This is a genomic window from Microvirga sp. 2MCAF35, assembly GCF_052115545.1.
GTDB lineage: Bacteria > Pseudomonadota > Alphaproteobacteria > Rhizobiales > Beijerinckiaceae > Microvirga.
In genome coordinates this window covers 1-56117 of sequence record NZ_JBFRGW010000016.1, presented here as the reverse complement: position 1 = coordinate 56117, position 56117 = coordinate 1, and the positions used below count along the sequence as shown (strand labels likewise).

Sequence of the window (56117 nt, the reverse complement as noted above, 5' to 3'; positions counted from 1 at the left end):
GCCCGAGCACCGCGCCCGAGGCGGCCCGGATCACGGCCTCCATGCCGGCTGGCGGCTCGTTGTTCATGGCCCAGTGAACGGCCTCGCGGAGGGTCGTGAATTCCCTAACGTCGCTCGGGTGACCCTGGCCTGCCGTGCCGATGGGTTCGTACTGCAGATGGGCCGGGGCATCCAGTTCGGCTTTGGTGAGCATGGCGCTGTCCTGCCTCGTTCGGGGTGATTTGAGCAGGACAACGTTCTTCGGGCTTAAGGCGTTGCAGCCCGGTGTTCCTCGCGGGCCGCTTCCCAGACCTCCCGCGCGGCATCGGCGTTCATCGCCGCGATCGCAAGACCGACGATCAAGTCCGGCCAGGCCGAGAGCGTTACGGCCGTGACCAGCCCGGCCCCGATGATGGCGACATTGGCAAGGGCATCGTTGCGGGCCGACAGAAAGGCCGCCTTCGTCAGGCTGCCCCTGTGATGACGATACCGCGCGAGAAGGAACGCGCAGGAGAGATTGACGATCAGGGCGCCTGTTCCGGCGAGGGAGAGCGACACCGGATCCGGCGCCACCGGCTGCCAGAACTTGTCCCAGGCCGTCCAGAGGGTCGCCACGCCCGGCACCAGGATGATCCCCGCCAGAACCATCCCGACGCGCGCCTGCGTCCTCGCCCCCCAGCCGAGGGCCGCGAGGATGAGAAGGTTGATCGAGGCATCCTCCAGGAAGTCGACGCTGTCGGCGAACAGGGACACCGAGCCGATGGCGAGCGCGACAGTGAACTCGATGCCGAAATAGCCGAGGTTCAAGGCCGCCACGATGGCGACGACACGGCGCAGGTCCTGGCTGGCGGGCGCATAACTCATGAGATTTCCCCTCCTCGGCGCCTCTCCATATGTCGGACACGCCGGCAATTCCATTGCGGCAAAGCAGGCGCGACCACAAGGAATGGCAATTTTTCTTGCAAGTTACGCAATTTCAGTCGAACAAGGCCCTAAAGTTCAGCGCATCGTGCGGAAAAGTGGACCCGGTTTTCTGCGCTCAACGATGCGCCACTGAGGGATCGAGCATCGGATCAATCCCAAAAGTGGTGTCCACTTTTGGGTCCGATGCTCTAGAGGAAACCATGCCAGCCTATCGTTCTCGCACCACCACCCACGGCCGCAACATGGCGGGGGCCCGCGGCCTCTGGCGGGCCACGGGCATGAAGGATTCGGATTTCGGCAAGCCGATCATCGCGGTCGTGAACTCCTTCACCCAGTTCGTGCCGGGCCACGTCCATCTGAAGGACCTCGGCCAGCTCGTGGCACGGGAGATCGAGAAGGCCGGCGGCGTCGCCAAGGAATTCAACACCATCGCGGTCGACGACGGCATCGCCATGGGCCATGACGGCATGCTCTACTCCCTGCCTTCGCGGGAGCTGATCGCCGATTCCGTGGAATACATGGTCAACGCCCATTGCGCCGACGCCATGGTGTGCATCTCCAACTGCGACAAGATCACCCCCGGCATGCTGATGGCCGCCCTGCGGCTCAACATTCCCGTGGTCTTCGTGTCCGGCGGGCCGATGGAAGCCGGCAAGGTCGTGCTCAACGGCGTGACCAAGAAGCTCGACCTGGTGGACGCCATGGTGGCGGCCGCCGACGACAAGATCGCCGACGAGGACATCAAGGTCATCGAGCGCTCCGCCTGCCCGACCTGCGGCTCCTGCTCGGGCATGTTCACGGCCAATTCCATGAACTGCCTCACCGAGGCGCTGGGCCTGTCGCTGCCCGGCAACGGCTCGACGCTGGCAACGCACGCCGACCGCAAGCGCCTCTTCGTGGAAGCCGGCCACCTGATCGTCGATCTCGCCCGCCGCTATTACGAGCAGGACGACGCGAGCGTGCTGCCGCGCTCCATCGCGTCCTTCGCGGCCTTCGAGAACGCCATGACGCTCGATATCGCCATGGGCGGGTCGAGCAACACGGTGCTGCACCTTCTGGCCGCCGCCCATGAGGCGGAAGTCGACTTCACCATGGCGGACATCGACCGTCTGTCGCGCCGCGTGCCGGTGCTCTGCAAGGTCGCGCCCGCCGTCGCCAACGTCCACATGGAAGACGTGCATCGCGCCGGCGGCATCATGGGCATCCTGGGCGAGCTCGACCGCGCGGGCCTCATCGACACCTCCGTGCCGACGGTTCATGCCGAGACCATGAAGTCGGCCCTCGACCGCTGGGACGTATGCCGCACCAACAGCCACGCGGTGCACGAGTTCTTCAGCGCCGCTCCCGGCGGCGTGCCGACGCAGGTCGCGTTCAGCCAGGAGAGCCGCTACGACAGCGTCGACATGGACCGCGCCGCCGGCACGATCCGCGATGCCGAGCACGCCTTCTCGAAGGACGGCGGCCTCGCCGTTCTCTCCGGCAACCTCGCCCTCGACGGCTGCATCGTGAAGACCGCCGGCGTGGACGAGAGCATCCTGGTGTTCTCGGGCCCCGCCGTCGTGTTCGAGAGCCAGGACGACGCCGTGAGCGGCATCCTCAACGGCCAGGTGAAGGCCGGCGACGTGGTGGTCATCCGCTACGAGGGCCCGCGCGGCGGTCCCGGCATGCAGGAGATGCTCTATCCCACGAGCTACCTGAAGTCGAAGGGCCTGGGCAAAGCCTGCGCGCTCATCACGGACGGGCGCTTCTCCGGCGGCACCTCGGGCCTCTCCATCGGCCACGTCTCGCCGGAAGCGGCGGAAGGCGGCGCCATCGGCCTCGTGCGCGACGGCGACCGGATCGAGATCGACATCCCGAGCCGCCGCATCAACCTCGCCGTGGACGAGGCGGAGCTGGAGCGCCGCCGCGCCGAGCAGCGGACCAAGGGCTGGCAGCCGGCGGCACCGCGCAAGCGCAAGGTCTCGGCCGCCCTCAAGGCCTATGCCATGCTGGCCACCAGCGCCGCCAAGGGCGCCGTGCGGCAGATCTGACCCACCCGGTCGGTGACGAACGAGGGCAGCTCCGGCGGGACATCTCGTCTCCCCGGAGCCGCCAAGCCTTGACGAAACACTGTGTCCTGGAGTCCTTTGGCGAGAGGGCCCCAATCAGCCGCAGGATTCCTGATGATTCGTTTCGCCTTGACTGCCAGCCTCCTGCTCCTTGCGGGGCCCGTCCTCGCCCAGGACGCTCCGGAGGGTCGGGCCCTTCAGCTGACCGTGCGCCCGTCGGGCTACGAGGCCGAGGCCAACGAGGCGACCGAGCGGCAGCAAAAGCTGCTGAGGCGGCTCGAGCAGAGCAACCACATGATGCGCTCGATCTGCATCAATTGCGGCGACAGCTGGAAGCATCAGATCTACGCCCCGTTCAACCCCCTCGCCTCCTTGGGCGGCCGCCCCGAGCGGCCTTCGGAAGAAGCCGGTAACTAAGCCGACGAACAGGCTTGCGTCTGCCTATTCTCCGTATTGAGAAGGTTTTCTCGAACCCCTATATTTGGAGGGGTGGGGACGACCTCGCACCTTCATGAAACCGGTAGGGACGGCCCTGCCAATGACGGAGGTCCTGTCATGGCATGGACTTTGCTCGGCTTGGCCGGTCTGTTCGAGATCGGCTGGGCGATCGGCCTGAAATATACCGAAGGCTTCACCCGCCCCATCCCATCCGTCCTGACCGCTCTCAGCATGATCGTCAGCGTCGTCCTGCTCGGCCTTGCGCTCAAGACCCTACCCGTGGGGACGGGCTATGCGGTCTGGACCGGGATCGGAACGGTCGGCACGGCCATTCTGGGCATTTATCTCTTCGCCGAGCCCGCGACGGCGATGCGCCTTGTCTGCATCGGACTGATCGTGTCCGGCATCCTCGGCCTCAAGTTAGCCTCAGGCTAGCTCCGGCGGTTATGGTTGGAGGATCATGACTGCATTCGCTCACATGAGACCGAGGTCGGCGGCGCGGGGGCTGAGAGCCTTCGTCGTCGTGGTCTGCCTCGTGATCCTCGGTCTCGGGGGCTGGCGCGACTGGAGCGACCGCGAGCAGGAGATTGCCCGGATCAACGCCGAGAACTTGAATCTCGCCAAATCCCTGGTCCAGCACGCGGAGGACACCTTCGAGGTGGCGGACGCTCTCCTGGTGGACGTGGTGGACCGGGTCGAAGCCGGTGGCGCCCTCCCGAATGCGATCAAGAGGCTGGACACCTTCCTGGTGGAGCGGGTTCAGTCCCTGCCCCGCATCAAGGCCCTCTCGGTCTACGAGGAAGACGGGTTTCTCCTGTCGAGCTCCCTGCCCGGCCATCGGGGCAAGGTGAATGCCGAGAAACAGGCCTTCTTTCAGCATCATCGGGACTCGGCCAGCGGCGACTGGTTTCTGGGCCCCCTGATCCGCGATCCGCTCGGCGGCGATTGGGTGCTCACCCTGTCCCGCCGCATCGACAACCCGGACGGCAGCTTCGGCGGCGTCGCACAGGCCAGCATTCCGCCCCGGTACTTCGCCAATTTCTTCGGCCGCTTCAATATCGGCCAGCAGGGCAGCATCACGCTCCTGCACAAGGACGGAACGCTCCTCTCGCGCTATCCCTATATCGAGAACGCCATCGGGGCCGATGTCTCGAAGGAGCCGCAGTTCCTGGATCGACGAGGCTCCGGCGCCTATGAATATGTCTCCCTGTTCGACGGGGTGACTCGCATGGGCGGCTATTATCGCAATCCCATGTTCCCCATCGGGGTCCTTGCATCGGTCGGACAGGGCGAGGCGATGGCGAGCTGGAACCGCGAATTCGTGTTCCGCTCCGTGGTGATGAGCGTTCTCGTCGCCACCATCGCCACCCTCGGCTGGATCCTGTCGGCGGAACTGCGCCGGCGGGAGGAGGCGGAGGCCGAACTCTCGGTGCTCGCCGTGACCGACGGCCTGACGGGTCTCGCCAACCGGCGCATGTTCGACAGGCAGCTCGAGGCGGCGTGGCTCCGGGCCGCACGGGAGAAATCGCCGGTGTCCCTGCTCCTCGTCGATGTGGACCAGTTCAAGGCCTACAACGACATCTACGGCCACCAGGCCGGCGACGAGTGCCTGCGCACCATCGCCAGAGCGCTCGCAGGCACGGCCCGCAGGCCGGGCGATCTGGTGGCGCGGTACGGCGGCGAGGAACTCGTGGTTCTCCTGCCCGACCTCGACGAGACCGGCGCGGCGGCCGTGGCCGAGGAGATCCGCGCCAAGGTCGAGACGCTTCGCGTGCGGCACGAAGCCAATCTTCCATCCCGCACCCTGACCGTCAGCGTCGGCAGCGCGACCCGCATTCCGAGCCTGGACCGCTCCCGCCACGGCCCAGAGGATCTGATCACGCTCGCCGACGCCGCCCTCTACCGGGCCAAGCAGGACGGCCGCAACCGCGTCGCGACCGCGAAAGCGGCGTGAGCAGAAGCCTTCGCGACAACTGCAAGACGCACCACGCTGTCATTCCCGGCCGGAGCGCAGCGGAGGGGAAGGGAACCCATAGCGGCTCGCTTGATCGTGGATCCCCTTCCCGCACTGCGTGCGCCGGGGATGACACTCACCACGTCATGGCCGGCCTTGTGCCGGCCATCCCGATTGGAAAAGCCAAGTGTCCTTCGCATCGAGATCACCGGCACGAGGCCGGTGATGACGTGGGAGGGTGTTGCTCAACTTCCGGAACAACGCTTTATTCAGCGCAGGCCAGAAGAATCGAATAGCGCTTCAGAACGCAGACTCTTTGAAGGCCGGAAGCACGGAGCCACCCCACGCGCCGTGGTACAGCTCCAGCAGCCGCTCGGCCTGCGTGCGGCCCGAGGCGACGATCTCTTCCGCATAGGCGAGATGGCGCGTCTCATCACGGCCCGCTTCGTCGAGATATCCGCGCCGCTTGAGGCCCGCATGCGAGAGCGCCAAGGCATCGCGGGCGACATCCTGCACGGAGCGTCCTGCGATGCTCGCCTTCAAGGCGAGCATCGGCACGTCGGCGCGTAAGCCTTCGCGCTCCTGCGCGGTCCAGTTCTTCACCAGCTCCCACGCCCCGTCGAGCGCCGTCTCGTCGTAGAGCAGGCCGGTCCAGAACGCCGAGAGAGCGACGATGTGGTCGATGTTGCCCACGTCCGCGCCGCGCATTTCGAGATAACGCTTCAGGCGCACCTCGGGGAAGACGGTGGACACGTGGTTCGCCCAGTCGGATTGCGTGGCGCGCTCGCCCGGCAATTGCGCGAGCCTGCCCGCGAACAGGTCGCGGAAGGACGAGCCCGCCACGTCGTGATAGGTCGCGTCGCGCTTGACGAAATACAGGGGCACGTCGAGCACCCAGTCCACATAGCGCTCGTAGCCGAAGCCGTCCTCGAAGGCGAAGGCCATCATGCCCGTGCGGTCACGATCCGTGTCACGCCAGATCTGCGAGCGCATGGAGAGATAGCCGTTGGGCTTGCCCTCCGTGAACGGCGAGTTGGCGAAGATCGCGGTCGCGATCGGCTGGAGCGCGAGCGACACGCGCAGCTTCTTCACCATGTCGGCTTCGGACGCATAGTCCATGTTCACCTGCACGGTGGACGTGCGGTACATCATGTCGAGGCCGAGCGAGCCGACCTTCGGCATGTAGTTCGTCATGATGCGATAGCGCGCCTTCGGCATCACCGGGGTCTCGGCACGCGTCCAGAGCGGGCTCATGCCGAGGGTGAGGAAGCCGAGGTCGAGCCCCTGCCCGACGGCCTTCACGTCGTCGATATGCTGCGCCGTCTCGCGGGCCGTCTCGTGCAGCGTCCGCAGGGGTGCTCCCGACAGCTCGAACTGTCCGCCGGGTTCGAGCGAAATCGCTCCGCCGCCCACTTCGTCGGCAAGGCCGATGGGACAGCTCTCCTCCATGATCGGCGCCCAGCCGGTGCGCTCTGCCAAGCCCTCCAGCAGCGCGCGAATGCCCTTGGCCCCGTCATAAGGAACCGGCGTCGCATCCGCCGTATAGAACGGAATCTTCTCGTGTTCGGTGCCGAGCCGCCAGGCGTCCCGCGGCTTCTCGCCGGAGGCGATCCATTCCACGAGTTCAGACCGCGCACCAATGGGGGTCGTATCGGATACGTCCCGCGCCATGCATCACCTCATCAAAAAGCGCGTTCAAGGCGCGCCGACTTAGAGCATCGGACCCAAAAGTGGAACTGCACTTTTGGGACCCATCCGATGCTCCACTCTTTGAAGAGCGCATCGTTCGACCGGAAAACCGGGTCCACTTTTCCGTACGATGCGCTAAGCGTCGGGACTCAATAAGGGGCTTAAGGCCAAGGCGCAATGAGGGACGAGAGCACAAAACGACGAGGGCGCGGACGCCCTCGTCGAGGCGTCGGGTCCGCACGATGCGCTAGTGCCGGATCCCCGTCTCGCCCATCGTCTCCGCACTGAGCCAGTCGACCACGCCGGCCAGCGCGTCCCGGTTCGACAGGCCGCGTCCGACCGCTTCGGTATAGAGCGTCAGCTGCTGGTCGGCACTGGTGCCGCGGGCCACGATCCAGCGGGCGAGATCGAGCTCCCGCTGACAGCCGAGCGCCTTGGCGTCCTCGGCCACGAGGTCGAGCGTCTCGTCGAGCAGTTCCCGCACGGGCTTGGCGGTGCGCGTCCTCTCGTCGACGAAGCTGCCGTGGATGCCGTAGCGCTGGGCCCGCCAGCCGTTCTCGTCGTTGATGGCCCGCGAGGCGCCGGTCTGCCCGGCGTTGAGCGTGGTGTCGAGGCTCAAGTGGCGCACGAGGCAGCGGTAGAGGGCGGCGATCGCGATGGTGTCGTCGAGGCGCGTGCAGCTGTCGGCCACGCGCAGCTCGAGGGTCGGGTGCTTGAGCGACGGCCGGATCACCCACCAGACATAGGTGGAATTCTCGATGGCGCGGGCGGCCACGAGGGTGTCGATGTAGCGCTGGTAGTCCTGCTCGTTCTCGAACAGGTCCGGGAGCCCCGTGCGCGGCAATTCGCGATAGGCCGCGAGCCGGTAGCCGAGAAGGCCCGTGCGCTGCGCCTGCCAGAACGGCGAGGAGGTCGAGAGCGCGAGCAGCAGGGGCAGGTAGGGCTGGATCCGGTTCATGATGTCCACGCGCATGCCCAACTCAGGCACTTCCACATGGACATGCATGCCGCACAGGACATTCCGGCTGCCGAGCATCTGCAGGTCGTGCATGACCTTGCCGTAACGCGGCTGCGCCGTCGGGCGGATCCGCGACCAGACGGCGAGCGGATGGGTGCCGGAGGCCATGATGGAGAGGTCGAACTCGCGCGCAACGGCGCCCACGGAGGAGCGGAGACCGGCAAGCTGCGTGCGGGCCTCGGCGAATTCGAGCATGGGCTTGGTGGCGATCTCGATCTGCGGCTCGAGCATTTCGGGGTGGATGTCGCCCGAAACCTTGTCCCGGCAGGCGGCAAAGAATTCCCTGATCTTCCCCTTGGCGATATCCCGTTTCGGCGCATCGTTGACGAAGTACTCTTCCTCGATGCCGAACTTGAAATCCCAGCTCATTTCCTTGGTATCCTCTGTTCTTATTCAGAAATGACCTTCGCGCGTGCGGATCAGCCTGCGGCGACCCGGCCCAAACTCCGGCGCAATGGGGCCAGATTGGGGCGAATCGCCGTGAAACTGCTAAGCTTCTGAATCTATAGGCTGATTGAATTCAGTCTTTGTCGGCCGGTGTAATCAGGCCCAATCGCCCAGCACGGCCTGGACGATCGCCATCGCGGCCACAGCGGCTGTGTCAGCTCGCAGGATTCGCGGACCCAACGATACGCAAACACATCTTTCGTGGGCGGCGACAAGCGCTCTCTCCTGATCGGTGAAACCCCCTTCGGGGCCCACGATAACGGCCAGACCAGCTTGTTTGTTCCCAAGCTTGGCCAGGGCCTCGACCGGGTTGGAAACCGGCGCGTTCTCGTCGCAGAAGACGACCAGTCGATCCTTTTCCAAGCCCTTGAGAAAACGTTCCAAATCCTCTTCTTCCCGCACATTCGGAATCGCCAGGATTCCGCATTGCTCGGCCGCCTCGATGGCGTTGCTGCGCATGCGGTCGAGGTTCACCCGGGTGGCCTGGGTCCGCCGTGTCAGGACAGGCTGGAGAACGCCCGCCCCCATCTCCACGGCTTTCTGGACCATGTAGTCGAGCCGGGCATGCTTGAGCGGCGCGAAGGCATAGATGATGTCGGGAGCAGCTTCCTGGTCCCGGATCCGCTCCACGCAGACGAGATCGGCGGCCTTGCGCCCCTCGACCGCGACCTCGGCCCGCCACTCCCCATCCTCTCCGTTGAAGATCAGGACGGTTTCGCCCGCCTTCAGGCGCAGGACATTCAGGAGGTAATTGGCCTGCCCCCGGTCGAGCGCGATCCTGGACCCGGCCCGAAGGGGCGCGTCGACGAAAAGGCGGGGGGCGTTGAAGTCGTACTCGGCCATGGGGATCTTGTGCTGAACCGCCTCCCCTGTATCAAGTTCCTCCGCCCCGAGGGAGGGGGACGGCCGTTCTGGTCACTAAAAATTCAGGTGCGGGATGGCACAGCTTGTGTTTTAGGCGACCATTCGCCTCTTGGCCTCAAGGCTCCGAACCTGTTAACAGAACACAGGCGCGTGAGACGTCGCGTGCTAATTAAGGGAATTTTGGGCATGACGCACATCCGTTCGCACATCCTGGCTGCGTTTGCCGTCGCCGGCATTTTCGTGTCTGCTCCTGCCTTTGCGCAGTCGAGCGCCTGTCAGGAAGGGCAGAAGATCCTTCAGGAACGCCAGGGTCTCATCCAGCAGGTCAACAAGCTCACCAACGGCGGCAAGAATAAGAAGCTCGACCCGCGTGAGGCCTGCAGCATCTTCTCCAAGCTCGTGACGAACGGAGCGGCCGGCGAGAAGTGGATGACTGCCAACAAGGACTGGTGCCAGGTTCCCGATCAGCTCATTCAGAGCTTCTCCGAGGATCATAAACGGTCCCAGCAGTTCAAGGGCCAGGCCTGCGGCGCGGCCGCGAAAATGGCCGAGATGGAAAAGCGCGCCAAGCAGCAGGCCCAGCAGGGCGGTGCCGCCGGCCGGATGGGCGGCGGCCTGACCGGCACCCTGAGCATCCCGAAGGGCGCCCTGTAAGCCGAGTTCGGACGAGCCATGGAGCGTCCCGGAACGCCTTCCCTACCCGATGCCGTGAAGGGCCATTGGGTCGACCGGTGGGCGCCGGCGGGCCTTCGGCCCTACCTGCGCCTTGCCCGCATCGAACGGCCCATCGGCTGGTGGCTGCTTCTCCTTCCCTGCTGGTGGTCGGCGGCGCTTGCCGCCGTCGCGGCGGGACAGCCCTGGCCGAATCCGGTTCATTGCCTTCTCTTTCTGATCGGCGCCGTGGCGATGCGCGGGGCCGGCTGCACCTATAACGACATCGTCGACCGGGACCTCGACACCCGCGTCGAGCGTACCCGCCAGCGCCCGCTGCCCTCGGGGCAGGTATCCCTGAAAGGCGCCCTGGCCTTTCTCGCGCTCCAGGGCATCGTCGGCCTTCTGGTCCTGCTCCAGTTCAACGCCTTCGCCGTCGCGACCGGCTTCGCCTCGCTGGGAGTCGTCGCCCTCTACCCCTTCATGAAGCGCTTCTTCTGGATGCCGCAGATCGTCCTGGGCCTTGCCTTCGCCTGGGGCGCCCTGATGGGCTGGGCCGCGGCCTTCGGCTTCCTGAGCGGGGCCGCGATCCTTCTCTATCTCGGCAGCATCGCCTGGGTGGTGGGCTACGACACGATCTATGCCTTGCAGGACATCGAGGACGACGAAATCGCCGGAATCAAGTCCTCGGCTCGTTTCTTCGGCGAGAACGTGAAGCTCGGCGTCGGCATCTGCTATGCGCTGACCCTGGTCTTCATCACCGCATCCCTGACCCTCGCCCGGGCAGGCTGGCCGTCCTTCTTGGGCTTGAGCCTCTTTGCCCTTCACCTGGGTTGGCAGGTCGCGCGCATCGACCGGGCGGATGGCGCGGGCGCGCTGCGTCTTTTCCGCGCGAACCGGGATGCGGGCCTGATCCTGTTCGCGGCCATGACCCTCGACTGCTTCATCTAGAAACAGCGGTCTTTCGAAATGGAAGGTTTAGACAGGAGGTCTATGGTATCTCCTCCCAATAACCCCCATCTCAGGTTCGATGCTGTCTTCCTCAACCCAACCGATCGCCACTCTCGCACCTGCCGTCCGTGACGCCGCCCGCCGGGCGGGCGAGATGGCCCTGCCCTATTACCGTGCCGGCGCGCAGACGGCCGCCAGGCTCTGGTACAAGGGGCAGAGCTCTCCGGTGACGGAAGCAGACATTGCCCTCGACACTTTCCTGAAAGAGCACCTGTCCGCGCTGTTTCCCCAGGCCGGCTGGCTCTCCGAGGAAACGGCCGACGATCCATCGCGCCTAGACCAAAGCTATGTCTGGATCGTCGATCCCATCGACGGCACGCGGGCCTTTGCCACAGGACATTCCGACTGGGCCATCTCCATCGCCCTGGTCAAGGACGGCAGGCCTGTGCTCGGCATCCTTCACGCTCCGATCCATGAGTGTCTTTATGAAGCACGGATCGGCGAAGGGGCCTGGTGCAACAGCGAGAGGCTGTCACTGGCGCAGGATGGCGACTTCTCCCGTGCCCGGGTCGCGGGTCCGAAGCCGCTCGTGGACCGGTTCGAGCGCCAAATCGGCCCGGTCGAGCGCCTGCCCAAGGTGCCGTCCCTGGCACTCCGGCTGGCCCGGGTGGCGGAAGGCACCATCGATGTCGGGCTCGTTTCCGCCAATGCTCAGGACTGGGACATCGCCGCCGCCGACCTCATCCTGCAGGAAGCAGGCGGCCTCCTGACGGGGCTCGACGGTTCGATCCCGATCTACAACAGGCCTCAGCCGTCTCACGATGAGATGATTGCCGTTGCGTCACGGTTGCATCCTCGTGCTATTGGAGCCATGAGAGCCTGACATCGTCGGCTCGTTCCGACACCACCCCTTCCAACACTCTTCAGAAGAGCCCTATCACCATGACCGACACGCCTGGCAAGCAGCTCCTGCATCTGGTTTTCGGCGGCGAGCTCGACAGCCTCGAATCCGTCGATTTCAAGGATCTTTCCAAGCTCGACATTGTCGGAATCTACCCGAACTACGCCAGCGCCCATGCGGCCTGGAAGGCCAAGGCTCAGGCCACCGTGGACAACGCGCAGATGCGCTACTTCATCGTCCACCTCCACCGCCTTCTGGATCCGCAGAACGGCTGACCTTTCAAGTCGTCATGGGTCTCATGAAGCGCATCATCCGGTCGCGGGCCGTCCAGGAAGCCCTGGGCTTCGTCGTCGCGGGCTATCTCAAGTTCGTCCAGCGCACGAACCGGTTCGTCATGGAACCGGCCGATGCCTATGATCGGATCGAGATGCCCGTGATCGCCGCCATGTGGCACGGGCAGCACTTCATGATCCATTTCGCCAAAAGGCCGCAGGACCGCGCCGCGAGCCTCGTGTCACGCTCGGGCGATGGCGAGTTCAATGCCGTCGCTTTGCGCCACCTGGGCGTGCGGGCGATCCGCGGCTCCGGCGCGCGCGGCCGCGACATCCGCAAGAAGGGCGGCGCGCAGGCCATGCGGTCCATGCTGCGGGCCCTGAGCGACGGGGAAATGGTCGTGATGACCGCCGATATCCCGAAGATCTCGCGGGTCTGCGGCCAGGGCATCGTGACGCTCGCGCAATTGTCCGGCCGCCCCATCGTGCCCGTTGCCGTGGTCACGAGTCGCCGCATCGATTTCGACAGCTGGGACAAGGCCAGCATCGGCCTGCCCTTCGGGCGCGGGGCGATGGTGCTCGGCGAGCCGGTGCATGTGCCGCGCGACGCGGACGAGACGACGCTGGAAGCCTTGAGGAGGACCGTCGAACGCGAACTCGACCGGGTCCACGAGCGGGCCTATGCTCTCGTCGGATCGAAGGATCCGGGCGCCAAGCCTCATTCCGTGCTCATGGAAGGTTCCCGGGCATGAGTTTCCCGATCCTCTTCAAAGCCTATCGCACAGCGGTGTCCGTGCTGGAACCGGCCGTGCTCGGCCTCCTGTATTGGCGCCAGCACAAGGGGCGCGAGGACCGCACGCGCCTCGGCGAGCGGCAAGGTTATCCCAGCCGACAGCGGCCCAAGGGCCACCTGATCTGGGTTCACGGCGCCAGCATCGGCGAGACCCTGTCCCTTCTGCCCATCGTGGAACGTATGACCCAGCGCGGCCTGACGGTCCTGGTCACGTCGGGAACGAAGACTTCCGCGTCTCTCATCGCCCGTCGGCTCCCGCCCGGGGCCATCCATCAATTCGTCCCCCTGGATGTGCCACGTTATATAAGGCGGTTCCTGGAGCACTGGCAGCCCGACCTCGCTCTCATCGCCGAATCCGAGATCTGGCCGAACACGATCATGGCGCTCGCCGAGCGCGACATCCCGCTCGTCATGGTGAACGGGCGCATGTCGGACCGTTCCTACCGCCGCTGGCAGAGAATGCCGCACATCATCAAGGGCCTCTTGGAACGGTTCGCCCTGTGTCTCGCCCAGACGTCCGAGGATGCCGAGCGACTGGCGCGGCTCGGCGCTCCCCGGGTGATCGTGACGGGCAACATCAAATTCGACGCGGCCCCTCCCCCGGCTGATCCCCGCGTGGTGGCGCATCTTTCGGGCATGATCGCGGGCCGTCCCGTCTGGCTTGCCGCCAGCACGCATCCGGGCGAGGAAAGCGTGGTCATCGCCGTGCATCGCGCCCTGGCGAAGCGTTATCCCCAACTGCTCACCATCATTGCCCCACGCCATCCCCACCGCGGCCCTGAGGTCGCGGCCCTGTCGGGTCAGGCAGGCCTGCGGGCGGCCCGTCGCTCCGAGGGCATTCACCCGGACCGGGCGACGGATGTCTACGTAGTCGATACGGTAGGCGAAATGGGCCTGTTCTACCGGCTCTCCCCCGTCGTCCTCATGGGCGGCACGATGGTGCCCGTCGGCGGGCACAACCCGATCGAGCCGGCCAAGCTGGGCGCCGCCATCCTGCATGGCCCGCATGTCCATACCGCCACCGAGATCTATGAGGCCATCGATCAGGCGCGAGGCGCCGTGATGGTCAAGGACAGCGCCACCCTGGCCCGGGCCGTCAATGAATTGCTGAGCAACGCGGCCCTGACGCGCGACATGGCCCGCAAGGCCGGAGAGGCCGTGCAGGCGCTCGGCGGCGCCGTCGACCGCACCATGCAATCCGTCGAGCCTTTCATCGTCCAGGCGAAGCTGGGGGCGCGCCGCTGATGCGCGCGCCACGCTTCTGGTGGCACCCCTCCCCCACGCTGCCGGCCAACCTGCTGCGCCCGGCGAGCATCGTCTATACGTCCATCGCGGCACGGCGGATGCGCCGCCCCGGCGAGAAGGCGGACCTTCCCGTGGTCTGCATCGGGAATTTCACCGCAGGGGGCGCCGGCAAGACCCCGACGGTGCTGGCGGTCGCCCGGATTCTTGAAGCCGCGGGCGAGAGCCCGGCCTTCCTGTCACGGGGTTATGGCGGAAGCCTTCTGGGTCCCGTCCAGGTCCGCACGCCTGAGCATACGGCCGCCGACGTGGGCGACGAACCCATCCTGCTCTCAAGGACGGCCCGAACCATCGTGTCTCGCGACCGTCCGGCAGGGGCACGACTGGCCTATGAGGCCGGCGCGACCGTCGTGATCATGGACGACGGGCTTCAGAATCCGTCACTGATCAAGGATTGCGCCATCGCGGTCGTGGATGGCGCGACCGGGATCGGCAACGGATTGCCGTTGCCGGCCGGGCCGCTCCGGGCCCCGATGGACGTGCAATGGCCAGCGATCGACGCGGTTCTCATCATCGGCGATGGGGAGCCGGGAAGGAAGGTTGGCGAAGAGGCCGGACGGCGCGACAAGCGCGTGTTCGAGGCAAGGCTTGAACCGCCCCCGGAGGCGGCCCAGCCTCTCGAAGGCAGGAAGGTCCTGGCCTTTGCCGGCATCGGACGCCCCGGAAAGTTCTTCGAGACCCTGCGCGCCTGCGGGGCCGTCGTCGAAGCCGCTCACTCGTTTCCCGACCATCATCGCTACACAGCCGCCGAGCTCACCACTCTGCAAAACGAAGCCGAGGCACGCGGACTTACGGCCGTGACCACGGAAAAAGATTTCGCCCGGATCGCGGCGGTACGGGATACGAGGGCTTGGCCGGACCTGATGGTTCTGCCCGTGCGGCTTCGGATCGGGAACGAGGCGGGACTGCGCAACCTGCTCCTGCGCCGGATCAGCGAAAGGCGTCTGCGCGCCACGTGAACGGCGATGGGCGTTATCGACGCGCGGGCTGACCCGTGATGCGCATCATGACCGCCTCGGGCGAGGCATAGGCCTCCTGCCTCTCGACACTCCAGTATTTCAGCTCGTCGAGCGGAATCTCGACGCCCGTGACCGCGCAACGCACATAGGCCCCGGGCTTCACGACCCGAAGGTTGCTGTCGAGATATTGCACGACGGCTTCGCCGCCGCTGCGTTCGATCTTGTTCAACATCGATGACATCGAGAAATGCGTTGCGCCTTCTTTCACATAAGCAGGTGAGCCGAGGATTTCCAATCCTCAATCAGAACAAAGCGCCCTGCTCCTCCGCCACCGCGAGCTTCGGCTTGGCCACCCGCGGTCTCGTCCCGATCCGCCCGCCGGTCGCATCCGCCTTGCCGTCGGCGAATTCGAGCACGAGGGCCTGACCGTCCAGCACCGCATCGGCCGAGTTGAGCGGCTGCCCGTCCGCGTCCCGAACCAGGGCGAAGCCGCGCTTGAGGACGGATTTGTAGTTCAGGCTGTCGAAGAGCTTGGACACCGCCTCCAGCCGGTCGGCCTTGCGGGCGATTTGCCCCTGCAGGGCCGGCCCGAGACGCTCAGCCACCCGCCGGGTGAGTTCATGCCCTTGCGCAAGGCGCGTCCGCTCGGCGCGCAGCAGCGCCTCGCGGGACACCACCAGGCGGCGGCCGATCTGCTTCAGGCTCTCCTCCCGCAGCAGGACGGAGCGGCAGACCGCGTTGTAGGGGCGCGGCCCCACGGCATCCAGGCGGGCGCGCATGCGGGCAACGTTGGCCACCGGCGAGACATGGGCCAGCTGGCGGGCAACCTTGAGCAGACGCTCCTCGTGGCCGCGGGCATTGCGGGCGAGCGCCGGGTAAAGCTTGGCGGCCGCGAGGTCGAGCCGCTGCCGCTTGGGCGAGAACAGGGCTTCCGGCGTCGGCAGGGCGCGGGCCGTGGCGCGCAGGTCCGACCGCCGTCGCTCCACGAGGCGAAGGGTCGCCTCCATGTGGCGGCGGGAGAGATCGTTGACGGCCGCCATGAGCTCGACCCGCACCGGCACCACCATCTCGGCGGCGCCCGTGGGCGTGGGAGCCCGCCGGTCGGACGCATAATCGATCAGGGTCGTGTCGGTCTCGTGGCCTACCGCCGAGACGAGAGGGATGGCGCTCTCGGCTGCGGCGCGCACCACGATTTCCTCGTTGAACCCCCACAGGTCCTCGATGGACCCGCCCCCGCGGGCGACGATCAGTACATCGGGGCGTGGGATCCGCCCATCGGGCTCCAGCGCATTGAAGCCGCGAATGGCGGCGGCGACCTCCGCCGCGCAGGTCTCGCCCTGCACGCGCACGGGCCATACCAGCACCCGGCGCGGGAACCGATCCTCCAGCCGGTGGAGAATGTCGCGGATCACCGCCCCGGTCGGCGAGGTGACGACGCCGATCACCCGCGGCAGGAACGGCAGGGGCCGCTTGCGCCCCTGGGCGAACAGCCCCTCCGCATTGAGCTTGCGGCGGCGCTCCTCGAGCAGTGCCATGAGCGCGCCGATGCCGGCGGGCTCGAGCGTGTCGATGACGATCTGGTACTTGGACGAGCCCGGAAAGGTGGTGATGCGCCCGGTGGCGATGACCTCCATCCCCTCCTCGGGGCGGATCTTGAGCCGGGCGAAGGATCCCTTCCAGATCACCGCGTCGATTCGGGCATTCTGGTCCTTCAGGCAGAAATAGGCATGGCCCGACGAATGCGGCCCGCGATAGCCCGACACCTCGCCCCGCAGGCGCACATGACCGAACGCATCCTCCAGGGTACGCTTGAGGGCGCCCGCCAGATCGGACACCGACCATTCGGGAGCATTCGAGGGAGCTTTTTCTGCGAACATGACGTGAACCTAATCCGCTAGGCCGCAACCTGCCAAGGGCGCGGACGCAACAGCTCTTCACAATGCGGAACTATCCCCTGTGCATTTCGCCGCGCCCGCGAAACGGGCTTGGTTTCGCGCTTTCGAGCTAGGCGCAAAGACCCGTTGGGGCTAAGAGCGCAGGCGGCACAGGGAGGCAAAGTCATGAACATTCTTCTCATCGGGTCCGGCGGACGGGAGCATGCTCTGGCCAGGAGCCTCGCGGCGAGCGCGCTGTGCGACAATCTCCTCATCGCACCCGGCAACCCCGGCACGGCGCAGCATGGCACCAACCTGGTGCTCGACGTCACGGACCACCGGGCGGTGATCGATTTCTGCCGCGTGACGAAGGTCGATTTCGTCGTGGTCGGGCCGGAGGCGCCGCTGGTGGCGGGCCTCGTGGACGATCTCCGGGCTGCAGGGATCAAGGCGTTCGGGCCGAGCAAGGCCGCCGCCCAGCTCGAAGGCTCGAAGGCCTTCACCAAGGATCTCTGCGCGGAGTTCGGCATTCCCACCGCCCCCTATCGGCGGTTCACCGATGCTGAAACGGCCAAAGCCTATATCCGCAGTTACGGCGTACCGATCGTCGTGAAGGCGGACGGCCTTGCCGCCGGAAAGGGCGTGGTGGTCGCCACCTCCTTCGAGGAGGCCGAGGCAGCCATCGACATGATGATCGGCGGCGGGCTCGGCGATGCCGGAGCCGAGGTGGTGATCGAGGCTTTCCTCGAAGGCGAAGAGGCGAGCTTCTTCGCCCTCTGCGACGGCACGCACGCCATCCCGTTCGGCACGGCCCAGGACCACAAGCGCGTCTTCGACGGCGACCAGGGCCCGAACACCGGCGGCATGGGGGCCTATTCGCCCGCCGCCGTGATGACGCCGGACCTTCAGGCCCGCGCCATGCGCGAGATCATCGAGCCGACGCTCGCCGGCATGAAGGCGCGGGGCACGCCCTATACCGGCATCCTGTATGCAGGGCTGATGCTCACCAAGGACGGGCCGCAGCTCATCGAATACAACGCCCGGCTCGGCGATCCGGAAACCCAGGTGCTGCTGCCGCGCCTGAAATCCGATCTCGTGACGGCGCTCCTGGCCGCCTGCGACGGCGTCCTGAACAGCATCTCCCTGCAATGGTCGGATCAGGCGGCGCTCACCGTCGTCATGGCCGCCAAGGGGTATCCGGGAGCCGCAGAGAAAGGCTCCGAGATCCGCGGCATTGACAAGGCCGAGGCCTTGAACGACGTCATCGTCTTCCATGCCGGCACGAAACAAGACGGCGACAGGATCGTTGCCAATGGCGGGCGCGTGCTCAACGTCACGGCATTGGGACGCACGATCTCCGGGGCACAGGCCAAGGCTTACGAGGCGGTATCGCAGATCGACTGGCCCGAGGGTTTCTGCCGCAAGGATATAGGTTGGCGCGCCGTGGAGCGCGAGCGGAACTGACCATCACATACTTCTATCGAGGGATAACGCAACGGTAGAAATTTCTCGTTAGAGTTGCGCCACAGTTTCTTGGATGGGTACAGTCCCTTCCGCGGCGAAATGCTCTACCTTCTCGCATCATCCTGTCCCGAAACGGCGAGCATTCCTCCATGAGCGACGATCTCTTTCCCGGTTTCGAAAGCCACTGGATCGATACGGAGGTGGGACGCATCTTCGCACGCTCGAAGGGCAACGGAAGGCCGCTGATCCTGCTGCACGGTTTCCCTGAGACGCATGTCATGTGGCACCATCTCGCGCCGACATTGGCCGAGACTTATAGGGTCGTCTGCATGGACATGCGCGGCTATGGCTGGTCCGCCGCGCCGAAAGGCGATTTGAAGCACGAGACCTATTCCAAGCGCGCCATGGGCCGGGATGTGATCCGGGTCATGGAAGCGCTGGGCCATGTGCATTTCGCCGTCGCAGGACACGATCGCGGAGCCCGCGTGGGCTATCGGCTCGCCCTCGATCATCCGGGCCGGGTGGAGCGGCTCGCCCTTCTCGACATCCTGCCGACCTATCATGTGTGGGAGCAGATGAAAGCGGGGACGGTTCCAGAAGCGCACTGGGGCTATCTCTCGCAGTGTTACCCGAAACCGGAAGAGGAGATCGGGCGCGATCCGATCCCCTATTTCGAAGGCCTGATACGACAATGGTCGGCCGCGGGCGATCTCAGCGCCTTCGATCCCAGAGCGCTTCAGTTCTACTGGCAGAGCTGCAACGAACCCAGCCGCATCCACGCCTTCTGCGAGGATTACCGTGCCGGCGCGACGCAGGACGTGGAGGCCGACGAAGCGGATCTTGCCGCGGGCAAGACGATCCAATGTCCGACCTACCTGATCTGGAGCGATTATTACCTCGTCAGCGGCCCGGTCGGCGACCGGAAGCAGCCGCTCGACATCTGGCATCAGAGCTTCGCCCCGAACGCAACCGGCACCGGCGTCAGCTCGGGACATTTCGTGGCGGAGGAAAACCCGAGCGCGACGCTGGAGGCCTTGCAGGCGTTTTTGCAGGCGTAATGCGCTCACGCAGATGAGCCGCACACTTCGTGCGTTGTCAATGTCTCAAGATCAGATTGACCTAATGCGACGCTCACGTCTGTCTTGTTTCCGCGCCTTCCAACCGTCGTGAGGTGGATCCCCTTGTAGAGGTTCGTCAAAGTCTTTACTAAACATTATTACCTTTCAGGGGAAGACAATGGCATCAACAGTCCCGAGCAAGATAAGTTTCCAAGGTGTCGGTTCAAGCAGCCACGTGACACGATACAGCGACGGCAGCTTTCTCACGGTCTGGACGACTTCAGACGATCACAATGCCTACGTTTACGGCAGGGTTTTCAATACCGACGGCACCGTCAAGAAAGACACCTTCTTGATCGATTCCAAAGCCGGGGCCTCGTACACCGATGTGAACGCCACCGCGCTCAGCGATGGCCGTACGGTAATTGCTTGGACAACGAACGATGGCCTTGGAAAGATTGTCGGAAAGGTGCTCAACGGAATGTATACCCCGGCGAGCGAACTTCTTGGGCTCGGCTACAGCCCAGCATCCCTCGGCCAGAGTAACGCCAGTGTCTACGCACTTGCGAATGGTGGCTTCACACTTATCCATAGAATTGGGTATTCTCCGGAGGAAAATTACGGTTCCGTCTACAGTGAAGGTCCTAATGGCTGGGAATCTATAGCAGCCAATCTAATACGGGCTCCAAATTATCCCGAATTCGACCATCACCCGTTAGCGGCACTATCAAACGGTTTATATGCTGGAACTTATCTTTCATCCACGCCGGAAGGGCCACAGCTTTGCGTTAGGATATTAAGCAGCGAGGCACAGCCTACTTTTCATGAAAAGTTGAGCAGTTCGCCCGTAAGCCTCAATATTTCGTCGGTCACTCCTCTCAACGATGGCCACTTCATCGTTGCCTGGTTGGACGGAAATATGATCCGTACGCAGACATTTGGGCCTGACGGTTCGACCAGCCCTCAGAATGCCATCAGCATTCCTCTTCCGGAAGGCCAACTCATGGAAGCACCCGTGATCAGCCAGCTCGAAAACGGCGGCTTTGCAATCGCGTTCCGGGTCTATGCTGGCAACGGTGATGATGTCTACACTACCGCCTTTGCCGCCGATGGATCGGTGATCGCCGGGCTCACGCATGTCGGCACCAGCACTGAACTCGATCAGTGGAATCCGTCCATCATCGCCCTCAAAGGCAACAGCTACGCGGTCTCGTGGCTGAGCGAGACAGACACTGGCTCTCAGTTCTTCGTCGAAGTGATCGGCGTCGCAAGCGAGCCGCTTCCGCCCCTACCCGTCAATTCCACCTGGACAGGCACCGACGGCGACGACACCAGAATCGGCACCGACCTGTCTGAGATATTCAAGGGCCTCGGCGGCAAGGACAATATCGACGGCGGGGCCGGCAACGATACGATCTGGGGAGGTGCGGGCAATGACACTCTGAAGGGCAATGCAGGCCTCGACATTTTCGTCTTCGACACCAAGCCCAACAAGAACAGCAACAAGGACAAGATTGCCGATTTCCAGGTCAGGGACGACTCGATCTGGCTCGACAACAAAGCATTCACGAAGCTCGGCAAGAAGGGTACGGAGGACAAGCCGACTCAGATCAGCAAAGCCTTCTTCACCGTGGGCTCGAAGGCCAAGGACAAGAACGACTACATCATCTACGACAAGGCCAAGGGCATCCTCTACTACGACGCTGACGGTTCGGGCAAAGGCAAGGCAGTGGAGTTCGCTCAGCTCCCCAAGAAGCTTGCCATAACTTACAAGGACTTCTTCGTCATCTGAGATGTCTTAACGTCTTTCCCCAAAGAACCCCTTCAGCAACTCCCCTGCCTCCCTCTCGCGGATGCCGCCGTAAACCTCCGGGGCGTGGTGGCAGGTGGGCTGGTCGAAGAAGCGCACACCGTTGTCGACGGCGCCGCCTTTCGGATCATGGGCCGCGTAATAGACCCGCCGGATGCGGGCAAACGAGATGGCTCCCGCGCACATGGTGCAGGGCTCCAGGGTCACGTAGAGATCGCAGCCGGAGAGCCGCTCGTCGTCCAGCGCCTCGCAGGCCCGGCGGATGGCGAGCATTTCCGCATGGGCCGAGGGGTCCCGCAGCTCGCGCGGGCGGTTGCCCGCCGAAGCGACGATCCGGCCGTCCTTGACGATGGCGGCCCCCACGGGCACCTCCCCGCGCGCGGCGGCGGCGCGGGCCTCGTCGAAGGCCACGCTCATGGGATCCGGCCGTCCCGGATCAAGCGGCTCATGATCGGCGTTATCCGTCAACCGGTTCGCTCCTTAACCCTCGCTTCTCTGGAACTCCTCTGCTATCAGGCTCCCATGACCGACAGCAACGACGATAATCGCAGGGGCCGTTCCTCCGGACGCTCCGACCGCGGCCGCCCCTCCGGTGACAGGCCCCCCCGCAAGCCCCGCGAGGGTGGCGAGCGCCCCTTCCGCGCCCGAGGCGACGACGACCGCCCGCGCAAGCCCCGTGAAGCCGGCGACCGGCCCTTCCGCAGCCGCGACGGTGATAAGCCGTTCCGCCCACGCGGAGAAGGTGGTGAGCGCCCCTTCCGCAGCCGGGACAACGATGAGCGCCCCCGCCGCTTCGAAGGCGGCGAGAAGAAATCCTTCCGCCCGCGTGGCGAGGGCGGAGATAAACCGTTCCGCAGCCGCCCTTCCGGCGACAAGCCGTTCCGCGGCCGCGCCGGCGAGGAACGCCCGCGCCGCTTCGACCGCTCCGCCGAGGATCGTCCGCGCCGCGCCCGCGAAGAGAGCCCGGTCGTGCGGGCCGAGCCGCAGGAGCCCGTCGAGGATCGGATCGCCAAGGTCATCGCCCGGGCCGGCGTCGCGTCCCGCCGCGACGCGGAGGTGCTGATCGCGGAAGGCCGCGTGACCCTCAACGGCAAGGTGCTGGAATCCCCAGCCATCAACGTGACGGCCGCCGACAGGATCACCGTGGACGGCGAGCCCCTGCCCGCCAAGGAGCGCACGCGCCTGTGGCTGTTCCACAAGCCGCGCGGCCTTGTGACCACGGCCCGCGATCCGGAAGGCCGCTCGACCGTGTTCGACAACCTGCCCGAGGACCTGCCCCGCGTGGTGGCGGTGGGCCGGCTCGACATCAACACGGAAGGCCTGCTGCTTCTCACCAACGACGGCGGCCTCGCCCGCGTGATCGCCCATCCAGACACCGGCTGGCTGCGCCGCTACAAGGTGCGCGCCCATGGCGAGATCAACCAGGCGGACCTCGACAAGCTCCGCGACGGCATCAGCATCGACGGCATCGATTACGGTCCCATCGAGGCGCGCCTCGACCGGATGCAGGGCGACAACGTGTGGATCACGATGGGCCTGCGCGAGGGCAAGAACCGCGAGATCAAGCGCATCCTCGAACATCTCGGCATGCAGGTGAACCGCCTGATCCGCATGTCCTTCGGCCCGTTCCAGCTCGGCGACCTCGAAGTCGGCCTCGTGGAAGAGGTGCGCACCAAGGTCCTGAGGGATCAGCTCGGAGAGGCGCTGGCCGCCGAGGCGGGCGTCGATTTCGAAAGCCCCGTGCGTGAGCCCATCGCGCCTTTCGGCTCGTCCAAGAAGCAGGACCGGGAGGAGCGCAGCGAGCGTCCCTCGCGCTTCGGCCGGGATCGGGACGACGAGCGCCCGCGCAGGCGCCGGGACGACGATGAACGGCCCTCGCGCGGCCGTGGCGGCGACCGGTTCGAGCGCGACGAGGAGGAGCCCAGGAAGCGCCCCTCCCGCCTCGATGTGAAGACGAGCGTGTGGCGGGCCGGCGAGACCGACGAGGATGCCCCGCGCAGGAAGTCCCCGCGTCGTGGCGCGGATCCGAAGGAGGCGCGTGCGGCGAGCGGAGAGCGCCAGCGCGAGCGTGTCGGCGCGATTGCGTTGAGCGAGGGCCGCAAGGTCGTCGTGGAGCGTCTCGTGCGCCAGCCGCAGGAAGAGGAAGCGCCCGCACCGCGCAGGGGCCGTGCCGCCGGCGGCGAGGACCGTCCCCGCCGTCGCGACGACCGCGATGCGGCGCCCGCCCGCCGTGGCCGCGAGGGTGGAGAACGCCCTTCGCGCCGTGACGACGAGCGCCCGCGCCGCCCCGCCGGCGACAGGCCCTTCCGAGCCCGGACCGAGGGCGACGAGCGCCCGCGCTCGCGCCCAGGTGAGCGCCCCTTCCGTTCCCGCGAGGGAGGCGAGGACCGCCCACGCAAGCCGCAGGGCGACCGTCCGTTCCGCGCCCGCGGCGACGATGACCGCCCCCGTCGCGGCCCTCCGCGCGGGGATGCGCCCTCGCGTGGTGGCCCGAAGGGCGGAGGCTTCAAGGGCGGCCCCCGAGGCGCGTCCAAGGGCGGAGCCTCGAAGGGCGGCTTCAAAGGCGGTTCGAAGGGTGGCCCGCGCGGCCGCCGCTGAACGAGGGGAACCATCAACCTCGTCCTGACAGGCCGGCTCGTCATGCGCTTCACTTTGTTGTCATGGCCGGCCTTGTGCCGGCCATCCCGATGCTGAAGGGCGCCGCGCTTTTCCCATCGGGATCACCGGCACAAGGCCGGCGATGACGGGAGAGGTTGCTGGTCCTTGATGATCCGAACTCCCAGGATGAGCTTTCCAGGACTCTCTCGATGAGGTTCAGACCATGAGAATCGTGGGCGGGCGCTGGCGCGGCCGTTCGCTCAAGGGGCCGAGCTCGGACGCAATCCGCCCGACCTCGGACCGCCTGCGCGAGACGCTCTTCAACATCCTCCAGCACGGTTACGACGACCCGATCGAGGGCGCGCGCGTGCTCGACCTCTTCGCCGGCACCGGAGCCCTCGGGCTGGAGGCGCTCTCGCGCGGAGCCGCCTTCGCGCTCTTCGTCGACGACGGTGCGCAGTCCCGCGGCATCATCCGCGAGAACGTGGAAGCCCTCGGGGCCGGCGGCGCCACCCGCCTCTTCCGCCGCGACGCCACCCACATGGGAGACGCCGCCCCCAACGCGCCCTTCTCCGTCGTCTTCTGCGACCCGCCCTACGGCAAGGAGCTCGCGCCCAAAGCCCTGCGCTCCTGCGCCGAGGGCGGCTGGCTCGTGCCCGACGCCCTCGTGATCGTGGAAGAGGCGCAAGGTACCGAGGTCGCGCTGCCGGAAGACTTCGAGGAAATCGAGCGGCGGGATTATGGGGAGACGAAAGTGGTGTTCGGGCGGTTCAGAGGTTGAGGCTTCTTATTCCGGCGCGGTTTGCGCTCGGCCTCGTTTTAGTATCCTGACACCCACGAAGGTTAAGATACCCCCGAGGCAAAGCGATACAAGCCAAGGACCTCGTGTCAGTCCTCCAAGAAGGCTGAAGAAGCCCGACACCAGGATAAGGAAGAGCCCCATTCCTAGGATCAGCAAGATTGCTATACTTGCCATAAAGGTTTCGAAGTATCGTGTTCTAGCCTGCCCTTTGATGATCAAAACTCCGACACCCAGAAGTGCGCACAAAGCGCCAATGACGGAATTGAATATGACCACCGGCATTTTACTGGACAGAATGGTCCGATAACCCAGGATCTTTTCTTCGAAACTTGGATCCCGGCGCACGAAACCCCAGTTTTCGGATCCGTCCTCCAACTCCCACAAATCATCCCTCTCATGATCCGAGAGGCCCGGGACGATTGGGCCCGGCCGGAAGGACGAGGGAGTAGGATCAAGTATCTTTCCTGCGGAGAAATCGAAGATGAGACACTGTTTCTCTTTCCCGCATGCGAGCGCCATCGAATGCGTCTTGTGACTTCGTGCCAGCAAACGTCCTTGCGCATCCAGGATGATGACACGCACAGGATCAGGACCGAAAATCCCATCCCCGTTCAGAAGTCTCGCTTCTCCCATCTCACCGTTTGGAAGAAGTATCTTCTCGACCTGCGTGAAGTAGGGGCGGTGCGCGAAAGCCGGACGGGCGCCCATAAAGGCCAAGGCAAGCATCAAAAGAAGGAAGTAAATCCGTTTCATCGGGAATATGTATCAGAGATATGGCATTTCGTAACTAAGATGCATTATCCTGAGCTTTCCTGTGGTCAGCTATCGCTAAAAGCCGCCCTCCCATTTCGAGGGTTGGGCCAAGTCGCACGCTGGAAGTACAGTTACTATGTAACATTGATTACAGGTTTTGAAGTCAAGCGGCGTGACGAAGATGATGGTCGGGCGCTACGCAGGATAAGGCCTACCCATTCTCCCACGACAAGACGGTTGTCCTATATCCGGTTTTGCATGACATTGCGTCACCGCGCCATGGGGCGCCTTACGTCTCGACGCAATGAGTGATCGCCATGGCCGCGCCGTTTCTCTGGGGAGCTTCGTTCTCGCTTCCGTCGGGAATCCAGTTTCCTCATATGACGGCGCTCAGCAACGGCACCTTCCTGTTCGTCGGGAAGACGGGGACGTTCCCCGATTACAAGCTCAAGGCCTGGATCTACAACGCGGACGGCTCGCTGAAGGCTGAGCAGATCCTGGACGTTCCGGATCACGGCCTGCCGGGTATAGGCGGGCAACTGGAGGTTCCGGCGATCGATCCGATGGCCGTGGAACTGCCCGATGGACGAATCGCGATCACATGGACGGTGTACACACCTAGCTCCGGGAATACGTACATAGCGCCCTGGGTCGCCATCTACAGTGCCAGCCTGACACCGATCGGAGTGCCCCGACCGGTTTTCGACCCTGTCTCCGGGGCTAAAGATTACGCGGAATCAATCGCAGCACTCGATGATGGTACCCTGGCCATCAGCGTCCGCGACGAAGCCAGCGGCCACGCCTATCTGCGCATCTTCAGCCCGGACGGTACACGCTCCGCCGCGTTGGATCTTGGTCCGGCTGGCGGCCCTCAGCCGGGAGCCGTTCTCACCGACGTGACCGCGCTGGACAATGGCAATGCCATCGTCGTGGTGCGCGAAAGCACATCGACCCTCAAAGGCTATGTGCTCACGCGGTCCGGCACCGGCGGGCCAACCCTGTCGGCTTCCTTCTCCATTTCGGCGAGCGCATCGCCGATCAAGGAAGGGGTCAAGGTCACCGGCCTAGAAGGCGGCGGCTTCGTCGTGACGTGGATGGAGCAAGGCTCGCCCGGAACGCCCGATTTCAACACCTTCCTGCAGGTCTACAACTCCGAAGGCGCTCCCGTCTCCACCGTAAAGCCCGTCTCGTCCCTTGCATTTCCGGAGCTTCTCTCGGCCGGGCATTCCGATGTGCTCGCCCTGCCGGACGGCGGCTTCGCCGTGGCTTATGAGAGAGCGACGGGATTGATTGCAGGGACTCCGGGGCTGGAGATCCATCTCGCCATCTTCGACAGGCACGGCACACGAATGGCCGACGATGTCCGTGTCAGCCAGCAAGCGACAACGGCGTCCATCTACCTGCATGAACTTCAGCTCATGGCAGACGGGCGCATTCTCGTTCGGCACTCGCATGGAATTCAAATCATCGACCCGCGCGACCACGCGATCGTTCTGACAGGGACGGCCGGCAACGATCATTACATCGGTACGGCCTTCGACGACACTTTCGATGCCGGTGCTGGCGTGGACAGGCTCGAAGGTGGCGGCGGCAACGACACCTATGTGGTCGACCATCCCGGCGACCAAGTGATGGAGAGGGCCGGTGAGGGCATCGACACGGCCCTGACGAGCGTCAGTTATGTCCTGGGTGCCCATGTGGAGCACCTCACGGCCACCGGCGCAGCCGCCATCAGCCTGACCGGCAATGAATTGGCGAACGTGATCACCGGCAACGCAAGCGCGAACCGGCTCGATGGCGGCGCGGGGAACGACATCCTGCACGGCAGTCTCGGCGACGATACGCTGGACGGTGGCGAAGGCATGGATGTTCTCGATGGCGGCGAAGGCTTCGACTTCGCCTCGTTTGCGTCCGCGTCATCGGGCGTGACCGCCAGCCTCTCCTGCGGCGCGGGCGATACCTTCATCGGGATTGAGGGCCTCCTGGGTTCGTCCTTCGACGATGTCTTCACCGGCCATGGATCCGCCGTTCTCATGGGTGGCCGCGGCGACGACACCTATTTCGTCGGCAACGGGGACGTCGTCGACGAAGCCGTCCACGAGGGCCGCGATAGTGTGATCGCGAATGGAAGCTACGCACTGAGAGCAGGTGCCGAGATTGAGATTCTCAGGCTCCAAAGCGTGTCGTCGAAAGCGAGCGCCAATCTCACCGGCTCGGACACCGACAATACCATCATCGGCCATGGCGGCACGAATACCCTCAGGGGCCTAGGCGGCAACGACACGCTCTCCGGCGGCTCCGGGAACGACAGGCTCTATGGCGGAACGGGCAAGGATGTCTTCGTCTTCGACACCGCTCTCAGCCGGACCAAGAACGTCGACCGGATCTACGACTTCGATCCGAAATACGACTCGATTCATCTGGAGAACAAGATCTTCACCAAGCTCGGCAAAGGCTCGGCCACAGGCATCAAGCTCAAGTCGGCCATGTTCGTGAAGGGGGCGGCCGCCAAGGACGGGAACGACCGGATCATCTACGACAAGGCGACCGGCGCGCTTTACTATGATCCGGACGGCACCGGCTTCAAACCCCAGGTCAAATTCGCCACGCTGAACAAGAACCTCAAGCTCAGCCACAGCGACTTCTTCGTGATCTGAGCGGCGAATGTCGGCCGCAGCCGCATTTGCCCAGTCCTGATCCAGCCGCTATACCGCCCCTTTCCCATTCGTCGCGAAGGAAAGGCCTTTCATGAAAGCGGTTCTCTTCGAGCAGTTCGGCCAGCCCCCGCGCGTGCAGAACGTGCCGGATCCGACACCCTCGGCGGAAGGCGTCGTGATCAAGGTAGAGGCGACGGGCCTGTGCCGGAGCGACTGGCACGGCTGGATGGGGCACGATCCCGACGTGGTGCTGCCGCATGTGCCGGGGCATGAGCTGGCAGGTACGGTTCTTGCGACCGGCAAGCAGGTGACGCGCTGGAAGAAGGGCGACCGGGTGACGGTGCCGTTCGTGGGCGGCTGCGGCCATTGTCACGAATGCCATTCCGGCAATCACCAGGTCTGCGAGCAGCAGTTCCAGCCGGGCTTCACGGCCTGGGGATCCTTCGCGGAATATGTGGCGGTCGACTACGCCGACACCAACCTTGTGGCCCTGCCCGACGAACTCGACTTCGCCACCGCCGCGAGCCTCGGCTGCCGCTTTGTCACGTCGTTCCGCGCCATCGTCGACCAGGGCCGCGTGAAGCCCGGCGAATGGGTGGCCGTGCATGGATGCGGCGGCGTGGGCTTGTCTGCCATCATGATCGCCAGCGCCATGGGGGCGAACGTGATCGCCGTCGATCTCACCGACGAGAAGCTCGCCTTCGCCCGGACGATGGGCGCGGTGGCGACCGTGAATGCGCGCGAGGCCACCGATGTGGTCGGCACTGTTAAGGAGATCACCAAGGGGGGCGCGCATGTGTCCATCGACGCCCTGGGCCATCCGGCGACCTGCTTCAATTCCATCGCGAACCTGCGCCGCCGCGGACGTCACGTGCAGGTCGGCCTGATGGTGGGAGAGCATGCCCGCGCGCAGGTGCCGATGGCGCAGATCATCGCCCATGAGCTGGAGGTCTACGGCAGCCACGGCATGCAGGCCTTCCGCTATCAGGACATGATGGCCATGATCCGCACCGGCAAGCTGGCGCCGCAAAAGCTCGTCGGCCAGCATATCGGCCTCGACGAGGCCCCCGCCGCCCTCATGGCCATGGACCGGTTCGAAGGCCTGGGGATCAGCGTCATCACCCGCTTCTGAGCATCAATGCGGTTGACCGGCATTCACCCTTCCGGTCGAAAACAATCGCCTTCCGGGCCACGCATTGGTAGAGAGCATGCCGACATGAGGATTGGGCCAGGCCAGTGACGGAGACGGATGCCATTGTCGCGCTGATCGCGCTCTTCGAGCGCGAGGGCTATGCGCGGATCGAGCCGCCGGTGCTGCAGCCGGCGGATGTGTTCATCGAGCTTTCGGGCGAGGATATCCGGCGGCGCATGTTCGTGACGCAGGACGCCTCGGGCGAGGAACTGTGCCTGCGGCCCGAATACACGATCCCGGTCTGTCTGCATCATCTCCACCGGCATGGCGCCCAGCCCTCCGGCTATTCCTATGGCGGGCCGGTCTTCCGCATGCGCCCGGGCGAGAGCGGCGAGTTCCTGCAGGCGGGGCTGGAATCCATCGGCCGCAAGGACGTCTCGGCCGTCGATGCGGAGATTCTCGCCCTCGCCCTGGACGGTCTCAAGCAGTTCGGCGGCCCGGCCCCTATCGTCAGGCTGGGCGACATGGGCCTGCTCCATGCCCTGATCGATGCCTTGGGAATCGCGCCGGCCGCCAAGAGGCGGGTGATCCGGGCCATCGTGTCGGGCCAGGGACTGGCGAGCCTTGCCGAACCCGACGGGTCCGGCGCCCAGGAGCATGCGGGCCTGCTCGCCGCCATCGAGGGACAGGCGCCCCAGGCCGCCAAGGCCTTCGTGGAGGACATCCTGTCGATTGCGGGCATTGCCCGCGTCGGCGGGCGCAGTGCGGGCGAGATCGCCGAGCGCTTCCTGGCCCGCGCCGCGAACCGGACCGGCCTGCCCGACGAAGCCCGGCAGGTGTTGGAGCGCTATCTCACCATCGCGGGCGATCCGGACCAGGCAGCCCAAACGGTGAGGACGCTCGCCAAGGACGCCGGGTTGGACCTCAACGGAGCCCTCTCCACCTTCGAGGCGCGCACCGGCTTCATGGCCGCGCGCGGACTCGATGTGAGCGCCTTCTCCTTCGCGGCTACCTTCGCCCGCAACCTCGACTACTACACGGGCTTCATCTTCGAGGTGCAGGACCCGCGCCGCGGCGACGGCAAACCGGTCGTGGGCGGCGGACGCTACGACCACCTGCTCGAACATCTCGGCGCCGATGCGCCGATCCCGGCGGTCGGCTGCTCCTTCTGGCTCGACCGTATCGTGGGGATGCCCTGATGACCGATTCCCCTCTCATTCTGGCCGTTCCTTCCAAGGGGCGACTGCAGGAGAACGCGGCCGCGTTCTTTGCCCGCGCCGGCCTCGTCTTCACCCAGTCCCGGGGCGCGCGCGACTATCGCGGCACGCTCGCCGGCGTTCCGGACGTGGAGGTCGCCTTTCTGTCGGCTTCGGAGATCGTGAGCCAGCTTGCCAGCGGCACGGCCCATCTCGGCATCACCGGCGAGGACCTGATCCGCGAGCAGATCGCGGACGCGGACGAAGCCGTGGAGCTGCTCACCCCACTGGGCTTCGGTCATGCCAATGTGGTCGTCGCCGTGCCGCAGGCCTGGATCGACGTGCGGACCATGGCCGATCTCGACGAGGTCGCGGCCGACCTGCGCGCGCGCCACGGCACCAAGATGCGGGTCGCGACAAAGTACGTGAACCTTACCCGCCGGTTCTTCGCCGAAAAGGGCGTAGCGGATTACCGGATCGTCGAGAGCCTGGGCGCCACCGAGGGCGCACCGGGCGCAGGCTCCGCGGAGCTGATCGTCGACATCACCACAACTGGGGCGACGCTTTCGGCCAATGCCCTGAAGATTCTCGATGACGGCGTGATGCTGCGTTCCGAGGCCAATCTTGTGGCGTCTGCACGCGCTCCGTGGACGGACCGGGCACGGGCTGCCGCGACCGCCGTGCTGACCCGCATCGCCGCCGAGGAAGAGGCTCGCACCAGCCGCGAGGTTCGCGCTGCGCTCGACCCAGCGCGGGCGTCCGCGCTCGTGGCGCTGGCGAAGGAGCACGGCGCGACCCTACCCTATGGCAACGCTCTGGGACGCGAGATCGTGCTGCATTGCCGGGCCGCCAAGGTGTTCGAGATCGTGGCCGCCCTGCAGGGCATAGGCGCCCAGGACGTCACGGTACGGGCTTTCGATTATCTGTTCCGCCCCACCAACGCGCTCACCGAACGCCTCCTGCGGCGGATCGGATAGAATCGTTGTGTATTCGCCTTCACCATGGCTTCAGGCTTGGTGTGCATCTTCACGAGAGAGAGTTGCCTCAATGCCCGAGGCCTCTTATGGTCCCTGCGCTTTTCTGTAGTAGAGGTTCCGATGAACGCGCTTCGACTTGCGACATGTCTGGTGGCCCTTGCCGCCGTCTCGGGAGCTCATGCCCAATCGGCCGCCACCCTCGGCCGACCGGCCGGCCCGACCCGTCAGGTGGATAACAAGGTCCCGCAGCCGGGCGAAACCGGCAAGATCTTCCCGTTGAATTCCTCCTGGGTGGCCGTCAGCCTGAACGGCAAGCCCTTCACCGGCGAGCGTCCGAGCTTCAGGCTCGACGACCAGCTCCGGGCCACCGGCTTTGGCGGCTGCAACACCTATGCCACCGCGGCCTATCCCCTGCGCGATCAGGGCCTGGCCGTCGGTCCCTTCGCCCTGACGAAGAAGAGCTGCGACAAGAGCACGATGGCCATCGAGCAGGCCTTCCTGGTGGCCCTCCGCTCCTCGGGCAAATGGGACATTCAGGGCCGCAACCTGATCATCCAGACCCAGAACGGCGGCCAGCTGATCCTGGAGCGCTCACTCTGAGGCTTTGGCTTCAACAAGAGTGAAAAGGCCGGCGTGAAGCCGGCCTTTTTCGTTGGTATCCTTTTGCCATGGCCGGCCTTGTGCCGGCCATCCCGCTCCCGTGAAGCACCGCGCCTTTTCCGATCGGGATCACCGGCACAAGGCCGGTGATGACGTGGAGAAAGCCCGTTACCTACTCCGCAGGCACCGTCTGCCGCAGATCCACCGGGGTCGAGAGGCCGCTTTCGGTCTTCTTCATGTCGACGCGCCGGTCGTGATAGGCGGAGAGCGTCGAGCGGTGGCCGATGGAGACGACCGTCGTGTTCGGCAGCTTCTCCCGGATGATCCGGTAGATCTCCCCTTCCGTGGGCTCGTCGAGGGCGGCTGTCGCCTCGTCCAGGAACAGCCAGTCGGGCTTCGCGAGAAGCGCCCGGGCCACCGCAAGGCGCTGCTGCTCGCCGAGCGAGAGGGTCTGCGCCCAGTTGCGGTCCTCATCGAGGCGCTCGGCGATCTGCGGCAGCCTGGCCCCGCGCAAAGCTTCGGCGATCTGACCATCCTCGTAGGACTCGGCCCGGCCGGGATAGGTGACGGCCTCGCGCAGCGTCCCGATGGGGATGTAGGGCCGCTGCGGCAGGAGCATCATGGTCTGCCCCTCCGGTACCAACACTTGCCCTTCCCCGAAGGGCCAGATCCCGGCGATGGCGCGGAACAACGTGGACTTGCCCGAGCCCGACGGGCCAGTCATCAGCGTGCGCTCGCCCGGGCGGAAGGTCAGCGCATCCGTATGCATCAGGGCACTGCCGTCGGGCAGGCGCACGTCGAGATCCTTCAGGCGAAGCTCCCGGACCGGCTCTTCGTCGACGATGAGCTTGCTTTCACCGCCGACCCGCTGGGCGGACGCAATCGCACCCTCGAACGTGGTGAGACGATCGAGCACGGCCTTGTAGTCCGCGAGCGTCGTATAGATCGTGATGAAGTAGGTCAGAGCCGACTCGACCCGCGAGAACGCGCCGACTACCTGCTGCATCTGGCCCAGCGAGATCTTGCCGATGAAGTAATAGGGCGCCGTCAGGATATAGGGCACCACCACGTTGGCCTGGAAATAGGCCGAGGTGAAGGTGTTGAGCTTGATGAGGCGGAACACGATCCGCATGTAGTTGTCGACGATCTGCCCGAACCGCCGTCCCAGGCTCTCCCGCTCGGCCTGCTCGCCGGAGAGAAGCGCCACCTGCTCCGTATATTCGCGCAGGCGCGCCAAGGAGAAGCGATAGTTCGCCTCCACGCGCTCCTGCTCGAAGTTGAGAGCGATCAGCGGCCGGCCGATGAGATGCGTCACCCAGGTGCCGAGGATGGCATAGCCCGCACAGACCCAGACCAGCAGACCCGGTATCTCCCAACTCGTCCCCGGAAAGGTGAAGCCCGCCGAGATCGTCCAGAGGATGGCCACGAAGGACACGAGGGTCGCCGCCTGATTCATGAGGCCGACGGACAGGGAATAGGTGCTTTCGACGAACTTGCGCAGGTCTTCCGAGATGCGCTGGTCCGGGTTGTCCGCGCCCCGTCCCATGATCTGCATCCGGTAATGCGTCCCGTCGCCGAGCCACTCGCGCAGGTAATAGGTATTGAGGAAGGCGCGCCAGCGGATGGAGAGCACGTTCTGCAGCAGCACCTCGGTCAGCGCCATGGCGACGAACACGGCCGCCAATGGCGTGAAGATGACGAAGAGCTGATACCAGAAAGCCGCGGCGTCTTTATCCTGCAAGGCATTGAACATGTCGCGCGAGAAGAAGCTGAGGCGGACGTTGAGGGCCACCTGAGCGAGGTTGATCGCGATGAGAATCGCGATCATCCAGGTGCCGATGGTGCCCTCGCGGGCCCGCACGAGGCCGAGGAACGGAATGCGGATGACGCTGGCGGCTTGGGACTCGATATAGAGATCGGTGATCCGGCAGATGGTGCGGACGACCGGCACATGGGACAGGCCATAGATGATCGCCCCGAAGGCGGTCGCGCCAAGCGCGGCGGAGGGCGGCGGGACATACCCCGTATAGTCACCCGTGATCAGGCCTGATGTGGCCCCGAGGACGAGCAGAACGAGCACGATGTGCGTCACCGACACCATCGCGAGGAAGATGCGAAGGAATTTCGGGATGTCCCGCCCGATATAAACGATCCCGACCAGGGCAAGGGTCGAGAGGGGCAGATAGAACGGAACGGCGACCGCCCCGGACAGGGAGGCCGCCAGAACGCCCAAGCCCAGGATTGCCAGCGCAATGCTCGCCTTGATCATACACATCTCCTGCCGGGATCCCGTTCCGGCGCCGTAGAAATCCGGAGAAGCCGGATCAATGGTGCTTGTGGCGAAAGAAAGGAGGAACTCCCGCTCTCTGCAAGCGATAGCAGCCTTGTGAGATGAGCAACAGGCCGTTATATGCCCTGCTCCGTTCGGAGAAAGCAGATTGTCCTGTTTAACGAACGAAAAGGTTGACTTAGAGAACGGGATGTCTCATGTGTCATATCGACATCCCGACGTCACTGAAAAGGCGACCTCATGAACGCCCCCCTTGGATATCTCGGCGAACAGACCGCCCAACGCCTGATTCCGGCGGAGGCCATCGTGCGCCTGGACAAGGTGTCGAAGACCTTCCCCGGCCGTGACGGTCAGCCTGTGACGGCCCTGCAGGAGATCAACCTCGCAGTGTCCCAGGGTTCGATCCTCGGCGTGATCGGCCGGTCGGGCGCCGGCAAGTCGACCCTGATCCGCCTGGTGAACGGGCTCGAGAAACCCACCTCCGGCAAGGTGATCGTTGATGGCGCCGACATCGCGGCTCTTCCCGAAGCGGCCCTTCGTCACGCCCGCCGCTCCATCGGCATGATCTTCCAGCACTTCAACCTGCTGTCCTCGCGCACGGCCGCCCAGAACATTGCCCTGCCGCTCGAGGTCGCCGGCTACGACAAGGCCGAGATCAAGACCCGCGTCGAGGAGCTCCTGGCCCTCGTGGGTCTCTCGGACAAGCGCAACCGCTACCCTTCCGAGCTCTCCGGCGGCCAGAAGCAGCGCGTCGGCATCGCCCGGGCGCTCGCCACCAAGCCGAAGGTTCTCCTGTCGGACGAGGCGACCTCCGCCCTAGACCCGGAGACCACCCGGTCGATCCTCGACCTGCTCGGCCGCATCAACGACGAGCTCGGCCTGACGATCCTGCTCATTACCCACGAGATGGCGGTGATCCGCAACATCGCCCGCGAGGTCGCGGTGATCGAGGGCGGGCGCATCGTCGAGCAGGGCGACGTGTTCGAGGTGTTCACCCGGCCGCAGCACGAGGTCACCCGCTCCTTCCTGGCCGATGAATCCGGCCGCGCGCTTCCGCCTTATGTGCAGAGCAGGCTCAAGACCGAGGCGACGCCTGGCAGCCAGGCGGTCGTCCGCATCGGCTTCCGCGGTCCGCACGCGACGGATCCGGTTCTCGCGCGACTCGCCCGCGATCTCAACATCGAGACCAACATCCTGTCGGGCTCGGTGGACGAGATCGCCGGACGGCCCTTCGGCACCCTGGTGGTCGGCGTGCCGGAGCAGTCCCTCGCCACCACGCTCGATTTTCTGAACAAGCACGGTCTCGACACGGAGGTCCTCGGCCATGTCGCCTGAGATGATCCGCCTCATCGCCAATTCCACCGGTGAAACCCTCTACATGGTCGCGGTCGCGGCCCTGATCGCCACCCTCCTCGGCCTGCCGCTCGGCGTGTTTCTCGCCACCTCCGGCAAGGGTGAGCTCTTCGCCGCCCCCTGGGTCAACCGCGTGCTCGGCGTCGTGGTCAACGCCACGCGCTCCACGCCCTTCATCATCCTCGTCGTCGCGATCATTCCCTTCACGCGCTTGATCGCCGGCACCTCCATCGGGACCAATGCAGCCATCGTGCCGCTGACCATTGCCGCCACGCCCTTCATCGCACGCCTCATCGAAGGTGCGATCCGCGAGGTGGACCAGGGCCTGATCGAGGCCGCGCGCGCCTTCGGAGCAAGTCCAATCCAGATCGTGCGCAAGGTGCTGATCCCGGAAGCCCTGCCCGGCATCGTGCTCGGCCTCACGCTCGCCGTCGTGTCGCTTCTGGGCTTCTCGGCCATGGTGGGCGCGGTCGGCGGCGGCGGCCTCGGCGACCTCGGCATCCGCTACGGCTATCAGCGCTTCATGCCCGAAATGATGCTCGCCGTCGTGGTGGTGCTCATCGTCCTGGTCCAGGCCGTGCAGAGCATCGGCGACCGCCTCGCCCGCCGCCTCAACAAGCGCATCCGTCACGCCTGATCGTTACCTAAGAACATCGTACAAGGAGTATCCGATGTCCCTCAAGAAGCTGGGGCTTGCCGCCCTCTTCTCGCTCGCCGCCCTGCCCGCTCTTGCGCAGCAGAACCAGACCATCCGTATCGGCGTCACGCCCGGCCCGCATGCGCAGATCCTCGAAGCCGTGAAGCCCATTGCAGCGAAGAAGGGTCTCGACATCAAGATCGTCGAGTTCTCCGACTACGTGGTTCCGAACACGGCTCTCGCCGGCGGCGACATCGAGGCGAACTCGTTCCAGAACCAGCCCTATCTCGACAATCAGGTGGCCGACCGCGGCTTCAAGATCGAGAGCGTCGCGCTCACCGTGAACTTCCCGATCGGGATCTACTCGAAGAAGCACAAGAGCCTCGATGCTCTGCCGAACGGCGCAACGATCTCGATCCCGAACGATCCGACCAATGGCGGCCGCGCCCTTATCCTCCTGCAGGACAAGGGCCTGATCAAGCTGAAGGAAGGCACCGGCTACAAGCCCACGCCGCTCGACGTCACGGACAATCCGAAGAAGATCAAGTTCGTCGAGATCGAAGCCGCCCAGGGGCCGCGCGTGCTCGACGACGTGGATGCGTCGATCATCAACACCAATTATGCGACGTCCGGCGGCCTCGATCCGGTGAAGGACCCGATTGCCCGCGAGAACCCGAAGGGTCCGTACGTGAACATCATCGCGGTGCGCAGCGAGGACAAGGACAAGCCCTGGGTGAAGGCCCTCGTCGAATCCTACCACACCCCCGAGGTGAAGAAGTTCATCGAGGAGAAGTTCAAGGGCTCTGTGCTGACCAGCTGGTAAGCGGGCATCGTCTAATGATCCGAAGGCCGGGCATCATGCCCGGCCTTTTTGTTGAGCGGATGCGCTCTCGACCAAAGCCGCCTTGACAAAAAAGCCGGCTAAGTTTCCTCATCGCATGGTTTCTTGAATCACAATGTCAGCCGGGCCGATGCAGCCCGGCATTCCGGGAGGAAATCTCATGCGACTGTCACTGCTGGGCCTCGCCCTCACGACGACCCTCTGCGCGGCACCTTACGCCGCTCAGGCTCAGGCGCCGATCACGATCTACTGCTCCATCCTCGAAGAGCAGTGCCGCGTCGGCGTCGCAGCCTTCGAGAAGGCGACGGGCGCGAAGGCCACGATGGTGCGCAAGAGCACCGGCGAAACCCTGGCGCAGATCAGGGCCGAAGCCGCGAATCCGCGCGCGGACGTGTGGTGGGGTGGCCCTGGCGATTCCCACATTCAGGCGGCCGAGGAAGGGCTGACGGCCGAATACAAGTCGCCCAAGCTGCCGGAGTTGCACGATTGGGCCCAGCGCTTTTCCGAGCAGGCCGGGTACCGCGCGACGGGAACTTACCTCGGCGCCCTCGGTATCGGATACAACACGAAAGTGCTCGAAAGCCGCGGCCTGCCGGAGCCGAAATGCTGGGCGGATCTGCTCGATCCGAAATACCGCGACGAGGTGCAGGTATCCGATCCGAACTCGTCCGGCACGGCCTATGTCTTCCTGGCCTCGCTCGTTCAGCTGATGGGCGAGGACAAGGCCTTCGACTACATGAAGAGCCTGCACAAGAACGTCAATCAGTACACAAAGTCGGGCGCCGCGCCGGTCAAGGCCGTGGCCCTGGGCGAGACCGGAATCGCCATCGCGTTCATGCACGACATGGTGACGATGATCGCCGAGGGAGCTCCGGTCAAAACCCTGGCACCCTGCGAGGGCACGGGCTACGAGACCGGCTCCATCTCCGTCGTGAAGGGTGGCAAGAATACGGAGACGGCGCAGAAGTTTGTGGACTGGGCACTTTCAGCCGAAGCGCAGAAGCTCGTGGGGGCGGACCTGAAGATCTATTCCATCGCATCCAACAAGAACGCGCCGGTTTCGCCGGATGCGCCGAAGCTCTCGGAGATGAAGCTGATCAACTACGATACGGCCAAATACGGCTCCGTGGCGGAGCGGACGCGCCTGCTCAAGAAATGGGATGCGGAGATCAAATCGGCTCCGAAATAGGCTTGAGCGAAGGAACGCTCTCGCTGCGAGGCCGGGCGCAATGCCCGGTCTTACAGAGCATCGGATCGACCCAAAAATGGGGCCGCTTTTCATGTCCGATCCTTTCATGACGCTTCAATCCTCTCTCACCTCATCCTGAGGAGCAGCCACAGGCTGCGTCTCGAAGGAGGTTCCAGAGTGCACTGGAGCCTCCTTCGAGACGGATTGCTCACGCAATCCTCCCAGGATGAGGGCTGAGGGTTGGGACCGATCCGGTGCTCCGCTCTTTGAAGAGCGTGTCGTCAAGTGCGGCCCGGAGCCGTTTCTCCGAAGATGCTGGTGCATCGAGCGGAATCGGCCGTCTTTCCACAAAGGCATCGTGGCCGCGCTGTGGCTTTACTTCTGCCGCGGTTCTTTCAAAGTTTCGCCGGCGGAGACGAGCTTCCCCTCCCGCTTCGCCCTGACGGCCTCCAGCAGCGTCCATGCGGCGTTGCGCACCTCATCCTGCACGGCCTGATCCCGGTCGAGTTCCTCGTGGCTGGTGGCGTAGGGCTTCCAATAGCCGATATAGCGCTCGAATTCCGCGGCTGCGCCCGCGGGCTCGAGATCCATGGCGCGCAGCCAGTCGGACAGGCTGCGGCGGACGCCGCCCGCGCCCTCCGCATCACCGTGAACGATGACGGAGAAGAGGCGTCCCTCCAGGTGCTTGGGATAATCCCAGCCCTTCAGCTCGAGCCCCTTCGCGAGATCCGTCTTCTTGCCCTGGGTCGATGTCGGGTCCGGATTGCCGCCATCGGCACAGACGAGCCGGTCCATCATCAGCTTCAGGGGAGACGAGACCTGATACCAGTTGACCGGGGTGACAATCATGACGCCATGAGCTTCCACCCATTTCGGGTAGATGTCGTTCATCCAGTCCTGGGTCTGTCCGAGCGAGTAGTTGGGGTAGCAGGAACAGGGCCAGTGGCACAAAGCGGCGGCCGTCGAGAAGCAGGCCTTGCAGGGATGAATGTGGCGGCCGTACTCAGAGGTCAGACGGCTCAATTCCAGTACTTCGACCTCGGCGTTTCCGGCGCTGGCGAGAACCTGACGGGCGATCTCCACGAGACGGTAGCTCTTGGACATCTCGCCGGGACAGGTGTGCTCGCTGCGCGACGAGGCCGATATCAGGAGGAACCGGGATGGAGCGCCCGGGTCCTCGTGCCGTTTCTGCGCCAGGTCGATCGCTTCCTTCGCGGCGATCCAGTCGACCGCGAGATCGTAATCGGGATCGGCGAAGCCTGGGCCCGCCTTGCGGGTCCTGGGGCTTTTCCTGTGATGGCTGTAAGCATCCCAGGCCGCGTCGGCGATCCGCTGAAGCTCGTCCCCCAGAGGATCGAAGGCAGGATCCTGGAACTGCTGGAGAAACCGTTTGCGGAACTCGGCCTGGTCGAGGGTCGGATCGGGTGTACCCTTCCGCGCTTCTGGGACGGACAATGCGAGCTCCTGCATCGAGAGACAATGTGGCAAGCCTGCAACGCGGGGTGGCTATGCCGGTTCCGGCATGGCGCCGGCCCGGGACGATCACTATTTGCTTATTCCAACCTGACTCTAATCTCCTGCCGCACGATCAATGGAGCAGTCTATGCCGACCATACCCACTGTCCGCCTGAACGATGGAAACGCCATGCCGCAACTCGGCTACGGCGTCTGGCGGGTCTCCAACGAGGAAGCCGCGAGCGTCGTCGGCGAGGCCATCAGGGCCGGTTACCGCTCCATCGACACGGCCACCATCTACGGCAACGAGGAAGGTGTGGGGCAGGCCATCAAGGCCGCGCCCGTCTCGCGCGAGGAGCTCTTCATCACCACGAAGGTCTGGAACGACCGCCACGGCTACGACAACACCCTGCGGGCCTTCGACGAGAGCCTCGCGCGTCTCGGGCTCGATCATGTCGATCTCTATCTCATCCACTGGCCGGTCGCGGGCAGCGAAGCCTATCTCGACACATGGCGCGCGCTGATCAAGCTGAAGCAGGATGGCCGCGCGAAATCCATCGGCGTGTCGAACTTCATGGTGCCGCATCTGCAGCGGCTGATCGGCGAAACCAGCGTGACGCCGTCCGTCAATCAGATCGAGCTGCATCCGGGCTTCCAGCAGAAGGAACTGCGCGAGTTCCATGCGGCGAACGGGATTGCCACCGAGGCCTGGAGTCCGCTCGGCCAGGGCACGCTTCTCGAGAACGAAGAGCTCGTCGCCCTCGCGCGCAAGTTCGACAAGACTCCGGCCCAGGTCATCCTTCGCTGGCATCTGGATAACGGCTTCATCGCGATCCCGAAGTCCGTCACGCCTTCGCGCATCCGCGAGAACCTCGATATCTTCGATTTCGTGATGGATGCGGAAGATGTGCGCGCCATCGTCAGGCTCGACGATGCCTCCGGCCGCGTCGGCCCGGACCCGGCTGTGTTCGGCTAGAGCTTTTTTCGGTGAAGTGGATCCGGTTCACCGTCAAAAACGCGGCAAATCAAAGCAAAGAGCTGATTCCATTTACATGGAATCAGCTGTAGGCATCGCCAAGAAGGCTACAAGTGTCCCTTTGCGGGTTCGCTTGTAGCCTCAAGCTGCTTGTAGATCACTTCGGCAATCGGCAGAAGCTCGGCACGGCTCACTTTTGCCGTCACCACATAGGACAGACCTTTGTCGATCCAGGAGCATGCGGAAACACCGTCCCGCTCCTCGAAACGGAAGGATGTTTCCGCCTCGTCTCCGCCTGAGCGGGCATAGAGCGTCAGGCGATTTCCGCCCACGCTCTCATACATGAATTGCGCCGCCGCCTCGCCGCTGTCGGGAAGCAGCCGCCCACCGATGAGGTGATAGCCCTGGGCATTCAGATTCGGCGCCGTCAGCGGCTTGCCCACGCGGCGCGACAGCCATTGCACGAGATGCGCCTCCTGGTCGGCGGGAACCTCCACGGGGTGCAGCCGCTCGCTGACATAGATGCGATGCGCCGCGATGGCGTTGTCGGCGACGCTCACGGCCTCCGCCTGCCTCTGCGTGCGGGACGCCCACCAGAAGCCGCCCCAGGCGCCCAAGACTCCGCCGATCGCAAGCCACGCCAGAACGGCGGCGAATGCCGCAGGACGCCATGGCGAGGAGCGGCGCCGCACAGCCATGATATTGGCGACGCGCAGTCGCGAGGGAATGGGCTCCTGAGCCTTGAAGGCGAGTCGCGTGCGCAGGGCCTCCCGATGCGCGCTCTCGCGCTCGACCTGTTCGGCCGTCCCCGGATGCTCGGCGAGATAGGCCGTCACCGCGTCGCGCCGCGACGACGGGAGCCTGCCATCGACAAAGGCCTGCAGATCGTCTTCTCCGATGGGTCGCTCGCCCGTCACTTCACTCTCCTCAAGGTGGCGCTGCGCCCGTTCTCCATGAACTCCCTCAGACGCGACCGCGCGCGGCTCAGGCGGGACATCACCGTGCCGAGCGGGATGTCCAGCACCTGCGCGGCCTGCTCGTAGGACAGGTCCTCGACACCGATCAGCAGCAGGATGGAACGCTGCTCCTCGGGCAGGGCATCGAGCCCCCTCAGGACGTCGTACAACCCGGCATGGCTTTCCGGGCTCATGTCGGGGGCCTGAACGTCGTTCAGGGCGTCCTCACCCACGCGCGTGCCGTGCGCCCTGCGCCGGCGCAGGCTGTTGATGAACAGGTTGCGCTGGATCGCGAAGAGCCAGGCCCGCAGATCGCCGTCGCGTCGCTGGCTCCAGCGGCTGATCGCGCGCTCCAGCGTATCCTGGACGAGATCGTCCGCCGCCTCGCCGTCGCGCAGGAGCGCCCAGGCGTAGCGGCGCAGGCCCGGTATCTGCGGTTCGAGAAGGGAGGCGATCTCGTCCAAGGTCAAGTCTCGGTTGGCGGCATCATTCAACGATGAACCGGCCCGTCCTGCAACACTTACGGTGCCGCGACATGCCAGACGTTGTTGACGCCGTCGCCCGTGACCTCGCCGGGCTTGGTGTCCTTCACCCAGAGATAGAGCGGCTTGCCCTTATAGGCCCATTGCTTGGAGCCGTCGTCGCGGGTCACCACGCTCCAGTCGCCCGATGCGGCGGCGGCGCCGGCTGCCATGAGCGGCGGCCAGTTCTGGGCGCATTGGCCGTTGCAGGCGGATTTCCCGGCCGTATCGCGGTCGAAGGTGTAAAGGGTCATGCCCTTGGCATCGACGAGGGCCTTGCCCTTGCTCGTATCCGCGACCTTCGCAGGCGCTGCGGTCTGTGCAAGTGCAGCGGATGCGGCGAGAAGGGCTCCGGCCAGGATTGCCGGACGCAGTAGCAGCTTCATGGGTGTCCTCCTGAGGTCGATGATGACCACAAGTCGAGAGACACCCCAAGCCCGGCCTTATTCCAGGCTCCGGGATAATTTTCTTCACCGTCCCATGGCGTTGAAGCCGCTCTCGTCGATGGGCTCGCGTAGTTCGATCCGATGGCGGCCGTTGTCACGGATCTGCGCCGTGCGAAAGCGGCCGTCGAGCTCGTCTTCGGGGTTCTGAAGGATATCCACCCCAGCCTTCCGCAGGCGTGCGACCTCCTTGTCCACATCGGGAACGAGCAGACTGATGACCGGCAGCCGCGTGACCGTCACTGCGGGGTCCTGATCCTGTTGCAGCAGGTGATCGACCTCGGTGACCTCCAGGAGAAAGCCGGTTCGCTCCAGAACGGCTGTGCGCCCCTGAACAAAGTTCTCGGAGCCAATCAGCCGAAACCCGAGCTTGTCCTGGTACCAGCGCAGGGTCTCGTCGAAATCCGGCGTTCGGATGGCCGTGGAACTGGGACGCGAGGCTGGCTCCGACTGCGCCCGAGCCGAAGGCAGTCCCGGGATGACGGCAGCCACGAGGAGAAGAGCCAGGCTGGCCACAATGCTGCGCCGTGATCTGGTCGAGAGTGAGGAACTGCGTGTCACGGAGGATCCCTCGTCGGCTGGAACTTAGCCGTCTTCTCTCATGAACGCCCTTCGGTCCAGATCGTTCGTCGAGGCTCAGGCATTCTCGGAATGCATCAGCTTCAGCAGGAGGGCTGCAAGCTGCTCCGCCTCCTCCTCCGAGAGTTTCCCGCCGATGGAGCGGTTGATGGCCGGACCGTAGACACCCCACATGCGTCTCTGGAGCGCCCGCCCCTCCTCGGTGATCTCGACGAGCTGGCGCCGCCGGTCCCCAGGGTAAGGCACCCGGCGCACAAGCCCGTCGCTCTCCATCCGGTCCAGAAGACGGGACAGGTTGTACTGCTCGAAGAGCACCGCATCCTCGATCTCCCGCGGCGAGGAACGGCCGTCGGAACGGCGCTTCAGATGCAGGAGCACGTCGTACCAGGTCAGAGCCGGAAACCCAGCGCCTTTCAACTCCGCTTCGATCTGGCCGACAACCGCCCTCCCCGCCCGGATGAGGCGGACCCAGGCATCTGTCACAGCATCCGACGGTTCCTGCACATCTTGCGCCACGGCAAAGCCCTTCATGCTTCCATGCAATTGCATCATGTTTGACATTTCGATGCAAGTGCATATAAGTATTCATGCAACTGCATGAAATTTCCAACCGGCTCTCGCCAAACATAAGGACCACACCGATGAAGCTATACTACAGCCCCGGCGCCTGCTCGCTCGCTCCCCATATCGTGGCCCGCGAGGCCGGCCTTCCGGTCACCCTCGTGAAGGTGGATCTCTCGAAGCATCTCACCGAGACCGGCGAGAACTACCGCGCCATCAACCCCAAGGGCTATGTGCCGGCCATCGCCTTGCAGGACGGCTCCCTGCTCACGGAAGCGGCCGCGATCATCCAGTACCTCGCCGACCAGCAACCAGGCGCCGGCCTTGCCCCCGCCAACGGCACCACGGAGCGCTATCGCCTGATCGAGTGGCTGACCTTCATCAGCTCGGAGATCCACAAGGGCTTCGGCCCGCTCTGGAACCCCACGACGCCGGATTCCGTGAAGGCCGCCGCGAAGGACCGCCTTGCCACCCGCTTCGCCTATCTCGACGAGACGCTCGCCAAGCAGCCCTTCCTGATGGGCGACACCTTCACGATCGCCGATGCCTATCTCTTCACGGTGATGAACTGGACGAACTTCCACGCCATCGATATCTCGTCCTTCAATAACCTGAGCGCCTTCATGGCCCGCGTGGCCGAGCGCCCGAAGGTGCAGGAAGCGCTTATGGCCGAAGGCCTGAAGCAGGCGGCGTAAGTTTTTATCGCGCATCGTGCGAAAAGTGGGCATGGCCCTTTCACACCGCACGATGCGCACTTCAAAACACAGACCATGGACACCCTCTCACCTCATCCAGAGGAGCAGACGCAGTCTGCGTCTCGAAGGAGTGTCCAGTGTCGTCTGGAACCTCCTTCGAGACGGATTGCTCACGCAATCCTCCTCAGGATGAGGGCCGAGTGTTTGAATGATATGGGTACGTCGTGCAGACCCGCAGGGTCACACGATGCGCCAGACATCACACGGTGAAGATGTCGTCCGCCAGCAGCAGCGTCCCCACCTTCAATTGCGCGAACTTGATCGCCGTGTATTTCGTGCCCGTGCCGTCCGCGTCGTAGGACAGGGCGCCGGTCTTGTCGTTGTAGATGATGCGGTCGCTCCTGTCGTGCGCCTGGGCGCCGATCCAGAAGGCGCCTTTGGTCAGCATGCCCTTCTGGATCTTGCCGAACACCGCCTTCGCCAGGCTGATCGAGTCGTCGGCATGCTGAAAATCCAAAATGCGGTCCACGTTCTTGGGACCGAGCTTGCAGCTGAACGCAAACGTATCCTGCCCGTCGCCCCCGGTCAGCGTGTCGTTCCCGAGGCCGCCGTTGAGATAATCGTGCCCGCTCTCGCCCGCGAAGGTGTCAGCCTTCTTGCCACCATGGAACGAATGGCTCTTGATCGGAGACATGATGGCTGTGGACGGTGCGACGGCGGGAAGAGGAGCGGAAGCATCCACAGGAGTGAGCGGTGCCGAAGGCGGCACGAATGGCCCTGTCGGATTAGGGGCTGGCGTCGTCGGAGCAGGCGCGGACGACACCGTCGGCAGGGTGAAGATCATGTCGTTGAAGAGCGCGAACTCGACGCCAGTGAGCACATCCACGCTATCGCCTGGAAAGCGCGAGTCTACGATAGTTACAGTGCCATTTGCATTGAGGGACACATCGTAGTCGGAGAAACGACCTGAGAACACAGCAATGTCTGTGCCGCTTCCGCCAATGAGAGTGTCGTTGCCGGCCCCACCATTGAGAATGTCATTACCGCCCTGTCCATCAAGTAAGTCGTGGCCAGCAGCACCGACAAACATGTTTGCGACGTCGTTGCCGATGAATCTGTCATCATCCGAGTTGCCGATCAAGTTCTCGACATTACGGACCGTGTACCACGCGATATAACCGACGTTATTGACCTGCTGTTCCTGAGTAATTCTCAGGTCGATGCTAATTGGCACGCCATATTGATAATTCTCCCAGGCGAATTTCAGCGTATCGATGCCCCCACCGCCATCGATGAAGTTATGACCGCCATCACCATAAAACGTTTCGGAGCCATCACCACCATAGGCGATATCGTCGCCTTTGCCGAGGTTGATAACGCCACTGACTGTTCCGCCTCGACCATCGTACACGTCCTCGCCGTCGAAGAGGAAGATATCACCCTCAATATGTCCCTGGTTTCTGATGATGTTTTGGCCGTAAGTAACTCCAAAAATAGCTTCATTGAAATCACCACCGCCTTTAATCAAACCTGTATTATTTATAACAAGCTTTGCATCTTGGCGGGAAAGAGATCCGAACTCTATGCCAGCACCATTGCTACCTCCTTCAATCGTGCCGGAATTGTTGATGATGATCTGAGCGCTATCGGACGGAACACTACCAGTAACTCTCCACTCAATACCAATATAATCGCTTTTGATGGTACCCGAATTTGTGATGGAAGCCTGAACACTCTCAACCGAAATGCCAGCGCCTGCTCCCCAGAGAGCGCCTGCATTGGTCAGGATGTTCGCCCCGTCCCCTTCCTGACCTGTAGTAAACTCAATACCGAACCGCAGGCCCGATACAGTGCCGGAAGTTCCGATGTTGATTGCCCCATGTGTGGCAATCGCCGTTGAATGTGCCGAGACCGTGCCGTCAATGAAGAGGGTGGTGTTACTTCCACAGTTGATGCCGTTGGCCCCGAAGCCAAGGGCTTCAATAGAGGCACCCTGGGAGAGAATGACGGTATCGTCTCTCACAAGGTCGAGTGCGTGGTCATAACTATCGTGCGTAGGCGGCAGCGGCCGCGTCTGATCAATCACGTAAATAGTCATGCTTTCCCCCGGCAGATAAATTTTCCTAATGTTATTATATTTCTTTAACCTTGGCAATATTAAACAAAAAAGCCCCGGGGTTTCCTCCGGGGCCTTCCGTTAAGTCAGAACTGTTCGGCGGGACTTCTTAGAAGTCCATGCCGCCACTCAAGTCCGGCTTGCCGGACTTGAGCTTTTCTGAGTGATGGGCGGCTTTTCTTGGACTTCTTAGAAGTCCATGCCGCCCATGCCGCCCATGCCGCCGCCCGGCATGGCCGGAGCGGATTCGCGCTTGGGAGCCTCGGCGACCATGGCTTCGGTCGTGACGAGCAGGCCGGCCACGGAGGCGGCGTCCTGCAGAGCCGTGCGGACGACCTTCGCCGGGTCGACGATGCCGGCCTGGAGCATGTCCACGAACTCTTCCGTCTGGGCGTTGAAGCCGAAGGTGTCGGACTTGGCGTTGTCGTTGATCTTGCCGACCACGATCGAGCCTTCCACGCCGGCGTTCTCGGCGATCTGGCGGATCGGAGCCTCAAGGGCGCGCAGCACGATCTTGATGCCGGCCTGGACGTCCGGGTTGTCGGTCGTCAGCTTGGCGACCGCGCCCTTGGCGCGCAGGAGAGCCGTGCCGCCGCCGGGGACGATGCCTTCTTCCACCGCAGCGCGGGTGGCGTTCAGGGCGTCGTCGACGCGGTCCTTCTTCTCCTTCACCTCGACCTCGGTCGCGCCGCCGACGCGGATCACCGCGACGCCGCCGGCGAGCTTGGCCAGACGCTCCTGGAGCTTCTCACGGTCGTAGTCCGAGGTGGTCTCCTCGATCTGCGCCTTGATCTGCGACACGCGGGCCTCGATGTCGGCCTTCTGGCCGGCGCCGTCGATGATCGTGGTGTTCTCCTTCTCGATGCGGACGCGCTTGGCGCGGCCGAGCATCGGGAGCTGCACGGTCTCGAGCTTGATGCCGAGATCTTCGGAGATCGTCTGGCCGGCGGTCAGGACGGCGATGTCCTCGAGCATGGCCTTGCGGCGGTCGCCGAAGCCCGGAGCCTTCACGGCGGCAATCTTCAGGCCGCCACGGAGCTTGTTGACCACGAGGGTGGCGAGAGCCTCGCCTTCCACGTCCTCGGCGATGATGAGGAGCGGCTTACCGGTCTGAACGACGGCCTCGAGGATCGGCAGCATGGGCTGGAGCGAGGAGAGCTTCTTCTCGTGGATGAGGATGTAGGGATCCTCGAGCTCGGCCACCATCTTCTCGGCGTTGGTGATGAAGTACGGCGAGAGATAGCCGCGGTCGAACTGCATGCCTTCCACGACATCGAGCTCGGTCTCGGCGGTCTTGGCTTCCTCGACGGTGATGACACCCTCGTTGCCGACCTTCTGCATGGCATGGGCGATCATCTCGCCGATGTCCTTGTCGCCGTTGGCGGAAATCGTGCCGACCTGGGCGACCTCATCGGAGGACTTCACCTTCTTGGCGCGGGACTGGATGTCCTTCACGGCCTCGGCGGTGGCAAGATCGATGCCGCGCTTGAGGTCCATCGGGTTCATGCCGGCGGCAACCGCCTTGGCGCCCTCGCGGACGATGGCCTGGGCCAGAACCGTCGCCGTGGTGGTGCCGTCACCGGCGATGTCGTTGGTCTTCGAGGCCACTTCGCGCACCATCTGGGCGCCCATGTTCTCGAACTTGTCGGAGAGCTCGATCTCCTTGGCGACGGTGACGCCGTCCTTGGTGATGCGCGGCGCGCCGAAGGACTTCTCGATCACCACGTTGCGGCCCTTGGGACCCAGCGTGACCTTCACGGCATCGGCGAGAATGTCGACGCCGCGCAGCATCTTGTCGCGAGCATCGGAGGAGAACTTAACGTCTTTGGCAGCCATGGGCTTTGCCTCCAGGTGTTGTGTTCAAAAAATTCGGGATAAGGGCTTTTCGGCGAACTTACTTCGCGACGACGCCCATGATGTCGGATTCCTTCATGATCAGGAGATCCTGACCATCGATCCGCACCTCGGTGCCGGACCACTTGCCGAACAGGACGCGGTCGCCGGCCTTCACGTCGAGGGCGACGACTTTGCCGCTCTCGTCACGGGCGCCGGGGCCGACAGCGACGACTTCGCCCTCTTGCGGCTTTTCCTTGGCGGTGTCCGGGATGATGATGCCACCGGCCGTCTTCTCTTCGGCTTCGATGCGGCGGACGACAACGCGGTCGTGCAGCGGACGGAACTTCATGGAACTTCCCCTTTGACGATAGGCGCGACCCCTCTGGCCGCGCCGGTCTCCTTGGCTGTTAGCACTGTTCGTTGACGAGTGCTAACGCTCGCCGCGAGATAGGCATATGCGAGAGGGGAGTCAAGAGACCTGCCGAAAGGTCAGCAGCAAAAATCTTGCCGACAGACCCGCCTCGACACTGTCGCAGCGTCAATTTGCAAAGTAATATCATTCTGTTAAGCTATGGGAATGCCTTCTTAAGAGACTCCCATGACCCTTCACGTCATCGATCCCGATCATCCGTTGCCGCCGACCCGTGGCGACCGTGAATTCGCGCTCCCGCCCAGCATGACGAGAACCCCAGCGATTGGACCAGAACTCACTTTCGCATGACGCGGGTGAGCTTGTTTAATGCAACTAAGTAGCTAAGACACCTCCAAAGACTGGGAGTTCTCATGACCACTTACGTTATTGATGCCACTAATCCTGCGCCGCCACGCCAAGGCGATGCTGGCCTTTTTCTGCGGAATGGGGATTCTCTAGTCCTGCTTGAAAGTGGTGAGATCCTGGGGATGGGATATGGAGATGCCGTCTATGGGGACGGTAACAACCTCATCACCGTTGCAGGTCGACTCCACAGTAATAATTGGGGCGGAATCGTTACACAAGGAAGGGTTACGATTACCGCGACGGGTGAAGTAAGCACAGGGTCCAGTTGGGGCTATTTCGGGATCGTACTCAATGAAGGCGGGCCCAATTATCTCAATAATGCTGGATCAGTGCTCGGCGGAGTGCTGTTCTACTCGGGTCACAACGAACTGATTAATTCGGGTCTCATTTCCAAAGGAATCACATGCGGGATTAGCGCATCAGGATCTCCCTCCTTTAGTCTTCAGAATACAGGTACGATCACCGGAGACGACCGCTATGCCGTTTGGGGTGAGACGGACGCGCCAAACACGATCATCAACAGTGGTAGCATCGTTGGTAATATTTCTCTGGGCCAAGATAATGATTTTTATGACGGGAGGGGCGGTCATCTCCAAGGTGAGATAGCTCTCGGTGCCGGAGAGGATATCGCCTTCGGCGGAGACGGCGCAGACTCTTTCTTCCTTGGCATGTTCATCGAGGGTGTCGAGAGTGGTTCGGGACAAGGAACGGATTTCATAGATGGAGGCAGCGGCTCCGATACCTTGCGTTTCTATGATTCCGTCACGGTCGATCTTCGTATGAAAGGCAGTCAGCTTCTGAAGCAGGGGACTTGGGCCACTCTTCGCGGAATCGAGAACCTAGCCGGCGGGCGCTTCAATGATGACTTCAGCGGCAACGATACTCAAAATGTTCTTAGTGGGAACGCCGGCAACGATAAGCTTGCTGGTTATGGCGACGACGACAGGCTGGTCGGCGGGATCGGGAACGATGTGTTGTCGGGCGGTGACGGCACGGATATCGCAGTCTTTGCCGCGAGCTTCTCCAGCTATGACATCGTGCGCCAAGCTGATGGAAGCTGCACGGTCACCGACCGTCGGCGAGACAGTGCCGATAACGAAGGCACCGACACCCTCACCGGTATCGAGTATCTCCAATTCGCCGACCGCACCATCGCGGTGGCGACAAACTCCGCACCGACTTCCGTTTCCCTCAGCAGCACGCTGGTCGATGGCGATGCTCCGGTCGGCACGCTGATCGCTATTCTGAGCGGTGTCGATCCCGATGGCGATGCGCTCGGCTACTCGCTTGTGAGCAATCCGGGCAACCATTTCCGCATCCACGGCAACAAGCTCCTGGTCGACCGCGCCTTCACCGACCGCGACGCCGACATCAGCATCACCGTGCGCGCGAGCGACCCGCACGGCGCCTCCATCGACCGCACCTTCGTCATCGAGGTGGATCCGGACGTGATCTCGATCCCGCCGGGAGAAGTTCCGGAGGTTATTGACGACCCTGCAATCGCGCCCGCTACTATCACCTCCCTCACCCTGACCGGCGGCAGGAAGGCGGATGTTCTCGTGGGCGGGGACGGCGACGATCTGCTCAACGGCGGGCTTGGAATCGACAAGCTCACCGGCGGCGGCGGCGCCGACGTGTTCGCGTTCTCGACGAAGCTCGGCAAGACGAACGTGGACATTGTCACGGATTTTCGCGAAGGCGACGTGATCCAGCTGTCGAAGGCGGTGTTCGGGAAGATCGGCACGGGCGCTTTGAAGGACGGCGCGCTCCGCTTCGGCAAGACGGCGCTGGACAAGGATGACCGCATCCTGATCGACAGGAAGTCGGGCGATGCGTTCTACGATGCGGACGGCTCGGGGACGAAATACGCGGCGGTGAAGTTCGCGACCTTCAAGAAGGCGCATCTCGACGCGGGCGATTTCCTCATCGTGTGATCGGCCTTCCCGTCATGCCAGAACTTTGTCCGGCATGACAGGCTCTTGCCTCGAACCCAGCCTGGGACGGCAGGTTGAGGTCAGCGCCGCGAGGTCATGGCGGCTGCGGCCACGATGAGGATGCCGCCGCCGAGGGTTGCCCAGGTGGGGATTTCGCTGAAGACCCCGTAGCCGATCAGCACGGCCCAGATCAGGGCTGTGTATTCGAGAGGCGCCAGCCGCGCCGCCTCGGCCTTGGCATAGGCGGTCGCCATGAGCACATGGCCGATCACGCCCAGCACCCCCATCAGCATGAACCAGGCCAGGTGCTCGTAGTGAAGGGGCTGCCACGCCCAGAGGCCGAAGGGCGCCACCAGGATGAACGGCCCGATATTCTGGAAGATGACGATGTGCAGGAACTTGTCCCGCTGGGCGCGCTGGCGCAGGAGCACGAGGCTCAGCGCGTAGGTGATCGCCGACAAGAGGGCCGCGCCGACGCCCGTCCACGAGCGCGCCGCGTTCGCCTCCCCCGTCTGGCCGAGCACGACTACGAGGGTTCCCAGGAACCCGATGCCGATGGCGCCGACGATCCGGCTGTCGACCCTCTCCCGCAGCATCAGCATCCCGAACAGGGCGATGAACATCGGCGACAGGAACGACAGGACGAGGGTCTCGGCGAGCGGCAGCTGCCCCAGGGCATAGAAGAAGCTCAGGGCCGTGACGACCGCGATCACGGAGCGGATCGCATTGGCCGCAACGGTCTCGCGGTTTGGCCAGCCGGGCCTCAGAACCGAAACGACGCCGGTGACGACGATGCTTCCGCACATGAAGCGCAGGAACGCCACCTGGAAGGTCGGGTAATGGGCGGACATCCCCTTGATGACCGCATCCATGATGGAGAGAACCGCGATGCCTGCGGCCGCCCGGAGGGCGGGACCGAATTTCATGATGTCACGACGATGTGAGAACCGGCGTCCGGGATGAGCGCCGTCGAAGGAAGAGGCTCTTACCGCACTTTCCCTGGCGGTTCACTCCCTTTTCGCAGCGTCGTCAGGAAAGCTCTCCTGCCTTTCCTGCTTAAATTCATCCAGCTTGGCGGAAACAAAAGCCGCGCTTGCCGTTTATTCTGCAAATCACCGATAAGGATACGTCAATGCGCGCTTGGATCCCTTGCTCTGCAATGCTTCTGGCCGTCCTTCTGCCGGCCGCCGCCTCGGCGCAGCCGGTCTATGGAAACGGCAATTTCTACGGCAATACTTACATCGCTCCGGGCTACGACTACCCCTATGCCCGCGCGGAGGACGGCTATCGCGAGAGCTATCCCCTCGTGACCCGTCCGTCGGCTCGCGCCTCGCAGGCCGAGCGCATGGCGGGCTATCCCTACGACGTGACCACCACCGGCAGCACCGTGGCCTCCCTGCCGCAGGATTACGGGAACGGCACGGGCTACGACAACAGCATCGATTATGCGATCGCGCCCGAGTTCCAGCGCCAGCTCGTGTCCTATCAGGGCAACGAGCGTCCAGGCACGATCGTGGTCGATACCAGCAACAAGTTCCTCTACCTGGTGCAGGACGGCGGCCGGGCGATCCGCTACGGCATCGGCGTCGGCCGCGAGGGCTTCGAGTGGCGCGGACGCCAGACCGTTTCCATGAAGCGCGAGTGGCCGTCGTGGCGCCCGCCGGCCGACATGCTGCGCCGCCGCCCGGATCTTCCCCGCTTCATGGAAGGCGGACCTGACAATCCGCTCGGCGCCCGGGCCCTCTATCTCGGCTCATCGCTCTACCGTATCCACGGCACCAACGAGCCGCACACCATCGGCCAGGCCGTCTCGTCGGGCTGCATCCGCATGCTGAACGACGATGTGACGGACCTCTACAACCGCGTGAAGGTCGGAGCGAGCGTGGTCGTTCTCTGATCGCGGAACCCACTCGGTTTGCCGTTGCGCAGGATGGCCGGGGCGAGCCCGGCCATTCGCTTTTGGGGATCGTCCTTCATCGGAAGGCAGGTGGTCTCAGGCCCAGTCGCCCTCGTCTCCACCGTCGCCGCCGAAGTCGGAAAAGTCCTGTTCGTCTTCCTGTGGGTTCTGGTCCTGGTTCGGGTAGAGCGCATCCGTGATGCCGGCATTGCCGGCGTCGGCCGTTTGATCGGCACCGCCCAGGCCGGCTGCAGACGCCACGTTACTCAAGGGATTGTTGTCGCCGCTGAAGGCATGGCTCAGGGCGTTGGCGATCATCATGCCGCCCGCGACGCCCGCCGCCGTCGTCAGCGCGCTCCCGAGGAACCCGCCTCCGCCGCTACGCTGCATCATGCCACCCCAGGGGCCGGGCGCGCCGCCCATCGGGCCGCCTTGCGGAGCCCCGTAGGGCTGCTGCTGCGGCTGAGGCTGGCCCCAGGGGGAGGCCTGCCGGGCCGGCGGCGCGTTGTAGGCGGGCTCCGGGGGCCGCGATGCGCCGCCGCCGAAGATGCTGGACAGGAAACCGCCCTGTTGCTGCGGCTGGCGGCTCACCCGGTCGAGCTCGGCGCGCAGGCGCTCGTTGTCGGCCTGGAGATTGGCCAGGGCCTGCTCCTGAACGAAGACCGCCTGGGCCAGGGCATAGGGCGCATAGGGCTGCCGACGCAGCTTCTCGGCGATGTAGCGCTCCGCCTCCGGCTCCCGCGGCTGGTTCGCCACCTGCTCGAGGCGCTGGAATATATCGTCGATGACCTGACGTTCCTGATCGTTCATCGCATCCTCCTTCAAGACTAAAGCCTCGGACCCAAAAGTGGACCCCACTTTTGGGACCCAATCCGATGCTTTCTCCATTGATGAGAGCATCGTTCTTCGCGGAAAACCGGATCCACTTTTCCGCACGATGCTCTAATTGGAGAAGGATGTAAGCATGCCCCGGGCTTTTGTTAGGGGCCGACAAGGCCGAGTTTGCGCATATTCCGCAAGCCCTGCGGGGCTATGCATTCCAGATCCTGAAGGCCGCGCCATTCGGCGCCATGCACCTCCCGCAGGTCCGGACGAAGGACATCGTGCTCCCATGCCCTTACCACATAGCGAATGTCGTGATGCCAGTGCTCGGGCTCGTCCCGCTCCGGTCGCGCCGGAATGCTGTGGCTGTCGATGTCGACGGGCAACCCCGTCTCCCCGTGCCACGGGTCGATCACAAGGTCGTGCATCCCGGTCTCCTCGATGGCCTCGCGCAGGGCGGAGACTGGCAGATCGTCGGGCGGCTCGTAATGGCCGCCGGGCTGCAGCCAGCGCTCCAGGGAGCGATGGTGAATCAGGAGGATGCGCCGGCCCGTCTGGTCGAGGATGAATGCCGAGGTGGTGACATGGCCCGGGAAGGTCCGGCGCGAATGGATGTCGTCCCCGGCCTCGATCTGGCGCCGCAGAATCGCATGCCGGTCCTCGGGGAGGCCGAAGGCCCTGGCGTGATCGTCCAGGATCTGGCGGACCTGACGGCGGAAGGCTGCGGGGTCGAACCTCACGACTTGTCCTCAGCCTTCCATCACCTTGGCGAAGGCATCCTTGTAATCGGGATGCCAGCGCGAGAGCGGCGGGCGGTTCTCGATGATATCCTCGGCGGCCCAGCGGATGCGCTTCTCGTCCATCTCCCGGGTCGTCTCGTTGTCGGGGCAGAGCACGTAGAAGTCGCCGCGCTCCAGGGCCGGCAGCAGGAAATCGACGACCTGCTCCGGCGCCCAGGCGCCGGCCGGCTTCTCGGTGACGCCCCTCGCCCTGGTGAAGCCCGTATAGACGAAGCCCGGGATGAGCAGATGCACGCTCACCCGGCAATCGGGCCGGTTGCGCAGTTCGTGCGCCAGGCTTTCCGTGAAGACCTTCACGCCCGCCTTGGAGATGTTGTAGGCCGTGTTGCCGGGCGGCGTGGTGATGCCCTGCTTCGATCCGGTGTTGATGATCGCGCATGGGGTTTTCTGGTCGATCATGGACGGGGCGAAGACCTGCGCCCCGTTGATCACGCCCCAGAGATTCGTCTCCAGGATCGCATTCCAGCGCTGCAGGTCGCCGAACATCTCCCCGCCGCCCTCTGTGCCGGCATTGTTCATCAGCAGGGCCACCTCGCCGAAGGCGGCATGAACCCTCTCCTTGAGCGTCTGGACGTCTCCCAGCCGGCTGACGTCGGTGGCGACGGCCAGCACGTTCTCCGGCTTGCCGGCCACGCGCTTCACCTCCTCGTCGGCGCGCTGGAGAGCCTCGCCCTCGAGATCGGCCAGACAGACCTTCATGCCGAGTTCCGCGAAGCGCCAGGCGGCCGCAAGCCCGATGCCGCTCGCGGCTCCGGTGATGACGGCGACGCGGCCGGGGGCGATTGCTGGATGCTGGGCCATCGTAGGGATCCTTCATGCCTGTCGTGGAGGCGTTTGCGATTCGATGATGGGCTCAAAGTGGCGCGCGGCGGCTCGTTCGCCAAGGTGGGCAGAGCGATCGGCGAATTGCGCCGGGCGCAGCGTTCGACGTTTTCGCTTTCCGGCTGGAGATGACACCCGCCCTGTCATGGCCGGCCTTGTGCCGGCCATCCCGATACGGTGGGGCGCGGCGTTTCATGTGATCGGGATCACCGGGCTTGTTGTACGGCCTTGAGACATACCTGACAGCTGTTCGGAGACATACCTGACACTTCTGCTGTGGCGGCAGGGAGGTCGGGATGGGTTGGCTGGAGGTATCTGTGACGGAGCGGCGTCGGGAGTTCGTGCTGCTGGCGTCGCTAGATGTGAGATCTGAGGAGGTTGTTCATCCCGTCTGAGGGCCTGAAGGTGGTCGTTGCGACACGAACCCCTGACGGACCTGAGAGATGAACAACCCGCACCAGAATGCCCGCACGACCCGGCTGGGTCGAGCGGAAATGATCCGCCG

Annotated in this window: 52 protein-coding genes (1 of these 52 running past the window's edge); 29 read left to right on the top strand and 23 right to left on the bottom strand. The window is 64.2% G+C overall.

All coding sequences use genetic code 11. The features are described from left to right. Positions 1 to 193: the 5' portion of a hypothetical protein gene (locus tag AB4097_RS10400; RefSeq protein ID WP_442039171.1), read on the bottom strand. The gene continues 44 nt to the left of window position 1, outside the view; the window shows 193 of its 237 coding nt (coding positions 1–193); its start codon is at positions 191 to 193; its stop codon lies off the left edge, out of view. Positions 194 to 246: 53 nt separating this feature from the next. Then, positions 247 to 843, bottom strand: a complete 597-nt coding sequence (locus AB4097_RS10395; protein ID WP_442039169.1) for a cation transporter — start codon at positions 841 to 843, stop codon at positions 247 to 249. Between the two features lie 260 nt (positions 844 to 1103). On the opposite strand from AB4097_RS10395, the gene ilvD reads away from it, so the two are divergent. From ilvD to AB4097_RS10375, 4 genes are all read left to right on the top strand, one after another. Next, entirely contained in the window at positions 1104 to 2933 is a 1830-nt protein-coding gene (gene ilvD, locus AB4097_RS10390) for a dihydroxy-acid dehydratase (RefSeq protein ID WP_442039167.1), read from the top strand. A gap of 132 nt (positions 2934 to 3065) precedes the next feature. Further along, entirely contained in the window at positions 3066 to 3368 is a 303-nt protein-coding gene (locus tag AB4097_RS10385; RefSeq protein ID WP_442039165.1) for a hypothetical protein, read from the top strand. A gap of 138 nt (positions 3369 to 3506) precedes the next feature. After that, the gene (gene sugE / locus AB4097_RS10380) at positions 3507 to 3824 is read left to right on the top strand and encodes a quaternary ammonium compound efflux SMR transporter SugE (RefSeq protein ID WP_442039163.1); all 318 of its coding nucleotides are present in this window, start codon (positions 3507 to 3509) and stop codon (positions 3822 to 3824) included. A 43-nt stretch (positions 3825 to 3867) separates the two neighbouring features. Further along, complete coding sequence (locus AB4097_RS10375; RefSeq protein ID WP_442039161.1) at positions 3868 to 5343, top strand: sensor domain-containing diguanylate cyclase; 1476 nt, start codon at positions 3868 to 3870, stop codon at positions 5341 to 5343. A gap of 300 nt (positions 5344 to 5643) precedes the next feature. Here the strand turns inward: AB4097_RS10375 and AB4097_RS10370 are convergent, their stop codons facing one another. From AB4097_RS10370 to AB4097_RS10360, 3 genes are all read right to left on the bottom strand, one after another. Continuing rightward, the gene (locus tag AB4097_RS10370) at positions 5644 to 7014 is read right to left on the bottom strand and encodes a glutamate--cysteine ligase (RefSeq protein ID WP_442039159.1); all 1371 of its coding nucleotides are present in this window, start codon (positions 7012 to 7014) and stop codon (positions 5644 to 5646) included. A gap of 265 nt (positions 7015 to 7279) precedes the next feature. After that, positions 7280 to 8419 carry a carboxylate-amine ligase gene (locus tag AB4097_RS10365; RefSeq protein WP_442039157.1) on the bottom strand — a complete coding sequence of 380 codons (1140 nt, stop codon included), beginning with the start codon at positions 8417 to 8419 and terminating at the stop codon, positions 7280 to 7282. Positions 8420 to 8593: 174 nt separating this feature from the next. After that, complete coding sequence (locus AB4097_RS10360; RefSeq protein ID WP_442039155.1) at positions 8594 to 9340, bottom strand: 16S rRNA (uracil(1498)-N(3))-methyltransferase; 747 nt, start codon at positions 9338 to 9340, stop codon at positions 8594 to 8596. A gap of 207 nt (positions 9341 to 9547) precedes the next feature. On the opposite strand from AB4097_RS10360, the gene AB4097_RS10355 reads away from it, so the two are divergent. From AB4097_RS10355 to lpxK, 7 genes are all read left to right on the top strand, one after another. Beyond that, positions 9548 to 10015, top strand: coding sequence for a hypothetical protein (locus AB4097_RS10355; RefSeq protein WP_442039153.1), 468 nt, complete (start codon positions 9548 to 9550; stop codon positions 10013 to 10015). Positions 10016 to 10033: 18 nt separating this feature from the next. Continuing rightward, complete coding sequence (gene ubiA, locus AB4097_RS10350) at positions 10034 to 10963, top strand: 4-hydroxybenzoate octaprenyltransferase (RefSeq protein WP_442039151.1); 930 nt, start codon at positions 10034 to 10036, stop codon at positions 10961 to 10963. Positions 10964 to 11042: 79 nt separating this feature from the next. After that, positions 11043 to 11846: an inositol monophosphatase family protein gene (locus AB4097_RS10345; RefSeq protein ID WP_442039149.1), complete on the top strand. Its 804-nt coding sequence runs from the start codon at positions 11043 to 11045 to the stop codon at positions 11844 to 11846. 59 nt (positions 11847 to 11905) lie between these two features. Continuing rightward, a complete protein-coding gene (locus AB4097_RS10340; RefSeq protein WP_442039147.1) occupies positions 11906 to 12139 on the top strand; it encodes a DUF4170 domain-containing protein in 234 nt (77 codons plus the stop codon). 14 nt (positions 12140 to 12153) lie between these two features. After that, on the top strand, positions 12154 to 12888 hold the full coding sequence (locus AB4097_RS10335; RefSeq protein WP_442039145.1) for a lysophospholipid acyltransferase family protein: 735 nt from the start codon (positions 12154 to 12156) through the stop codon (positions 12886 to 12888). Continuing rightward, a complete protein-coding gene (locus AB4097_RS10330; RefSeq protein WP_442039143.1) occupies positions 12885 to 14174 on the top strand; it encodes a 3-deoxy-D-manno-octulosonic acid transferase in 1290 nt (429 codons plus the stop codon). The genes AB4097_RS10335 and AB4097_RS10330 overlap by 4 nt, the downstream gene beginning before the upstream one ends. Then, positions 14174 to 15190, top strand: a complete 1017-nt coding sequence (gene lpxK, locus AB4097_RS10325) for a tetraacyldisaccharide 4'-kinase (RefSeq protein ID WP_442039141.1) — start codon at positions 14174 to 14176, stop codon at positions 15188 to 15190. Before AB4097_RS10330 ends, lpxK begins: the two co-directional genes overlap by 1 nt. Before the next feature lie 13 nt (positions 15191 to 15203). Here lpxK and AB4097_RS10320 read toward each other — a convergent pair whose 3' ends face one another. Further along, positions 15204 to 15422 carry a DUF2093 domain-containing protein gene (locus AB4097_RS10320; protein WP_442039139.1) on the bottom strand — a complete coding sequence of 73 codons (219 nt, stop codon included), beginning with the start codon at positions 15420 to 15422 and terminating at the stop codon, positions 15204 to 15206. A 70-nt stretch (positions 15423 to 15492) separates the two neighbouring features. Continuing rightward, on the bottom strand, positions 15493 to 17067 hold the full coding sequence (gene xseA, locus AB4097_RS10315) for an exodeoxyribonuclease VII large subunit (RefSeq protein ID WP_442039137.1): 1575 nt from the start codon (positions 17065 to 17067) through the stop codon (positions 15493 to 15495). A 183-nt stretch (positions 17068 to 17250) separates the two neighbouring features. On the opposite strand from xseA, the gene purD reads away from it, so the two are divergent. The 3 genes from purD (at position 17251) to AB4097_RS10300 (ending at position 21378) form a co-directional block, all read left to right on the top strand. Continuing rightward, positions 17251 to 18528 (top strand): phosphoribosylamine--glycine ligase, encoded by a 1278-nt coding sequence (gene purD / locus AB4097_RS10310; protein ID WP_442039135.1) that lies wholly within the window; start codon positions 17251 to 17253, stop codon positions 18526 to 18528. A 149-nt stretch (positions 18529 to 18677) separates the two neighbouring features. Continuing rightward, positions 18678 to 19586, top strand: coding sequence for an alpha/beta fold hydrolase (locus AB4097_RS10305; protein WP_442039133.1), 909 nt, complete (start codon positions 18678 to 18680; stop codon positions 19584 to 19586). A gap of 178 nt (positions 19587 to 19764) precedes the next feature. Next, the gene (locus AB4097_RS10300) at positions 19765 to 21378 is read left to right on the top strand and encodes a calcium-binding protein (RefSeq protein ID WP_442039131.1); all 1614 of its coding nucleotides are present in this window, start codon (positions 19765 to 19767) and stop codon (positions 21376 to 21378) included. A gap of 6 nt (positions 21379 to 21384) precedes the next feature. On the opposite strand, the gene AB4097_RS10295 is transcribed toward AB4097_RS10300, so the two are convergent. Then, the gene (locus AB4097_RS10295) at positions 21385 to 21813 is read right to left on the bottom strand and encodes a nucleoside deaminase (protein ID WP_442039237.1); all 429 of its coding nucleotides are present in this window, start codon (positions 21811 to 21813) and stop codon (positions 21385 to 21387) included. 105 nt (positions 21814 to 21918) lie between these two features. Here AB4097_RS10295 and AB4097_RS10290 point away from each other — a divergent pair, with 105 nt between their 5' ends. Further along, positions 21919 to 23994 (top strand): pseudouridine synthase, encoded by a 2076-nt coding sequence (locus AB4097_RS10290; protein ID WP_442039129.1) that lies wholly within the window; start codon positions 21919 to 21921, stop codon positions 23992 to 23994. 223 nt (positions 23995 to 24217) lie between these two features. Continuing rightward, positions 24218 to 24775, top strand: coding sequence for a 16S rRNA (guanine(966)-N(2))-methyltransferase RsmD (gene rsmD / locus AB4097_RS10285; protein ID WP_442039127.1), 558 nt, complete (start codon positions 24218 to 24220; stop codon positions 24773 to 24775). 6 nt (positions 24776 to 24781) lie between these two features. On the opposite strand, the gene AB4097_RS10280 is transcribed toward rsmD, so the two are convergent. Continuing rightward, on the bottom strand, positions 24782 to 25549 hold the full coding sequence (locus tag AB4097_RS10280; protein ID WP_442039125.1) for a hypothetical protein: 768 nt from the start codon (positions 25547 to 25549) through the stop codon (positions 24782 to 24784). A gap of 317 nt (positions 25550 to 25866) precedes the next feature. Here AB4097_RS10280 and AB4097_RS10275 point away from each other — a divergent pair, with 317 nt between their 5' ends. The 5 genes from AB4097_RS10275 (at position 25867) to AB4097_RS10255 (ending at position 32111) form a co-directional block, all read left to right on the top strand. Next, a complete protein-coding gene (locus AB4097_RS10275) occupies positions 25867 to 28206 on the top strand; it encodes a calcium-binding protein (protein ID WP_442039123.1) in 2340 nt (779 codons plus the stop codon). A gap of 91 nt (positions 28207 to 28297) precedes the next feature. After that, entirely contained in the window at positions 28298 to 29338 is a 1041-nt protein-coding gene (locus AB4097_RS10270) for a zinc-dependent alcohol dehydrogenase family protein (RefSeq protein WP_442039121.1), read from the top strand. Between the two features lie 104 nt (positions 29339 to 29442). After that, positions 29443 to 30537 (top strand): ATP phosphoribosyltransferase regulatory subunit, encoded by a 1095-nt coding sequence (locus tag AB4097_RS10265; protein WP_442039119.1) that lies wholly within the window; start codon positions 29443 to 29445, stop codon positions 30535 to 30537. Then, positions 30537 to 31511 (top strand): ATP phosphoribosyltransferase, encoded by a 975-nt coding sequence (gene hisG, locus AB4097_RS10260; protein ID WP_442039117.1) that lies wholly within the window; start codon positions 30537 to 30539, stop codon positions 31509 to 31511. The genes AB4097_RS10265 and hisG overlap by 1 nt, the downstream gene beginning before the upstream one ends. A gap of 120 nt (positions 31512 to 31631) precedes the next feature. Further along, positions 31632 to 32111 (top strand): META domain-containing protein, encoded by a 480-nt coding sequence (locus tag AB4097_RS10255; RefSeq protein ID WP_442039115.1) that lies wholly within the window; start codon positions 31632 to 31634, stop codon positions 32109 to 32111. 172 nt (positions 32112 to 32283) lie between these two features. On the opposite strand, the gene AB4097_RS10250 is transcribed toward AB4097_RS10255, so the two are convergent. Beyond that, the gene (locus AB4097_RS10250) at positions 32284 to 34380 is read right to left on the bottom strand and encodes an ABC transporter ATP-binding protein/permease (RefSeq protein WP_442039113.1); all 2097 of its coding nucleotides are present in this window, start codon (positions 34378 to 34380) and stop codon (positions 32284 to 32286) included. A 261-nt stretch (positions 34381 to 34641) separates the two neighbouring features. Between AB4097_RS10250 and AB4097_RS10245 the strand changes: the two genes are divergently transcribed. The 4 genes from AB4097_RS10245 to AB4097_RS10230 all read left to right on the top strand — a co-directional run bounded on the left by AB4097_RS10245 (position 34642) and on the right by AB4097_RS10230 (position 38421). Then, complete coding sequence (locus tag AB4097_RS10245) at positions 34642 to 35736, top strand: methionine ABC transporter ATP-binding protein (RefSeq protein WP_442039111.1); 1095 nt, start codon at positions 34642 to 34644, stop codon at positions 35734 to 35736. Beyond that, the gene (locus AB4097_RS10240) at positions 35726 to 36391 is read left to right on the top strand and encodes a methionine ABC transporter permease (RefSeq protein WP_442039109.1); all 666 of its coding nucleotides are present in this window, start codon (positions 35726 to 35728) and stop codon (positions 36389 to 36391) included. Before AB4097_RS10245 ends, AB4097_RS10240 begins: the two co-directional genes overlap by 11 nt. Positions 36392 to 36425: 34 nt before the next feature. Next, a complete protein-coding gene (locus AB4097_RS10235; RefSeq protein WP_442039107.1) occupies positions 36426 to 37214 on the top strand; it encodes a MetQ/NlpA family ABC transporter substrate-binding protein in 789 nt (262 codons plus the stop codon). 178 nt (positions 37215 to 37392) lie between these two features. Further along, positions 37393 to 38421: an ABC transporter substrate-binding protein gene (locus AB4097_RS10230; protein WP_442039105.1), complete on the top strand. Its 1029-nt coding sequence runs from the start codon at positions 37393 to 37395 to the stop codon at positions 38419 to 38421. Positions 38422 to 38796: 375 nt separating this feature from the next. Here the strand turns inward: AB4097_RS10230 and AB4097_RS10225 are convergent, their stop codons facing one another. After that, complete coding sequence (locus AB4097_RS10225) at positions 38797 to 39891, bottom strand: flavodoxin family protein (RefSeq protein WP_442039103.1); 1095 nt, start codon at positions 39889 to 39891, stop codon at positions 38797 to 38799. A gap of 133 nt (positions 39892 to 40024) precedes the next feature. On the opposite strand from AB4097_RS10225, the gene AB4097_RS10220 reads away from it, so the two are divergent. Next, entirely contained in the window at positions 40025 to 40852 is an 828-nt protein-coding gene (locus tag AB4097_RS10220; protein WP_442039101.1) for an aldo/keto reductase, read from the top strand. 107 nt (positions 40853 to 40959) lie between these two features. Here the strand turns inward: AB4097_RS10220 and AB4097_RS10215 are convergent, their stop codons facing one another. From AB4097_RS10215 to AB4097_RS10195, 5 genes are all read right to left on the bottom strand, one after another. Beyond that, positions 40960 to 41769, bottom strand: a complete 810-nt coding sequence (locus AB4097_RS10215; RefSeq protein ID WP_442039099.1) for an anti-sigma factor family protein — start codon at positions 41767 to 41769, stop codon at positions 40960 to 40962. After that, positions 41766 to 42272 (bottom strand): sigma-70 family RNA polymerase sigma factor, encoded by a 507-nt coding sequence (locus AB4097_RS10210; RefSeq protein ID WP_442039097.1) that lies wholly within the window; start codon positions 42270 to 42272, stop codon positions 41766 to 41768. Before AB4097_RS10210 ends, AB4097_RS10215 begins: the two co-directional genes overlap by 4 nt. A 56-nt stretch (positions 42273 to 42328) precedes the next feature. Continuing rightward, complete coding sequence (locus tag AB4097_RS10205) at positions 42329 to 42715, bottom strand: COG4315 family predicted lipoprotein (RefSeq protein WP_442039095.1); 387 nt, start codon at positions 42713 to 42715, stop codon at positions 42329 to 42331. Positions 42716 to 42799: 84 nt separating this feature from the next. Further along, entirely contained in the window at positions 42800 to 43333 is a 534-nt protein-coding gene (locus AB4097_RS10200; protein WP_442039093.1) for a VOC family protein, read from the bottom strand. 75 nt (positions 43334 to 43408) lie between these two features. After that, positions 43409 to 43882, bottom strand: coding sequence for a MarR family winged helix-turn-helix transcriptional regulator (locus AB4097_RS10195; RefSeq protein ID WP_442039091.1), 474 nt, complete (start codon positions 43880 to 43882; stop codon positions 43409 to 43411). 110 nt (positions 43883 to 43992) lie between these two features. Here AB4097_RS10195 and gstA point away from each other — a divergent pair, with 110 nt between their 5' ends. Next, positions 43993 to 44607 carry a glutathione transferase GstA gene (gene gstA, locus AB4097_RS10190; protein WP_442039089.1) on the top strand — a complete coding sequence of 205 codons (615 nt, stop codon included), beginning with the start codon at positions 43993 to 43995 and terminating at the stop codon, positions 44605 to 44607. Between the two features lie 259 nt (positions 44608 to 44866). Here the strand turns inward: gstA and AB4097_RS10185 are convergent, their stop codons facing one another. The 3 genes from AB4097_RS10185 to groES all read right to left on the bottom strand — a co-directional run bounded on the left by AB4097_RS10185 (position 44867) and on the right by groES (position 48908). Continuing rightward, on the bottom strand, positions 44867 to 46705 hold the full coding sequence (locus tag AB4097_RS10185; RefSeq protein WP_442039087.1) for a calcium-binding protein: 1839 nt from the start codon (positions 46703 to 46705) through the stop codon (positions 44867 to 44869). Between the two features lie 207 nt (positions 46706 to 46912). Further along, positions 46913 to 48559, bottom strand: a complete 1647-nt coding sequence (gene groL, locus AB4097_RS10180) for a chaperonin GroEL (protein WP_442039085.1) — start codon at positions 48557 to 48559, stop codon at positions 46913 to 46915. A 58-nt stretch (positions 48560 to 48617) separates the two neighbouring features. Continuing rightward, positions 48618 to 48908, bottom strand: a complete 291-nt coding sequence (groES, locus tag AB4097_RS10175; protein WP_203440895.1) for a co-chaperone GroES — start codon at positions 48906 to 48908, stop codon at positions 48618 to 48620. 434 nt (positions 48909 to 49342) lie between these two features. Here groES and AB4097_RS10170 point away from each other — a divergent pair, with 434 nt between their 5' ends. Beyond that, the gene (locus AB4097_RS10170) at positions 49343 to 51271 is read left to right on the top strand and encodes a hypothetical protein (protein WP_442039082.1); all 1929 of its coding nucleotides are present in this window, start codon (positions 49343 to 49345) and stop codon (positions 51269 to 51271) included. Positions 51272 to 51351: 80 nt separating this feature from the next. Here AB4097_RS10170 and AB4097_RS10165 read toward each other — a convergent pair whose 3' ends face one another. Then, positions 51352 to 52197, bottom strand: coding sequence for a DMT family transporter (locus tag AB4097_RS10165; RefSeq protein WP_442039080.1), 846 nt, complete (start codon positions 52195 to 52197; stop codon positions 51352 to 51354). A gap of 206 nt (positions 52198 to 52403) precedes the next feature. Here AB4097_RS10165 and AB4097_RS10160 point away from each other — a divergent pair, with 206 nt between their 5' ends. Then, a complete protein-coding gene (locus tag AB4097_RS10160) occupies positions 52404 to 53168 on the top strand; it encodes a L,D-transpeptidase (RefSeq protein WP_442039078.1) in 765 nt (254 codons plus the stop codon). Between the two features lie 96 nt (positions 53169 to 53264). Here the strand turns inward: AB4097_RS10160 and AB4097_RS10155 are convergent, their stop codons facing one another. The 3 genes from AB4097_RS10155 to AB4097_RS10145 form a co-directional block, all read right to left on the bottom strand. Then, positions 53265 to 53978: a DUF2076 domain-containing protein gene (locus AB4097_RS10155; RefSeq protein ID WP_442039076.1), complete on the bottom strand. Its 714-nt coding sequence runs from the start codon at positions 53976 to 53978 to the stop codon at positions 53265 to 53267. Positions 53979 to 54148: 170 nt separating this feature from the next. Next, complete coding sequence (locus AB4097_RS10150) at positions 54149 to 54730, bottom strand: NUDIX hydrolase (protein ID WP_442039074.1); 582 nt, start codon at positions 54728 to 54730, stop codon at positions 54149 to 54151. Between the two features lie 9 nt (positions 54731 to 54739). Further along, entirely contained in the window at positions 54740 to 55591 is an 852-nt protein-coding gene (locus AB4097_RS10145; protein WP_442039072.1) for an SDR family NAD(P)-dependent oxidoreductase, read from the bottom strand. Positions 55592 to 56117 lie beyond the last annotated feature (526 nt).

Bases quoted from the DNA above. Each gene is read 5' to 3' on its own strand.
- AB4097_RS10395 (WP_442039169.1), bottom strand. From the start codon at position 843: ATGAGTTATGCGCCCGCCAGCCAGGACCTGCGCCGTGTCGTCGCCATC.
- ilvD (WP_442039167.1), top strand. From the start codon at position 1,104: ATGCCAGCCTATCGTTCTCGCACCACCACCCACGGCCGCAACATGGCG.
- AB4097_RS10385 (WP_442039165.1), top strand. From the start codon at position 3,066: ATGATTCGTTTCGCCTTGACTGCCAGCCTCCTGCTCCTTGCGGGGCCC.
- sugE (WP_442039163.1), top strand. From the start codon at position 3,507: ATGGCATGGACTTTGCTCGGCTTGGCCGGTCTGTTCGAGATCGGCTGG.
- AB4097_RS10375 (WP_442039161.1), top strand. From the start codon at position 3,868: ATGAGACCGAGGTCGGCGGCGCGGGGGCTGAGAGCCTTCGTCGTCGTG.
- AB4097_RS10370 (WP_442039159.1), bottom strand. From the start codon at position 7,014: ATGGCGCGGGACGTATCCGATACGACCCCCATTGGTGCGCGGTCTGAA.
- AB4097_RS10365 (WP_442039157.1), bottom strand. From the start codon at position 8,419: ATGAGCTGGGATTTCAAGTTCGGCATCGAGGAAGAGTACTTCGTCAAC.
- AB4097_RS10360 (WP_442039155.1), bottom strand. From the start codon at position 9,340: ATGGCCGAGTACGACTTCAACGCCCCCCGCCTTTTCGTCGACGCGCCC.
- AB4097_RS10355 (WP_442039153.1), top strand. From the start codon at position 9,548: ATGACGCACATCCGTTCGCACATCCTGGCTGCGTTTGCCGTCGCCGGC.
- ubiA (WP_442039151.1), top strand. From the start codon at position 10,034: ATGGAGCGTCCCGGAACGCCTTCCCTACCCGATGCCGTGAAGGGCCAT.
- AB4097_RS10345 (WP_442039149.1), top strand. From the start codon at position 11,043: ATGCTGTCTTCCTCAACCCAACCGATCGCCACTCTCGCACCTGCCGTC.
- AB4097_RS10340 (WP_442039147.1), top strand. From the start codon at position 11,906: ATGACCGACACGCCTGGCAAGCAGCTCCTGCATCTGGTTTTCGGCGGC.
- AB4097_RS10335 (WP_442039145.1), top strand. From the start codon at position 12,154: ATGGGTCTCATGAAGCGCATCATCCGGTCGCGGGCCGTCCAGGAAGCC.
- AB4097_RS10330 (WP_442039143.1), top strand. From the start codon at position 12,885: ATGAGTTTCCCGATCCTCTTCAAAGCCTATCGCACAGCGGTGTCCGTG.
- lpxK (WP_442039141.1), top strand. From the start codon at position 14,174: ATGCGCGCGCCACGCTTCTGGTGGCACCCCTCCCCCACGCTGCCGGCC.
- AB4097_RS10320 (WP_442039139.1), bottom strand. From the start codon at position 15,422: ATGTTGAACAAGATCGAACGCAGCGGCGGCGAAGCCGTCGTGCAATAT.
- xseA (WP_442039137.1), bottom strand. From the start codon at position 17,067: ATGTTCGCAGAAAAAGCTCCCTCGAATGCTCCCGAATGGTCGGTGTCC.
- purD (WP_442039135.1), top strand. From the start codon at position 17,251: ATGAACATTCTTCTCATCGGGTCCGGCGGACGGGAGCATGCTCTGGCC.
- AB4097_RS10305 (WP_442039133.1), top strand. From the start codon at position 18,678: ATGAGCGACGATCTCTTTCCCGGTTTCGAAAGCCACTGGATCGATACG.
- AB4097_RS10300 (WP_442039131.1), top strand. From the start codon at position 19,765: ATGGCATCAACAGTCCCGAGCAAGATAAGTTTCCAAGGTGTCGGTTCA.
- AB4097_RS10295 (WP_442039237.1), bottom strand. From the start codon at position 21,813: ATGAGCGTGGCCTTCGACGAGGCCCGCGCCGCCGCCGCGCGCGGGGAG.
- AB4097_RS10290 (WP_442039129.1), top strand. From the start codon at position 21,919: ATGACCGACAGCAACGACGATAATCGCAGGGGCCGTTCCTCCGGACGC.
- rsmD (WP_442039127.1), top strand. From the start codon at position 24,218: ATGAGAATCGTGGGCGGGCGCTGGCGCGGCCGTTCGCTCAAGGGGCCG.
- AB4097_RS10280 (WP_442039125.1), bottom strand. From the start codon at position 25,549: ATGAAACGGATTTACTTCCTTCTTTTGATGCTTGCCTTGGCCTTTATG.
- AB4097_RS10275 (WP_442039123.1), top strand. From the start codon at position 25,867: ATGGCCGCGCCGTTTCTCTGGGGAGCTTCGTTCTCGCTTCCGTCGGGA.
- AB4097_RS10270 (WP_442039121.1), top strand. From the start codon at position 28,298: ATGAAAGCGGTTCTCTTCGAGCAGTTCGGCCAGCCCCCGCGCGTGCAG.
- hisG (WP_442039117.1), top strand. From the start codon at position 30,537: ATGACCGATTCCCCTCTCATTCTGGCCGTTCCTTCCAAGGGGCGACTG.
- AB4097_RS10255 (WP_442039115.1), top strand. From the start codon at position 31,632: ATGAACGCGCTTCGACTTGCGACATGTCTGGTGGCCCTTGCCGCCGTC.
- AB4097_RS10250 (WP_442039113.1), bottom strand. From the start codon at position 34,380: ATGATCAAGGCGAGCATTGCGCTGGCAATCCTGGGCTTGGGCGTTCTG.
- AB4097_RS10245 (WP_442039111.1), top strand. From the start codon at position 34,642: ATGAACGCCCCCCTTGGATATCTCGGCGAACAGACCGCCCAACGCCTG.
- AB4097_RS10240 (WP_442039109.1), top strand. From the start codon at position 35,726: ATGTCGCCTGAGATGATCCGCCTCATCGCCAATTCCACCGGTGAAACC.
- AB4097_RS10235 (WP_442039107.1), top strand. From the start codon at position 36,426: ATGTCCCTCAAGAAGCTGGGGCTTGCCGCCCTCTTCTCGCTCGCCGCC.
- AB4097_RS10230 (WP_442039105.1), top strand. From the start codon at position 37,393: ATGCGACTGTCACTGCTGGGCCTCGCCCTCACGACGACCCTCTGCGCG.
- AB4097_RS10225 (WP_442039103.1), bottom strand. From the start codon at position 39,891: ATGCAGGAGCTCGCATTGTCCGTCCCAGAAGCGCGGAAGGGTACACCC.
- AB4097_RS10220 (WP_442039101.1), top strand. From the start codon at position 40,025: ATGCCGACCATACCCACTGTCCGCCTGAACGATGGAAACGCCATGCCG.
- AB4097_RS10205 (WP_442039095.1), bottom strand. From the start codon at position 42,715: ATGAAGCTGCTACTGCGTCCGGCAATCCTGGCCGGAGCCCTTCTCGCC.
- AB4097_RS10195 (WP_442039091.1), bottom strand. From the start codon at position 43,882: ATGAAGGGCTTTGCCGTGGCGCAAGATGTGCAGGAACCGTCGGATGCT.
- gstA (WP_442039089.1), top strand. From the start codon at position 43,993: ATGAAGCTATACTACAGCCCCGGCGCCTGCTCGCTCGCTCCCCATATC.
- AB4097_RS10185 (WP_442039087.1), bottom strand. From the start codon at position 46,705: ATGACTATTTACGTGATTGATCAGACGCGGCCGCTGCCGCCTACGCAC.
- groL (WP_442039085.1), bottom strand. From the start codon at position 48,559: ATGGCTGCCAAAGACGTTAAGTTCTCCTCCGATGCTCGCGACAAGATG.
- groES (WP_203440895.1), bottom strand. From the start codon at position 48,908: ATGAAGTTCCGTCCGCTGCACGACCGCGTTGTCGTCCGCCGCATCGAA.
- AB4097_RS10170 (WP_442039082.1), top strand. From the start codon at position 49,343: ATGACCACTTACGTTATTGATGCCACTAATCCTGCGCCGCCACGCCAA.
- AB4097_RS10165 (WP_442039080.1), bottom strand. From the start codon at position 52,197: ATGAAATTCGGTCCCGCCCTCCGGGCGGCCGCAGGCATCGCGGTTCTC.
- AB4097_RS10160 (WP_442039078.1), top strand. From the start codon at position 52,404: ATGCGCGCTTGGATCCCTTGCTCTGCAATGCTTCTGGCCGTCCTTCTG.
- AB4097_RS10155 (WP_442039076.1), bottom strand. From the start codon at position 53,978: ATGAACGATCAGGAACGTCAGGTCATCGACGATATATTCCAGCGCCTC.
- AB4097_RS10145 (WP_442039072.1), bottom strand. From the start codon at position 55,591: ATGGCCCAGCATCCAGCAATCGCCCCCGGCCGCGTCGCCGTCATCACC.